The sequence below is a fragment of the Microbacterium sp. APC 3901 genome, assembly GCF_030407765.1.
GTDB lineage: Bacteria > Actinomycetota > Actinomycetes > Actinomycetales > Microbacteriaceae > Microbacterium.
In genome coordinates this window covers 2128-58386 of the sequence record NZ_JASDCU010000011.1, presented here as the reverse complement: position 1 = coordinate 58386, position 56259 = coordinate 2128, and the positions used below count along the sequence as shown (strand labels likewise).

Annotated in this window: 56 protein-coding genes, 1 tRNA gene and 1 pseudogene (1 of these 58 only partly in view); 18 read left to right on the top strand and 40 right to left on the bottom strand. The window is 67.6% G+C overall.

Annotation, left to right across the window (positions count from 1 at the left end; all coding sequences use genetic code 11):
• From murF to QMA07_RS11505, 6 genes are all read right to left on the bottom strand, one after another.
• Window positions 1-344, bottom strand: the 5' portion of a protein-coding gene (gene murF, locus QMA07_RS11530; protein WP_290161978.1) for a UDP-N-acetylmuramoyl-tripeptide--D-alanyl-D-alanine ligase. The gene continues 1069 nt to the left of window position 1, outside the view; the window shows 344 of its 1413 coding nt (coding positions 1-344); it begins with the start codon at window positions 342-344; its stop codon lies beyond the left edge, outside the window.
• Between the two features lie 28 nt (window positions 345-372).
• Window positions 373-2154: a penicillin-binding protein 2 gene (locus tag QMA07_RS11525; protein WP_290161976.1), complete on the bottom strand. Its 1782-nt coding sequence runs from the start codon at window positions 2152-2154 to the stop codon at window positions 373-375.
• Window positions 2155-2193: 39 nt separating this feature from the next.
• A complete protein-coding gene (locus QMA07_RS11520; protein ID WP_290161974.1) occupies window positions 2194-2769 on the bottom strand; it encodes a hypothetical protein in 576 nt (191 codons plus the stop codon).
• Window positions 2766-3704, bottom strand: a complete 939-nt coding sequence (gene rsmH, locus QMA07_RS11515) for a 16S rRNA (cytosine(1402)-N(4))-methyltransferase RsmH (RefSeq protein WP_290161972.1) — start codon at window positions 3702-3704, stop codon at window positions 2766-2768. The genes QMA07_RS11520 and rsmH overlap by 4 nt, the downstream gene beginning before the upstream one ends.
• Window positions 3705-3821: 117 nt before the next feature.
• A complete protein-coding gene (gene mraZ / locus QMA07_RS11510) occupies window positions 3822-4253 on the bottom strand; it encodes a division/cell wall cluster transcriptional repressor MraZ (RefSeq protein WP_290161970.1) in 432 nt (143 codons plus the stop codon).
• Between the two features lie 280 nt (window positions 4254-4533).
• Window positions 4534-4905: a DUF3040 domain-containing protein gene (locus tag QMA07_RS11505; RefSeq protein WP_290161968.1), complete on the bottom strand. Its 372-nt coding sequence runs from the start codon at window positions 4903-4905 to the stop codon at window positions 4534-4536.
• Window positions 4906-5003: 98 nt separating this feature from the next.
• On the opposite strand from QMA07_RS11505, the gene QMA07_RS11500 reads away from it, so the two are divergent.
• Window positions 5004-6092 (top strand): polyprenyl synthetase family protein, encoded by a 1089-nt coding sequence (locus QMA07_RS11500; RefSeq protein ID WP_290161967.1) that lies wholly within the window; start codon window positions 5004-5006, stop codon window positions 6090-6092.
• A gap of 40 nt (window positions 6093-6132) precedes the next feature.
• Here QMA07_RS11500 and QMA07_RS11495 read toward each other — a convergent pair whose 3' ends face one another.
• On the bottom strand, window positions 6133-6438 hold the full coding sequence (locus QMA07_RS11495) for an Rv2175c family DNA-binding protein (protein WP_290162129.1): 306 nt from the start codon (window positions 6436-6438) through the stop codon (window positions 6133-6135).
• Window positions 6439-6695: 257 nt separating this feature from the next.
• Between QMA07_RS11495 and QMA07_RS11490 the strand changes: the two genes are divergently transcribed.
• Window positions 6696-7883 carry a LysM peptidoglycan-binding domain-containing protein gene (locus QMA07_RS11490; RefSeq protein WP_290161965.1) on the top strand — a complete coding sequence of 396 codons (1188 nt, stop codon included), beginning with the start codon at window positions 6696-6698 and terminating at the stop codon, window positions 7881-7883.
• A 79-nt stretch (window positions 7884-7962) separates the two neighbouring features.
• Window positions 7963-9909 (top strand): Stk1 family PASTA domain-containing Ser/Thr kinase, encoded by a 1947-nt coding sequence (gene pknB / locus QMA07_RS11485; RefSeq protein WP_290161963.1) that lies wholly within the window; start codon window positions 7963-7965, stop codon window positions 9907-9909.
• A 114-nt stretch (window positions 9910-10023) separates the two neighbouring features.
• On the opposite strand, the gene QMA07_RS11480 is transcribed toward pknB, so the two are convergent.
• Window positions 10024-11364: a class II 3-deoxy-7-phosphoheptulonate synthase gene (locus tag QMA07_RS11480; protein WP_290161961.1), complete on the bottom strand. Its 1341-nt coding sequence runs from the start codon at window positions 11362-11364 to the stop codon at window positions 10024-10026.
• Between the two features lie 38 nt (window positions 11365-11402).
• Window positions 11403-12101: a lysophospholipid acyltransferase family protein gene (locus tag QMA07_RS11475; RefSeq protein WP_290161959.1), complete on the bottom strand. Its 699-nt coding sequence runs from the start codon at window positions 12099-12101 to the stop codon at window positions 11403-11405.
• A gap of 151 nt (window positions 12102-12252) precedes the next feature.
• On the opposite strand from QMA07_RS11475, the gene QMA07_RS11470 reads away from it, so the two are divergent.
• On the top strand, window positions 12253-14085 hold the full coding sequence (locus QMA07_RS11470) for a long-chain fatty acid--CoA ligase (RefSeq protein WP_290161957.1): 1833 nt from the start codon (window positions 12253-12255) through the stop codon (window positions 14083-14085).
• 60 nt (window positions 14086-14145) lie between these two features.
• Here QMA07_RS11470 and def read toward each other — a convergent pair whose 3' ends face one another.
• The 3 genes from def to QMA07_RS11455 all read right to left on the bottom strand — a co-directional run bounded on the left by def (window position 14146) and on the right by QMA07_RS11455 (window position 20090).
• A complete protein-coding gene (def, locus tag QMA07_RS11465) occupies window positions 14146-14637 on the bottom strand; it encodes a peptide deformylase (protein ID WP_290161955.1) in 492 nt (163 codons plus the stop codon).
• Window positions 14637-16616 carry a MinD/ParA family protein gene (locus QMA07_RS16960; protein WP_356762831.1) on the bottom strand — a complete coding sequence of 660 codons (1980 nt, stop codon included), beginning with the start codon at window positions 16614-16616 and terminating at the stop codon, window positions 14637-14639. Before QMA07_RS16960 ends, def begins: the two co-directional genes overlap by 1 nt.
• Before the next feature lie 66 nt (window positions 16617-16682).
• A complete protein-coding gene (locus QMA07_RS11455; protein WP_290161953.1) occupies window positions 16683-20090 on the bottom strand; it encodes a pyruvate carboxylase in 3408 nt (1135 codons plus the stop codon).
• 94 nt (window positions 20091-20184) lie between these two features.
• On the opposite strand from QMA07_RS11455, the gene QMA07_RS11450 reads away from it, so the two are divergent.
• A complete protein-coding gene (locus tag QMA07_RS11450) occupies window positions 20185-20997 on the top strand; it encodes a ParA family protein (RefSeq protein ID WP_290161951.1) in 813 nt (270 codons plus the stop codon).
• 86 nt (window positions 20998-21083) lie between these two features.
• Here the strand turns inward: QMA07_RS11450 and QMA07_RS11445 are convergent, their stop codons facing one another.
• The 3 genes from QMA07_RS11445 to QMA07_RS11435 form a co-directional block, all read right to left on the bottom strand.
• Window positions 21084-21629: a MerR family transcriptional regulator gene (locus tag QMA07_RS11445; RefSeq protein ID WP_290161949.1), complete on the bottom strand. Its 546-nt coding sequence runs from the start codon at window positions 21627-21629 to the stop codon at window positions 21084-21086.
• A gap of 99 nt (window positions 21630-21728) precedes the next feature.
• Window positions 21729-22415 carry a MerR family transcriptional regulator gene (locus QMA07_RS11440; RefSeq protein WP_290161947.1) on the bottom strand — a complete coding sequence of 229 codons (687 nt, stop codon included), beginning with the start codon at window positions 22413-22415 and terminating at the stop codon, window positions 21729-21731.
• A complete protein-coding gene (locus QMA07_RS11435; protein ID WP_140037456.1) occupies window positions 22415-22900 on the bottom strand; it encodes an FHA domain-containing protein in 486 nt (161 codons plus the stop codon). The genes QMA07_RS11440 and QMA07_RS11435 overlap by 1 nt, the downstream gene beginning before the upstream one ends.
• 99 nt (window positions 22901-22999) lie before the next feature.
• Here QMA07_RS11435 and QMA07_RS11430 point away from each other — a divergent pair, with 99 nt between their 5' ends.
• Entirely contained in the window at window positions 23000-23659 is a 660-nt protein-coding gene (locus tag QMA07_RS11430) for a copper resistance CopC family protein (RefSeq protein ID WP_290161944.1), read from the top strand.
• A 9-nt stretch (window positions 23660-23668) separates the two neighbouring features.
• Window positions 23669-25066, top strand: a complete 1398-nt coding sequence (gene lpdA / locus QMA07_RS11425; protein ID WP_053096802.1) for a dihydrolipoyl dehydrogenase — start codon at window positions 23669-23671, stop codon at window positions 25064-25066.
• A gap of 56 nt (window positions 25067-25122) precedes the next feature.
• Here lpdA and QMA07_RS11420 read toward each other — a convergent pair whose 3' ends face one another.
• From QMA07_RS11420 to QMA07_RS11400, 5 genes are read right to left on the bottom strand one after another with little or no spacing between them, the layout of a single operon-like run.
• Window positions 25123-25842: a methyltransferase domain-containing protein gene (locus QMA07_RS11420; RefSeq protein ID WP_290161943.1), complete on the bottom strand. Its 720-nt coding sequence runs from the start codon at window positions 25840-25842 to the stop codon at window positions 25123-25125.
• Window positions 25839-26993, bottom strand: coding sequence for a type III polyketide synthase (locus QMA07_RS11415; protein WP_290161942.1), 1155 nt, complete (start codon window positions 26991-26993; stop codon window positions 25839-25841). Before QMA07_RS11415 ends, QMA07_RS11420 begins: the two co-directional genes overlap by 4 nt.
• 54 nt (window positions 26994-27047) lie before the next feature.
• On the bottom strand, window positions 27048-27692 hold the full coding sequence (locus tag QMA07_RS11410) for a CYTH domain-containing protein (protein WP_290161940.1): 645 nt from the start codon (window positions 27690-27692) through the stop codon (window positions 27048-27050).
• Window positions 27685-27897: a response regulator gene (locus tag QMA07_RS11405; RefSeq protein ID WP_290161938.1), complete on the bottom strand. Its 213-nt coding sequence runs from the start codon at window positions 27895-27897 to the stop codon at window positions 27685-27687. Before QMA07_RS11405 ends, QMA07_RS11410 begins: the two co-directional genes overlap by 8 nt.
• A 34-nt stretch (window positions 27898-27931) precedes the next feature.
• Window positions 27932-28402, bottom strand: a complete 471-nt coding sequence (locus tag QMA07_RS11400; RefSeq protein ID WP_290161936.1) for an A24 family peptidase — start codon at window positions 28400-28402, stop codon at window positions 27932-27934.
• Between the two features lie 132 nt (window positions 28403-28534).
• On the opposite strand from QMA07_RS11400, the gene QMA07_RS11395 reads away from it, so the two are divergent.
• From QMA07_RS11395 to QMA07_RS11385, 3 genes are read left to right on the top strand one after another with little or no spacing between them, the layout of a single operon-like run.
• Window positions 28535-29332 carry a hypothetical protein gene (locus QMA07_RS11395; protein ID WP_290161934.1) on the top strand — a complete coding sequence of 266 codons (798 nt, stop codon included), beginning with the start codon at window positions 28535-28537 and terminating at the stop codon, window positions 29330-29332.
• Window positions 29329-30870, top strand: a complete 1542-nt coding sequence (locus tag QMA07_RS11390) for a DNA polymerase Y family protein (protein WP_290161932.1) — start codon at window positions 29329-29331, stop codon at window positions 30868-30870. The genes QMA07_RS11395 and QMA07_RS11390 overlap by 4 nt, the downstream gene beginning before the upstream one ends.
• Entirely contained in the window at window positions 30870-34331 is a 3462-nt protein-coding gene (locus QMA07_RS11385) for an error-prone DNA polymerase (protein ID WP_290161930.1), read from the top strand. Before QMA07_RS11390 ends, QMA07_RS11385 begins: the two co-directional genes overlap by 1 nt.
• A 5-nt stretch (window positions 34332-34336) precedes the next feature.
• Here the strand turns inward: QMA07_RS11385 and QMA07_RS11380 are convergent, their stop codons facing one another.
• Complete coding sequence (locus QMA07_RS11380) at window positions 34337-34726, bottom strand: hypothetical protein (protein WP_290161928.1); 390 nt, start codon at window positions 34724-34726, stop codon at window positions 34337-34339.
• 491 nt (window positions 34727-35217) lie between these two features.
• On the opposite strand from QMA07_RS11380, the gene QMA07_RS11375 reads away from it, so the two are divergent.
• On the top strand, window positions 35218-35502 hold the full coding sequence (locus QMA07_RS11375) for a hypothetical protein (RefSeq protein ID WP_290161926.1): 285 nt from the start codon (window positions 35218-35220) through the stop codon (window positions 35500-35502).
• A gap of 55 nt (window positions 35503-35557) precedes the next feature.
• Window positions 35558-35833 (top strand): hypothetical protein, encoded by a 276-nt coding sequence (locus QMA07_RS11370; protein ID WP_290161924.1) that lies wholly within the window; start codon window positions 35558-35560, stop codon window positions 35831-35833.
• 83 nt (window positions 35834-35916) lie between these two features.
• Here the strand turns inward: QMA07_RS11370 and QMA07_RS11365 are convergent, their stop codons facing one another.
• Both QMA07_RS11365 and QMA07_RS11360 read right to left on the bottom strand, forming a co-directional pair.
• On the bottom strand, window positions 35917-36084 hold the full coding sequence (locus QMA07_RS11365; protein WP_290161922.1) for a hypothetical protein: 168 nt from the start codon (window positions 36082-36084) through the stop codon (window positions 35917-35919).
• Window positions 36085-36246: 162 nt separating this feature from the next.
• Window positions 36247-36323 (bottom strand) — tRNA-Pro (locus tag QMA07_RS11360).
• Window positions 36324-36441: 118 nt separating this feature from the next.
• On the opposite strand from QMA07_RS11360, the gene QMA07_RS11355 reads away from it, so the two are divergent.
• Genes QMA07_RS11355 through QMA07_RS11330 form a run of 6 tightly spaced genes read left to right on the top strand, consistent with a single transcriptional unit; the run spans window position 36442 to window position 40297 of the window.
• A complete protein-coding gene (locus tag QMA07_RS11355) occupies window positions 36442-37026 on the top strand; it encodes a GNAT family N-acetyltransferase (protein WP_290161920.1) in 585 nt (194 codons plus the stop codon).
• Window positions 37023-37220 (top strand): hypothetical protein, encoded by a 198-nt coding sequence (locus QMA07_RS11350; RefSeq protein ID WP_290161918.1) that lies wholly within the window; start codon window positions 37023-37025, stop codon window positions 37218-37220. The genes QMA07_RS11355 and QMA07_RS11350 overlap by 4 nt, the downstream gene beginning before the upstream one ends.
• Window positions 37221-37241: 21 nt before the next feature.
• The gene (locus tag QMA07_RS11345; protein WP_290161916.1) at window positions 37242-37697 is read left to right on the top strand and encodes a hypothetical protein; all 456 of its coding nucleotides are present in this window, start codon (window positions 37242-37244) and stop codon (window positions 37695-37697) included.
• Between the two features lie 40 nt (window positions 37698-37737).
• Window positions 37738-38415, top strand: coding sequence for a lysoplasmalogenase family protein (locus tag QMA07_RS11340; protein WP_290161914.1), 678 nt, complete (start codon window positions 37738-37740; stop codon window positions 38413-38415).
• Window positions 38415-38801, top strand: a complete 387-nt coding sequence (locus QMA07_RS11335; protein WP_290161912.1) for an RNA-binding S4 domain-containing protein — start codon at window positions 38415-38417, stop codon at window positions 38799-38801. The genes QMA07_RS11340 and QMA07_RS11335 overlap by 1 nt, the downstream gene beginning before the upstream one ends.
• 38 nt (window positions 38802-38839) lie before the next feature.
• Window positions 38840-40297: an HNH endonuclease signature motif containing protein gene (locus tag QMA07_RS11330; RefSeq protein WP_290161910.1), complete on the top strand. Its 1458-nt coding sequence runs from the start codon at window positions 38840-38842 to the stop codon at window positions 40295-40297.
• Between the two features lie 86 nt (window positions 40298-40383).
• Here QMA07_RS11330 and QMA07_RS11325 read toward each other — a convergent pair whose 3' ends face one another.
• The 17 genes and pseudogenes from QMA07_RS11325 to QMA07_RS11245 form a co-directional block, all read right to left on the bottom strand.
• Complete coding sequence (locus QMA07_RS11325) at window positions 40384-41358, bottom strand: NUDIX domain-containing protein (protein WP_290161908.1); 975 nt, start codon at window positions 41356-41358, stop codon at window positions 40384-40386.
• A gap of 88 nt (window positions 41359-41446) precedes the next feature.
• A complete protein-coding gene (der, locus tag QMA07_RS11320; RefSeq protein ID WP_290161907.1) occupies window positions 41447-42967 on the bottom strand; it encodes a ribosome biogenesis GTPase Der in 1521 nt (506 codons plus the stop codon).
• Window positions 42960-43634, bottom strand: a complete 675-nt coding sequence (gene cmk, locus QMA07_RS11315) for a (d)CMP kinase (RefSeq protein WP_290161905.1) — start codon at window positions 43632-43634, stop codon at window positions 42960-42962. The genes der and cmk overlap by 8 nt, the downstream gene beginning before the upstream one ends.
• Entirely contained in the window at window positions 43627-44772 is a 1146-nt protein-coding gene (locus tag QMA07_RS11310) for a prephenate dehydrogenase (RefSeq protein WP_290161902.1), read from the bottom strand. Before QMA07_RS11310 ends, cmk begins: the two co-directional genes overlap by 8 nt.
• Window positions 44769-45557 (bottom strand): pseudouridine synthase, encoded by a 789-nt coding sequence (locus tag QMA07_RS11305; protein WP_290161901.1) that lies wholly within the window; start codon window positions 45555-45557, stop codon window positions 44769-44771. The genes QMA07_RS11310 and QMA07_RS11305 overlap by 4 nt, the downstream gene beginning before the upstream one ends.
• Window positions 45558-45639: 82 nt before the next feature.
• Window positions 45640-46254 carry an SMC-Scp complex subunit ScpB gene (scpB, locus tag QMA07_RS11300; RefSeq protein ID WP_290161900.1) on the bottom strand — a complete coding sequence of 205 codons (615 nt, stop codon included), beginning with the start codon at window positions 46252-46254 and terminating at the stop codon, window positions 45640-45642.
• The gene (locus tag QMA07_RS11295; protein WP_290162124.1) at window positions 46244-47104 is read right to left on the bottom strand and encodes a ScpA family protein; all 861 of its coding nucleotides are present in this window, start codon (window positions 47102-47104) and stop codon (window positions 46244-46246) included. The genes scpB and QMA07_RS11295 overlap by 11 nt, the downstream gene beginning before the upstream one ends.
• 49 nt (window positions 47105-47153) lie before the next feature.
• Entirely contained in the window at window positions 47154-47987 is an 834-nt protein-coding gene (locus QMA07_RS11290; protein ID WP_290162122.1) for a ParA family protein, read from the bottom strand.
• Window positions 47988-48146: 159 nt separating this feature from the next.
• Window positions 48147-49049, bottom strand: coding sequence for a site-specific tyrosine recombinase XerD (xerD, locus tag QMA07_RS11285; protein ID WP_290161899.1), 903 nt, complete (start codon window positions 49047-49049; stop codon window positions 48147-48149).
• Window positions 49050-49051: 2 nt separating this feature from the next.
• On the bottom strand, window positions 49052-49648 hold the full coding sequence (locus QMA07_RS11280) for an NUDIX hydrolase (RefSeq protein WP_290161897.1): 597 nt from the start codon (window positions 49646-49648) through the stop codon (window positions 49052-49054).
• Window positions 49645-51342 carry a CTP synthase gene (locus tag QMA07_RS11275; RefSeq protein ID WP_290161895.1) on the bottom strand — a complete coding sequence of 566 codons (1698 nt, stop codon included), beginning with the start codon at window positions 51340-51342 and terminating at the stop codon, window positions 49645-49647. The genes QMA07_RS11280 and QMA07_RS11275 overlap by 4 nt, the downstream gene beginning before the upstream one ends.
• A gap of 17 nt (window positions 51343-51359) precedes the next feature.
• Window positions 51360-53051, bottom strand: coding sequence for a DNA repair protein RecN (recN, locus tag QMA07_RS11270; RefSeq protein ID WP_290162120.1), 1692 nt, complete (start codon window positions 53049-53051; stop codon window positions 51360-51362).
• A complete protein-coding gene (locus QMA07_RS11265) occupies window positions 53048-53962 on the bottom strand; it encodes an NAD kinase (RefSeq protein ID WP_290161893.1) in 915 nt (304 codons plus the stop codon). The genes recN and QMA07_RS11265 overlap by 4 nt, the downstream gene beginning before the upstream one ends.
• Entirely contained in the window at window positions 53959-54756 is a 798-nt protein-coding gene (locus QMA07_RS11260) for a TlyA family RNA methyltransferase (protein WP_290161891.1), read from the bottom strand. The genes QMA07_RS11265 and QMA07_RS11260 overlap by 4 nt, the downstream gene beginning before the upstream one ends.
• Window positions 54753-54929, bottom strand: coding sequence for a hypothetical protein (locus QMA07_RS11255; protein WP_290161889.1), 177 nt, complete (start codon window positions 54927-54929; stop codon window positions 54753-54755). The genes QMA07_RS11260 and QMA07_RS11255 overlap by 4 nt, the downstream gene beginning before the upstream one ends.
• 61 nt (window positions 54930-54990) lie before the next feature.
• A complete protein-coding gene (locus QMA07_RS11250) occupies window positions 54991-56028 on the bottom strand; it encodes an HAD-IIA family hydrolase (protein WP_290161888.1) in 1038 nt (345 codons plus the stop codon).
• Window positions 56028-56259, bottom strand: a pseudogene (locus QMA07_RS11245) (DUF3027 domain-containing protein); the annotation flags it as partial. The gene QMA07_RS11250 and the pseudogene QMA07_RS11245, both read right to left, overlap by 1 nt.

Here is a 56259-nt window from a genome sequence, read left to right as displayed (position 1 = left end):
ATTCCGACGATCTTGAGCTCTCCCGCTGCGCGCACGCGCACGACGACCTCGCGAGCGAGGTCGGCGAGAGCGACGATGACGTCGGTCACGACGATCTGGGCGATCTCCTCATCGACCACGTGCTCGACGATCGCGAGCGCGGCGCCGGCAGCCAGCGCCGACCCGACGAATCGATGCCCGTCGGTCTCCGCTCCGGGCTTCGCGACGAAGACGGATCCGGGCGCCATGTTGCGTGAGTCGGTGTCGACGACACCGTCGATGACGGTGTCTGCGGTCGAAGAACCGGCGAGGCGGAGATCACCCCCGACGACGGCGGCGATCTCGGCAAGCGACAGGGCGATCATGACGTCTCCAGGCGCGGCAGGGCGCCGACTATTCGAACTTGGGAAGCAGTGCGTCCATCGGGCTGGAGGACGGCATCACGCGGTAGGTCTTCATGGTCTGGGTCATCGCCTTCTGGAAGGCAGAAGCGGTAGCAGCAGACGATGCAACTCTAGTCGGCTCGTCGAGAGTCACCACCACGACGTACTGCGGATCGTCGACCGGCGCGAAGCCCACCATGCTCGTGTAGTACACGCCCGACTTGTATCCGCCCTTGCCGTCGGGGATCTGCGCGGTACCCGTCTTGCTCGTCACACGGTAGCCGGGCACCTGGATGCGATCGGCGTTCCCGCCCTGCACGGCGACGTTCTCGAGCATGCGCGTCAGGTCGGCTGCGGTCTCGGGCTTGACAATCTGCTCAGACGCGGGCGCCTCCGGCGTGACCACCGTGCCATCGGGCGCCGTGCACGACTCGACCAGCGAGAGGCCGATCTTCTCACCACCGTTCGCGATCGCCTGATACGCACCGGCGAGCTGGGGGGCGGTGACCGTGAAGTACTGACCGAAGGTGGTCGTGTACAGCGACTGGTTGTCCCACTCGCTGGTGGGGTGGATCTCCCCGGACGTCTCGTTGGGGAACCCGATCGTCGTGTCCCCCACGCCGAAGCGCTCGAGGTAATCGTGCCGGACGTCGGGACTCACCATGGTGCCGAACTTCGACAGTGCGACGTTCGAGGAGTCGATCAGCGCTCCGGCAAGGGTGTACTGGAACGTGGGGTGGACGAATGCGTCGTTGATCACCGCACCGTTGTCGAACTTCTCATGCGAGGACGCCGACACGGTCGGACTCGTCATGGTCACGCCGGCGTTCTCCATGACGGCCGCAGCGGTCACCGCCTTGAAGGTCGACCCCGGCTCGAACGGGTAGGTGAAGAGCTTGCTGGTCCAGGTCTCCGGCGACGACGCGTCGAGATCGTTGGGGTCCATGGTCGGCCACTCGGCCGCCGCGCGGATCTTGCCGGTGCCGACCTCGACCACGGTGACGGTGCCGCCCTTCGCACCCTGCATCTGCGCCTCTTCGGCGATCATCTGCTGCATGTACCACTGCAGATCACTGTTGACCGTGAGCTGCACGGTGCCGCCGTCGACGGCATCCACCCTGCTCTCACTGCCGGGGATGACGACGTTGTTCTTGCCTGTGCGATACGACTCTTCACCGTCGGTCGGAGCGAGACACTTCTCGTCCATCTTCTCGACGCCGGTCTGCGCGGTGCCCGTTCCGTCGAGGTAGCCCAGGAGGTTTCCCGCCACAGCTCCGTTCGGGTAGACCCGAACCTCGCGCGGCGTCATCTGGAGGTACGACGACACCTTGAGCTCACGGAGTTCGATGTACTTCTCGGTGCTGAGCCCCTTGACCAGCGGGAGGTACTGCGAATCAGGGTTCTCCGCGAGCTTCGCTGCGACCTCTTCGCGCAGGTCGTCGGCATCGATGCCCATGATCTCGGCGATGCGGGTCGATGCCTCGGCCCACGGCAGCTTCGGTGGATTCTTCTCGTCCTCCTCCAGCAGCCGGATGACCTGGGGGCTGAGCTGCGCGTCATAGACCATCACGCTCTCGGCGAGCACCGATCCCTCGCTGTCGACCACGGAACCGCGCTCGCCCGGAATGGAGGTGCGGTGCGCGATGAACTCGAGCGACTGGGCGACGTGCTCGTCCGCCTTCACCACCTGGATGTCGACGAGACGCACGACGAATGCCGCCAGGATCGCCAGGATCACCGCGAGCGCGACGACCGTGCGTCGCCGCGGCGTGCGGGTTGCTCGTGTCGTCATGGACTCTCTCCGTCAGGTCTGGGTGGTGGGCGGATTCGACTAGCGGGTGCTTGGGCTCGGAAGCCCGTCGGTGATCGCGGGCGGGAGCTCCTGCGCGGACTGCCCCGCCGTCCCTTCGGGCACGGCGTCGTCTGCCGTCGAGGGGTTGACCGGCACATCGTTCAGCAGGGAGTTGCTCACGGCGCCCGCACCGTTGGGGTCGATCGTCGACGAGCCGGTCGCACCGGTTCCCTGACCGAAGACGGCGCCATCGCTGAGCCGAAGATAGGACGGAGCGCCTGCGACGACCATGCCGAGCGACGCGGCGCTGGCAGCGAGGGACTGGGGCGAGCTCGTTCCCGTGAGGTCCTCCTGCAGGGCATTGGCGTGCAGGTCGAGCTCGTGCTGCTGCGCAGACAGGCCGGCCAGGACGAACGAGTCCTGCGTGATCGCCAGCGAGAGTCCGATCTGCACGGCTCCGATGATCATGGCCCCGGCCAGTGCCGCGATCGCGTAGCCGAGCTTCGGCTTTCGGCGGACCGGGGTGCCGGTCACCGGCTCGAGTCGTCGCCGAGGAGCGCGCTCCGGCGCGCCGGGCAGTGCCCTGGACTTCGGAGCTGCGACGTTCAGGCTCATGAGCTCTCCCGCACTTTCTCTGCGGCACGCAGTCTGACCGGAATGGCGCGGGGGTTCCGAGCCCGCTCGTCGTCATCGGCGAGCTCGGCTCCCTTGGTGATGATGCGGAATCGGGGTGCGTGCTCCGGCAGCTCGACAGGCAGGCCCCGCGGTGCGGTCGAGGCGGCGCCGGCGGCGAAGGCCTGCTTCACGAGTCGATCCTCGAGAGACTGGTATGACATGACGACGATGCGCCCACCGACCGCGAGAGCATCCATCGCCGACGGGATCGCGTCAGCCAGCACGTTGAGCTCGGCGTTCACTTCGATGCGCAGAGCCTGGAAGACGCGCTTGGCGGGGTGGCCGGAACGCTGAGCCGCCGCGGGGGTGGCCGCTTGGAGGATCTCGACGAGCTCTCCCGATCGGGTGATCGGCTTCTTCTCGCGCGCGGCGATGATGAAACGTGCGTAACGACCGGCGAGCTTCTCCTCGCCGTAGCGTTCGAAGATACGACGCAGGTTGCCCTCGTTGTAGGTCGCGATGACCTCGGCGGCCGTGATGCCCTTCGTCTGATCCATCCGCATGTCGAGCGGGGCGTCTTTGGAGTACGCGAAGCCGCGCTCTGCTTCGTCGAGCTGCAGAGACGAGACGCCGAGATCGAAGAGGATGCCGGCCGCACCCTGGGCGTGCAGCCCGATCTCGTCGTAGACGGTGTGTACGAGTGTGATCCGGTCCTTGAAGCGAGAGAGACGCTCCCCCGCGATGCGCAGGGCGTCGGTGTCGCGATCGAGGCCGACGAGACGGATGTTCGGGAACCGCTCGAGCAGCGCCTCTGAGTGACCGCCCATGCCGAGAGTGGCATCGACGAGCACCGCTCCGTCGGCCTGCAGGGCGGGAGCGAGGAGCTCGACGCAGCGGTCGAGCAGAACGGGGGTGTGGATGTCGCGGAGGTTCATGATCTTTCTCGGGTGACCTCTGTATGTCGGTGACCAGGGCCCTGATCCCCCTCCGCTTCACGACCCGGCACCGGGGAAGTGTGTCGGGGCAGGAGCGGCGGGGCATCACAGCCGTGGTCAGAAGAGTCCCGGAATCACCTCCTGCTCGAGTTCGGAGTAGGTCTCCTCGCCGGCTGCGAGGTAGCTGTTCCAGCTCTCGGCATCCCAGATCTCGGCGTGGGCGCCGACTCCGGTGACGATGAGTTCCTTCTGCAGGCCCGCGTACTGACGGAGGTGGACGGGGATCGTGATGCGGTTCTGGCTGTCTGGCATCTCCGCACTCGCACCGGAGAGGAACAGTCGCATGAAGTCACGCGCCTGCTTGTTCGCGAGCGGCGCCTGACGGATCCGCTCGTGCATCGCCTCGAACTCGGCCGTGCTGAAGACGTAGAGGCAGCGTTCCTGCCCTCTGGTGACGACGATGCCGCCACCGAGGTCTTCGCGGAACTTCGCGGGAAGGATGACCCGTCCCTTGTCGTCCAACTTCGGAGAATGCGTTCCCAGCAACATCAGCCATCACCCCCTCTCCGTCCGGCCAACTCGAGGTGCGCCCCACTTTACTCCACTTTCCTCCACAAACCTACGATCAATCCGCACCTCAGCCAGGCTGCAGCTCCCGAGCACTCTGAAAATCCGCGTGATGTCGCGGCATGAAGCGAGTGGAGGGAGGTGGAGGGTCAGTGGAGGGTGCCCGACCGGCGTCAGTGCTCAGCCGCACGGCGATTCATTGCCCGAACACGACGAAGGCCCGGATGCTCAGAGCATCCGGGCCTTCGAGGAAGAGGTGGGGTCAGTTGCCGTCTTGGCGGCGATCCCATCGATCGTTCATGCGATCCATGAAGGATGCTGAACTCCGCTGCTTGGGTGCGCGCTCCCGAGGAACGGCAGTGAGCGGTTTGCGGACGGGGGTCACGGCGATCATGACGCCTCCGAGCATGGCGACGAATCCGATGACGCCGACCACGACGCCCCAGACATCTCCGAGCACGACTCCGACGATCAGTCCACCCACGCCGGCAAGGAGCAGTAGCGCTCCGTAGACGAGGTTCCGGTAGCTGAGAGCTCGGTCGCCTGACGGCGCACTGACGACATCGGCGTCGTTGTGGAGGAGATGGCGTTCCATCTCATCGAGCAGACGCTGCTCCTGTTCGGAGAGTGGCATTTCGTCCCCCTCGGGTATTCGTCCGTCCATTCTACGCGCGGTATGCCGCTGCGGGCTAGCAGTAAGACCCTCCGTTGGCTTTACGTATGCTGGGAGTCGTGCCGACCCCCTCCTTCGTCTCCGACGCCGTCGCCGCCCGCCTGAGGCTGTTCCTCGACCGGATGCGAGGCGAGTCGACCGACTACGGCGCCGATGCCGCGGGTCTGATCGATTCGGCAGCCGACACTCTGGTAGGCGGCAAGCGACTGCGAGCCCGTTTCTGCCACGCGGGCTGGCAGGCCGTCGCACGCTTCCGCGATCGCGACGCCGCGGAGACCGCAGCCCTCTGGGATGTCTGCTCTGCCCTGGAGATCTTCCAGTCCGCCGCGCTGGTGCACGACGACCTGATCGACAACTCCGACACCCGACGCGGCCGGCCGGCCGCTCACCGCGCGCTGGAGAGCGCCCATGTCGGGGCCGGTTGGCGCGGCGACCCGGCGGCGTTCGGCCGCTCGGCGGCGATCCTCCTCGGCGACCTGCTGGTGGCCTGGAGCGATGACCTCCTCGAGGACGCCATCGAACCGCTCCCCCATGCGGCGGCTGTCCGACGCGAATACGGTCGCATGCGCCGAGACGTCACCGTGGGGCAGTTCCTCGACATCGCCGAGGAGTCCGCATGGAGCGTCCACGCCACCGACTCGCACGTCGAACGTGCCCTTCGGGTGGTCTCGTTCAAGTCTGCGCGGTACAGCATCGAGCAGCCGCTGGTGCTCGGCGCGGCGATCGCAGATGCCGACGATGACCAGCTCCTGGCCCTTCGCACGTTCGGTCATCCGATCGGGATGGCGTTCCAACTTCGCGATGATCTGCTCGGGGTCTACGGCGATGCCGCCGTCACGGGCAAGCCTGCCGGCGATGACCTGCGCGAGGGCAAGCGCACGGTGCTCGTCGCGCTCACCAGGCAGACGCTCGACACGTCGGCCCGCACTCTGTTCGACGAGATGCTCGGCGATCCCGACCTCACGGGCGAGCAGGTCGCATTCCTCCAGGAGACCATCACGGCCTCCGGCGCTCTCGAGAGAGTGGAGAGCATGATCGACGAGTACGCACAAGAAGCCGATCGGGCGCTCTCCCGAGCACGACTCGACGATGCTGCCGTCGGAGACCTGCGCGAACTCGCACGCGCCGCCACGGTGCGGTCGGCCTGAGACCTCAGGGCACGAATCCGAGCGGTGGCGACCGCTCGGCTCAGGCGAGGGTGCGGGCGACCCGGCGCACAGCGCTCTTGTGGCCGGCGAGAAGCGCGTCGATCGGAGAGCGACCCAGCTCGTCGTCGAAGGCGAGCAGCCAGTCGATGACCTCGTCGTCGGTGAAACCCGCGTCCTGCAGGACGATGATGGTGCCGCGCAGCGAAGAAAGCGGGTGGTCGTCGACGATGAACACCGACGGAACCGCGAACACACCGGAACGACGCGATCCGATGAGGTAGTGCTCGTCGATCAGCCGACGCACGCGACCCAGCGTCTCATCGAGGACGTCGACGAGATCGGGCATGGTCAGCCAGCCGGTCGCGGTGACGCCGGGGGCGCTCACGGCGCTCTCGGACCCGACCTCGGACTGCGGGGTTTCGGAGGGATTACTTTCAGACGACACAGACACGTTGCAACTATCTCACCTCTGAGGGCCGACCGCATTTTCGACCCGATCACCGCGTTGAGCCACATCCGCAACAGCAGCACCACCCGTCACTTCTGTTGACTTCCGTTTACATACGTGTCACCGTGGGCGGACGTCGAACAAGGGAGACCACCTTGACCACGCATGCTGTCACGCGACGGACGCGCTACATCCAGCTCGGTGTACCCGCCGCTGTGCTGGGCACACTGTCGGCGGCGATCGCCGCCACTCCCGCTGCAGCGGAGGCCGTGTCGCCGACGATCGAGCGACTCCAGTCGACACCGACGCGCATCGCCCCCGCCGAAGCGCCTCCGGCCTCCTACACCGTGCACCCCGGCGACACGATCTCATCGATCGCGAGCCGCTTCGGGCTCCGGACGGTCGACGTGCTCACCTGGAACGGACTCGGCTGGCGTTCGGTGATCTATCCGGGGCAGGCTCTCGCGCTGACAGCCGGTGCCGCACCCGTCGCCCCCGCTGCACCGACCCCGACCGGATCCGCCGCCACTCACACTGTCGCCGCGGGCGACACGGTGTTCAGCATCGCGCAGCGACATGGCACGAGCGTCGACGCCGTGCTCGCCGCGAACGGCCTCACCCGGGCATCCGTCATCTACCCCGGCCAGCAGCTCGCACTCGCGGGATCTTCCGCTCCCCCGCCCGCAGCAGCGGTCGCTCCGGCCGCACCCGCTCCGGTGGCGGCGGGTGGCCAGACCCACGCCGTGGCCGCAGGCGACACCCTGTTCGCGATCGCGAAGAAGCACGGCACGACCGTCGCACAGCTCTATGCACTGAACGGCATGACGCCCGGGGCGATCATCTACCCCGGTCAGAGCCTGGTCGTCGCCGCAGCGCCGGTGGCTGCTCCGGCGCCCGCTGCGGTCGCCACCGCACCACCGGCCCAGCTGTTCGCGAACCTCGACGCCGAACAGGCCGGCAACGCCTCGGTCATCATCCGCGTCGGCCGCGATCTCGGCGTACCCGACCGCGCCATCGCGATCGCCCTCGCCACCGCGATGGTCGAATCCAGCATGCGCAATCTGTCGTGGGGCGACCGCGACTCGCTCGGGCTCTTCCAGCAGCGCCCGAGCATGGGTTGGGGAACCCCCGAGCAGGCCGTCGACCCAGACCGCAGCACCCGGGTCTTCTACGGCGGCTCCGCAGACCCGAACGGGCCCGCCTCTCGCGGACTTCTCGACATCCCCGGCTGGGAGAGCCTGCGGTTCACGGATGCCGCACAGGCAGTGCAGATCTCGGCGTATCCCGAACGCTACGGCCAGTGGGAGACCCAGTCCTTCCAGTGGCTCGGTCAGCACGGTTGATCGCCTTTCGGGCAAACCCGCAGGCGCAAGGGGCGAGCCGCTCCCCGGGCTTTCAGGCAGTTCTCCATAGAATCTTGACGTGACGACCAATCAGCAGGCCGACCCCCTCATCGGGCGGCTTGTCGACGGTCGATACCGCGTGCGGGCCCGAATCGCGCGCGGAGGCATGGCGACGGTATACGTCGCCACCGATCTTCGACTCGAGCGACGCATCGCCCTGAAGGTCATGCACGCCCATCTCAGCGACGATTCCGCCTTCCAGAGCAAGTTCATCCAGGAGGCGCGCGCAGCGGCGCGGCTGGCCGACCCGCACGTCGTCAACGTGTTCGATCAGGGCCAGGACGGCGAGCTCGCGTACCTGGTGATGGAATACCTGCCGGGCATCACGCTCCGCGAACTGCTTCGCGAGCAGAAGCGCCTCACGGTCCCGCAGACGATCACCATCATGGATGCCGTGCTCGCCGGGCTCTCGGCAGCGCACCGCGCCGGAATCGTCCACCGTGATGTGAAGCCCGAGAACGTGCTGCTGGCCGAAGACGGGCGCATCAAGATCGGCGACTTCGGCCTCGCCCGCGCGACGACTGCGAACACGGCCACCGGCCAGCAGCTGCTCGGTACCATCGCGTACCTCGCACCGGAGCTCGTCACACGAGGAACGGCCGACGCCAGAAGCGACATCTATGCGCTCGGCATCATGCTCTACGAGATGCTGGTCGGCGAGCAGCCCTATAAAGGCGAGCAGCCCATGCAGATCGCCTTCCAGCACGCCACCGAGTCGGTGCCACGGCCGAGCGTCCGCAACCCCGGCGTACCGGAGCAGCTCGATGAGCTCGTGCTCTGGGCGACGGAGAAGTCACCGGACGAGCGCCCCGACGACGCCGGTCAGATGCTGGAGCGACTGCGCGAGATCGAGCGCGGTCTGGGCATCGCCCCCGCGGTCGCAGCCGCCACAGCCTCGCAGCGCTCTCAGGCCGACTCCGCCGACCTCACCAAGGTCATGCCGAGCACGATGGTCATCGCCGACCCCACCGCCCCGGTGCAGGCCGCGGTCGACAACGCCACACTCCTGCGGCGTCGTTCGTCGCGACGACGCGCCCGTGGTGCGTTCCTGCTGACGCTGGTGCTGCTCCTCGCCACGGTGGCGGGCGGTGTCGGGTGGTGGTTCGGATCCGGCCCTGGATCCCTCGTCGCCGTCCCCGGAGTCGTCGGACTGTCGTACGACGATGCCGCCTCGGCGTTGACCGCGGAGGGCTTCGTGCCCGTACGCGGCGAGGAGAGCTCCATCGACGTTCCCAGCGGCGAGACGATCCGGACGGATCCCGACGAGGGCGAACGGCTCGACAAGGGCACCGAGATCACGGTCTTCGTCTCCTCAGGGCCCGCGTCGCACACTGCGGAGCCCCTCAACGGCAAGACAGAGCAGGAGGCCCGCGACTACCTCGCGGACATCAAGGTCAACGTCACCGAGACCCCCCTGCTTCTCTTCTCCGATGCCGATGCCGGACGCGTGATCAACGCCTTCGTGACACCCCGCGCCGGCGGCGAGGTGTATGCATGCGCCGAGGGCTGCGAGCTGCTCGAGGACGACACCGTCGAACTCTACGTCTCGGCCGGTGCCTTCCCCGACGTCGCGGGCATGAGCGTGGACCAGGCGACGAACACGCTCCGCGACAAGGGCGTCGAGGTCAACGCCGATTCGCAGTTCGTCTTCAGTGATTCCGTCGCGAAGGACATCGTCATCGGAGTCACCGACCGCGCCGAGGAAGGCAATCGACGCCCCGGCGATACGGTCCAGCTGATCGTCTCGAAGGGACCCGAGCTGTTCCCCGTGCCGGATGTCGAGGGACTGAGCCGGGACGAAGCGGCCCAGACGATCCGCGATGCAGGTTTCGAACCGACCTGGAACGGCATCTGGAACGCGTTCCCCAACGACTTCACCGAGGTCACCGGCTCAGACCCTGGAGCAGGCTCTCAGCGCGCGAAGGGCACGGAGATCACGCTGCAGATTCGAAGCAGCGCGTTCTAGAGCGGCTCCGTCCAGGAACTGCTGGTCGACTCGCCGTGCGCTTCCGTCTGCGGGTCGCAGAACGGCAGCCCTCTCCGCACGCGGAAAGGGCTGCCGTTCTCGGTCGTTCGCCGGTCAGCGCTTCTCGAGCTCTTCCGCGACGAGGAAGGCCAGTTCGAGCGACTGCATGTGGTTGAGGCGCGGGTCGCAGAGACTCTCGTAGCGGGTGGCCAGGGCGGCCTCGTCGATGTGCTCGGATCCTCCGAGGCACTCGGTGACGTCGTCGCCGGTGAGCTCGACGTGGATGCCGCCGGGGAAGGTTCCCACAGCGCGATGGGCCTCGAAGAATCCGCGCACCTCGTCGACGACATCATCGAAGCGACGTGTCTTGTACCCGGTGGGCGTCGTGATCCCGTTGCCGTGCATCGGGTCGGTGACCCACAGCGGCTGCGCACCCGAATCACGCACGGCCTCGAGCAGCGGCGGCAGAGCGTCGCGGATCTTGCCCGCGCCCATGCGCGTGATGAATGTCAGGCGTCCGGGCTCGCGGTTCGGGTCGAGCTTGTCGATCAGCGCGAGAGCAGTCTCGGGGGTCGTGGTCGGACCGAGCTTCACGCCGATCGGGTTGCGGATCTTCGAGAAGTAGTCGACGTGGGCGCCGTCGAGCTCACGCGTGCGCTCGCCGATCCACAGGAAGTGCGCGGAGGTGTTGAATGGCGTGTCCGTGCGGGAGTCGATGCGGGTCATCGGGCGCTCGTAGTCCATCAGCAGACCCTCGTGGCCCGTGAAGAACTCCACGCGCGTGAGTTCGTCGAAGTCGGCGCCGGCCGCCTCCATGAACTTGATGGCCCGGTCGATCTCGGCTGCCATGCGCTCGTAACGCTGGTTGGCCGGGTTCTGCGCGAAGCCCTTGTTCCACGAGTGCACCTCGCGCAGGTCGGCGAAGCCACCCTGCGTGAACGCGCGGATCAGGTTGAGCGTCGACGCGGCGGTGTGGTACCCCTGCAGCAGACGACCCGGATCGGCTCGGCGGGAAGCCTCGGTGAAGTCGTAGCCGTTCACGATGTCGCCGCGGTATGCGGGAAGCGTCACGTCGCCACGGGTCTCGGTGTCGCTGGAACGGGGCTTGGCGAACTGGCCCGCCATGCGCCCCATCTTCACGACCGGCATCGACGCCCCGTACGTCAGCACGACCGCCATCTGCAGAACCGTCTTGATGCGGTTGCGGATCTGATCGGCGGTGGCGCCGGCGAAGGTCTCTGCGCAGTCCCCGCCCTGAAGCAGGAACGCCTTGCCCGACGCTGCGCGTGCCAGGCGATCGCGGAGGTTGTCGACCTCGCCTGCGAACACCAGGGGCGGAAGCGTCGAGATCTGCGCGGAGACCTCGGAGACGCGCTCGGCGTCGAGCCACTGAGGCTGCTGCTTGATCGGGAGCGAGCGCCACGCGTCAAGCGCGTCGATGTGGTGCTGGAGCATGATGTCCAGCCTAGTGCTCGCGACGATGTCGAGATGCCTCAGGAGCGCTGTGTGACGCGGGCCGGAAGCCTGTCCTTGACGCTCGACGCATACACGTCGTCGTACTGCTGCTCGCCCAGCCTCTGGAGGGCGACCATGATCTCGTCTGTGACGGATCGCAGGATGTAGCGGTCGTTCTCCATGCCCGCGTATCTGGAGAAGTCCAGGGGTTCGCCGATGACGATCCCCACTCTCACCACACGAGGCAGACGCTGTCCGATGGGCATCGCCGTGTCGGTGTCGACCATGATGACGGGAACCACGGGGACCTTCGCCTCCATGGCCATGCGCGCGATGCCGGTGCGGCCCCGATAGAGCCTTCCGTCGGGGCTTCGCGTGCCCTCCGGGTAGATGCCGAGCAGGTCCCCGCGGCCGAGCACCTGCAGGCCGGTGTTCAGCGATGCCTCCGAGGCTTTTCCGCCCGAGCGATCGATCGGGATCTGCCCGGTCGCCTTCATGAAGAACTTCGTGGCCCAGCCCTTGAGTCCTCGCCCGGTGAAGTAGTCGCTCTTGGCGAGGAACGACATGGGGCGGTCGATCATCAGCGGCAGGAAGATCGAGTCGGCGAACGACAGGTGATTGCTGGCGAGGATCGCAGCCCCCTGTGCCGGGATGTTCGCACGGCCGACCACCCATGGTCGGAAAATCGCTTTGACCACGGGACCGATCGCCACGTACTTCATCAGCCAGTAGAACATCGAGGTGAAGTCTAGCGCCGCGATCGGCATCCGCCGGCGCGTTGCGCCGACGACACGTGATCGGCGACCCGGTCTCACCAGATGTGCGACTGAGTGCCATGCTCTAGACTCGTGTGCAACCCAGTGCCCGACCGGTACCGAAGGAGCTGCCGTGGTCCAGTTTGAAGTCCCTGCCGTCATCCCCGCCGACCCAGAAGCGAACGTCTCAGACCTGCTGGCACAGCGCGTCAAGGCGACGCCGGATCGCCCTCTGTTCTCGGTGCCCGACGGTGAGGGCTGGCGAGACATCACCGCCGCCGACTTCGAGACCGCCGTCATCGCACTGGCCAAGGGATTCGTGGCCGCCGGCATCCAACCGGGCGAGAAGGTGGGTTTCCTGGCCCGCACCACGTACGACTGGACGCTCGTGGACTTCGCCCTGTTCTATGCGGGCGCCGTGATGGTGCCGATCTACGAGACCAGCTCGCCGTCGCAGATCCAGTGGATCCTCGAGGACTCCGGAGCCATCGCTCTCGTCGTCGAGTCGCCCGAGCACTTCGCGCGCCTCGACGAGGTGCGCGGCGACCTCCCGCTGCTTCGCGAAGTCTGGCAGCTGCACCTCGGCGCGATCGACTCGTTGACCGCTCAGGGCGCATCGGTGCCGGATGCCGAGATCGAGCGTCTGCGCAGCATCGCAGTGGGCTCCGACATCGCCACGCTCATCTACACCTCCGGCTCGACGGGTCGTCCGAAGGGCTGCGTTCTCACACACAGCAACTTCGTCGAACTCTGCCGCAACTCCGCCAAGGCGCTGGACGCGGTCGTACAGACTCCGGGCGCGTCGACACTGCTGTTCATCACCACCGCGCATGTGTTCGCCCGGTTCATCTCGATCCTGAACATCCACGCGGGTGTCCGCACCGGGCACCAGCCTGACACGCGACAGCTGCTCCCGGCGCTCGGCTCGTTCAAGCCGACGTTCCTGCTCGCGGTGCCGCGGGTGTTCGAGAAGGTCTACAACTCGGCGGAGCAGAAGGCCGAAGCAGGCGGCAAGGGCAAGATCTTCCGCGCTGCCGCCGACGTCGCGATCCAGCACTCCAAGCTCCTCGAAGAGGGCAAGAGCATTCCGTTCGGAACCAAGCTGAAGTTCGCGCTGTTCAACAAGCTGGTGTACAGCAAGCTGCGCGAGGCGATGGGCGGCAACGTCGTCTACGCCGTGTCGGGTTCGGCTCCCCTCGGTGCGAGACTCGGCCACTTCTTCCACAGTCTCGGCGTGGTGATCCTCGAGGGCTACGGCTTGACCGAGACGACCGCTCCCGCAACCGTGAACCTCGCCGACAAGTCGAAGATCGGCACGGTCGGCCCGGCACTCCCGGGTGTGGGGGTGCGGCTCGCTGACGACGGCGAGATCGAGGTGCGCGGCATCAACGTGTTCAAGGAGTACTGGAACAACCCCGAGGCCACCGCCGACGCGTTCAGCGACGGAGGCTGGTTCCGCACCGGCGACATCGGCAGCTTCGACTCCGAGGGGTTCCTCACCATCACCGGTCGCAAGAAGGAGATCATCGTGACGGCCGGCGGCAAGAACGTCGCACCCGCCGCTCTCGAGGACCCGATCCGGGCAAATCCGATCATCGGACAGGTCGTGGTCGTCGGAGACCAGCGTCCGTTCATCTCGGCGCTCATCACGCTCGACCCCGAGATGCTGCCGACCTGGCTCGCCAACGCCGGATTGCCCAAGGAGATGTCGCTCGCCGAGGCATCGAAGAACGACGCGGTCCGAGCTGAGATCCAGAAGGCAGTGGATGCCGCCAACGCCCGGGTGTCCCGTGCCGAGTCGATCCGCAAGTTCACGGTTCTCGACAGCGAGTGGACCGAGGCGTCCGGTCATCTCACGCCCAAGATGTCGATCAAGCGCAACGTGATCATGAGCGACTTCGCCGACGAGATCGCCGCCATCTACGACGAGCCCGTCACCACGACCAACGTCGCCCTCGGCGGCTGAAGCCCGTGAGATAAGAGAAAGGCCCCGCCGAAGCGGGGCCTTTCTCCTATCCGCCCAGGTTCAGAACCAGGCGCTCTCTCTGACCTCGCGCATCGCGCGCTTGCGCGTCTCCGCATCGAGTCTCGTGAGGTAGAGCCTGCCGTCGAGGTGATCGGTCTCGTGCTGCAGCGCTTGCGCCATCAGGCCGCTTCCCTCCAGGACCACTGGCCGGCCATCGAGGTCGATGCCCTCGACTCGGGCCCATGGGTGGCGCAGTGCGTCATGCCAGAGCCCGGGGACGGACAGACACCCCTCCCCCGTCGGCACGGGGTCGCCGCGGACCTCGGTCAGAACGGGGTTCAGCACATAGCCGATGTCGCCGTCGATGTTGTAGCTGAAGGCGCGGAGCGCGACACCGATCTGCGGGGCGGCGACGCCGGCGCGTCCCGGCAGCTCGACGGTATCGATCAGGTCGGCCACCAGCGCGCGAACACCGTCGTCGACAGTGTCGATGGGCGCGCAGACGGAGCGAAGCACGGGGTCTCCGAAGACCCGGATCTCACGCACCGCCATCAGTCGGCCTTCGCTCGCAGACCCTCGACGAGCAGCGCAGCGAGCTCGCGCGCCGCCACACGGGTCTCCGGCTGCAGGTTGGCGAAGACGATGGTCCCGCCTCCGGCGATCTGCGCGTCGTACGGCATCCGCACGACACGCTTCGCCCTCGTGCGGAAATGAGCCTCGAGTTCGTTGAGACGCACGAGCGGGGCACCGGGAGTCGACTGGTTCAGCACCACGACGGCGTCACGCGCCTGCTCGGCGTATCCGTTGCTCTCAAGCCAGGTCAGCGTCTCCGACGCGAGGCGCGCCTCATCGACGCTCAGCCCCGAGACGATCACGATCTGATCGGCGAGATCGAGCGTGGCCGACATCACCGAGTGCACGATGCCCGTGCCCGTGTCGGTGAGCACGAGCGAGTAGTAGTGCGCGGCGACGCCGGCCACGTCCCGGTAGTCGCTGTCGCTGAAGGCCTCTGCGATCCGCGGGTCGGAGTCCGAGGCGAGCACGTCGAGGCGGGTGGCGTCGCGTGCGACGATCGCGGAGATGTCGTGGTATCCCCTGACGTCGTCATGGATCCGCACGAGGTCGCGCACCGACTTGTTGTGGTTCGGGCGAACCACGCGCTCGGCGAGCGTGCCGCGATCGGGGTTGGCGTCGACCGCGATCACGCGGTCGTCACGGGCGTCGGCGAGGGCCATGCCCAGCAGCGCAGTGATCGTCGTCTTGCCGACTCCGCCCTTGCGAGAGAGCACCGGAACGAATCGTGCGCCGCCGACGATCGGCGCGGCGATCCTGGCACTCAGCGCTTTGCGCTCGCGTGCTCGTCGTCCGTCTCCGATGTTGATGCGGCGACCGGAGATCGCGTAGAGGAAGTGACTCCAAGCGCCTTCAGGCTCAGGCTTGGTCATACGGTGCGGATCGAGCAGCCGGTCTGCGGTGAGCAGATCTGCGCTCTCGCGAGACGAGTCGCCGAGATCGTCCAGACGCTTCGCAGAGAGCTGCATGTCTGCGCGACCCGATCGGGTGGCCGGTGTCACGGCCCGCCGGGGCTTGTCAGCGTTCATGACCGAACTCTCCTTCTTGGCGAGGGATGATGCCGCCGATGATCTCCGCGAGCTGGGAACAGCGTCGAGGTCCGCTTTAGCCTTGGCGATGAACGCGGCGGCCGCGGCGGCTTCTGCTGCTGCGGGGTCGGTGGACGCAGTGTCCGAGGCAGCGGGTGAGGCCGTGCCCGTGGTCGACAGGGGCGAAGTCCTGGGAGCGCGTTCGCGCATACGCGCGGGCTCAGGCTCCGGCTCGAGTTCCGGCTCAGGCTCCGGCTCCGGCTCCGGCTCGCGTTCCGGCGCCAGTTCCGGCTCCACCGCAGGCTCGGGCTCGAGTTCAGGCTCGAGTTCCGGCTCGAGTTCCGGCTCCAGCTCAGGCTCGAGTTCCGGCTCCAGCTCAGGCTCCGGATCCAGCTCAGGCTCCGGCTCAGGCTCGAGTTCCGGATCCAGCTCAGGCTCCGGCTCAGGCTCGAGTTCCGGATCCAGCTCAGGCTCGAGTTCCGGATCCAGCTCGGGCTCGGGCTCGAGCTCGAGCTCGGCATCGGCATCGGCATCGGCATCGGCATCGGCATCGGCATCGGAAGACGCTTCCGCCTCGGGCTCTGAAGCCACCTCCGGCTCCGGCTGCTCGATCACTCCGGCCTGTTGCTCATCCGCCGCAGGATCCGGCGGCAACTCGATGATCATCGGAGCCGCACCGAGAGGCGCGGGTGCGATCTCGGCAGCGGCCTTCGCCGCGGCGACCGGCTCGTCGATGATCAGGTCGGCGACGACCTCGCCCTCGACGACGCCGTCGTCCTCCAGGTCGTCGTCATCGTCCTTCGGCAGCACGACGCTCACCTGCGCCGTGTTGCCGAGTATGCCGATGGCCGAGGTGTCCAGCGACGCAGCGTCGTCGAGGACCCCTCTGGACTCGTCGTCCGGGTTGTCTGCCACGTTCTTCGGGGTCACTGTGTCACTCCAAGCTCGTGCGGGCCTCGGGTGCGTTGCGTCGAACGCGGCCTCGCCCGCACAAGATTAGTGCGCGGGGCGGATGACGACCAAAAGATCCCCGGCCTCGACCTGCTGCGTAGCGCCGATCGCAAGGCGCTCCACGACGCCATCGACGGGGGCGGTGATGGCCGCCTCCATCTTCATCGCCTCGATGGACGCGACCGGCTCACCGGCGCGCACCGAGTCACCGACGTCTGCTTTCAGAGTCACGACGCCGGAGAACGGTGCGGCCACCTGACCGGGCATCGAGGTGTCGGCTTTCTCGATCTCGTGCACGTCGACCGCCACCGACCTGTCCCGCACGAACACCGGGCGCAGCTGACCGTTGAGGGTCGTCATGACGGTGCGCATACCCTTGTCGTCCGCGTCGCCGATGGCTTCGAGACCCACGTAGAGCTGGACGCCACGATCGATCTCGACGACGTGCTCCTGGCCCTGGACGAGCCCGTAGAGGTAGTCAGCGGTGTCGAGTACCGAGAGATCGCCGAACAGTTCACGATTCTCGGTGAACTCGCGCATGGGGGCAGGGAACAGCAGCGTGTTGAGCCGCGCACGACGGGTCGCACTGTCCCCCGCCAGCGCTGCCTCGTCGTCGGCGGAGATCTCGGTCATGCCGGTGCGCACCGAACGCCCCGCCAGCACCTTCGTGCGGAACGGCTCGGGCCATCCACCCGGGAGGTCGCCGAGCTCGCCGGCCATGAATCCGACGACCGAGTCGGGCACGTCGTACTTCTCGGGGTTCGCCTCGAAATCAGCGGGGTCGGCCTTGACCGCTGCCAGGTGCAGGGCCAGGTCGCCGACCACCTTCGACGAGGGCGTCACCTTGGGAACGCGGCCGAGGATTCGATCGGCCGCGGCGTACATGTCTTCGATCAGCTCGAAGTGGTCTGCGAGACCGAGCGCCTTCGCCTGCTGACGGAGGTTCGAGAGTTGGCCGCCCGGGATCTCGTGGTGGTAGACCCGCCCGGTGGGCCCGGGGAGCCCGGACTCGAACGGGGCATACATCCGGCGGACCGCCTCCCAGTACGGCTCGAGGTCCGAGACGCTGTCGAGCGAGATGCCGCTGTCGCGGTCCGTGTGCGCGAGCGCCGCGACGAGCGACGAGAGAGAAGGCTGGCTGGTCGTGCCCGAGAGCGGGGCAGATGCCGCGTCGACCGCATCCACTCCTGCGGCGCTCGCCGCGAGCAGGGTGGCGAGCTGCCCGCCCGGGGTGTCGTGCGTGTGCAGGTGCACGGGCAGGTCGAAGCGCTCGCGCAGTGCGGCGACGAGCTTCGCCGCCGCCGCGGGGCGCAGAAGCCCCGCCATGTCCTTGATCGCGATGATGTGCGCGCCGGCCTCGACGATCTGGTCCGCGAGGTTCAGGTAGTAGTCGAGCGTGTAGAGATCCTCGGCAGGGTTCAGCAGGTCACCGGTGTAGCAGAGCGCCACCTCGGCGACCGACGTGCCCGTGCGGCGAACAGCCTCGATCGCCGGACGCATCTGCTCGACGTCGTTGAGTGCATCGAAGATCCTGAAGATGTCGACACCGCTCGCCGCGGCCTCCTGCACGAAGGCCTCGGTCACGGCAGTCGGGTAGGGCGTGTATCCCACGGTGTTGCGTCCACGCAGGAGCATCTGGATCGCGACGTTCGGAAGCGCAGCCCGCAGCTTGTCGAGACGCTCCCAGGGGTCTTCGCCGAGGAACCGCAGTGCGACATCGTAGGTCGCTCCTCCCCAGGCCTCCACCGAGAGCAGCTCCGGCGTCAGTCGCGCGATGTGCGGTGCGGCTGCGACGAGGTCTTTCGTGCGCACTCGTGTCGCGAGCAGGGACTGGTGCGCATCGCGGAAGGTCGTGTCAGTGATCGCGAGAGCGCTCTGCGCACGCAGGCTCTGGGCGAAGCCCTCCGGTCCCAGCTCGCGCAGCCGCTGTCGCGACCCGGCGATCGGGGTTGAGGCGAGGTCGACGACCGGGAGCTTGGCAGCCGGATCCAGGGAACCGGGGTGGACTCCGTGGGGCTTGTTGACCGTGACATCGACCAGCCAGTTGAGGATGCGGGTGCCACGGTCCTTCGACTCGCGACCACGGAGAAGATCCGGGCGCTCGTCGATGAAGGACGTGCTCACGTCGCCGGCGATGAACGCGTCATCCTCCAGAAGCGCCTGCAGGAACGGGATGTTGGTCGAGACGCCGCGAATGCGGAACTCCGCCAGCGCCCGCCGAGCGCGCGCCACTGCCGCAGGGTAGTCGCGCCCACGGCAGGTCAGCTTGGCGAGCATCGAGTCGAAGTGCGGACTGATCTGCGCGCCCTGATGCACGGTTCCGCCGTCGAGACGGATGCCGGCGCCACCCGGCGAGCGGTAGGTGGTGATCTTGCCTGTGTCGGGACGGAACCCCTGAGTCGGATCCTCCGTGGTGATGCGGCATTGCAGTGCTGCGCCACGCACCTGCAGTCTGTGCTGCTCCAGTCCCAGCTCCGCGAGCGTCTGGCCCGCAGCGATGCGCATCTGACTCTGCACGAGATCGACGTCGGTCACCTCTTCGGTGACGGTGTGCTCGACCTGGATGCGCGGGTTCATCTCGATGAAGACGACCTCGCCCGTGCGCTCCCCGGCGGTCTCGAGCAGGAACTCGACCGTTCCCGCGTTCTCGTATCCGATGGATCGCGCGAACGCGACCGCGTATCCGTGCAGCGCGGTGCGGATGCTGTCGTCGAGATTGGGCGCCGGTGCGATCTCGACGACCTTCTGGTGTCGACGCTGGACCGAGCAGTCGCGTTCGAACAGGTGCACGGTCTCGCCGGTCTTGTCCGCGAGGATCTGCACCTCGATGTGCCGGGGACGAAGGACGGCCTGCTCGAGGAACATCCGCGGGTCGCCGAAGGCGCTCTCCGCTTCACGCATGGCTTCTGCCAGTGCCGGTGCGAGTTCCGCCGCCGACTCGACCCGGCGCATGCCACGGCCGCCACCGCCGGCCACGGCCTTGGCGAACAGCGGGAAGCCGATCTCCGGGGCCTGGGCCACGAGCGCGTCGACGTCAGCGGATGCCTCGGTCGAGCGGAGCACGGGAACCCCTGCCTCGATGGCGTGGCGCTTGGCCTCGACCTTGTTCCCCGCCATCTCGAGCACCTTCGAGGGAGGCCCGATGAAGACGATGCCGTTGGCCGCAGCCTTCTCGGCGAGCTCGGGATTCTCCGACAGGAAGCCGTACCCGGGGTAGATCGCATCCGCTCCCGCATCCTTCGCGACACGGATGATCTCGTCGACGTCCAGGTATGCGCGGACCGGATGCCCCCGCTCGCCGATCTCGTAGGCCTCATCGGCCTTGAGCCGGTGGACGGAGCCGCGGTCCTCATGCGGGAAGACGGCGACTGTCCTCGCCCCGACTTCGAATGCCGCACGGAAGGCGCGGATCGCGATCTCGCCGCGGTTCGCCACAAGGATCTTCTGGAACATGCACACCTCTGGAAGCTCGATGCGCACTTCTGATCGGCGCGCATGGGGCGGGGCTGAGTGTGCACCCAGCCTAGGGGAAGGTAACGTGGTGTTCGTGCACGTACTCAGCGTCAGCTCTCTCAAGGGAGGCGTCGGCAAGACGACAGTGACCCTCGGCCTGGCCTCAGCGGCCTTCGCCCGTGGTGTCCGAACACTCGTCGTCGACCTCGACCCTCAGTCCGATGTGTCCACGGGAATGGACATCCAGGTGGCCGGTCGGCTCAACATCGCCGATGTCCTGGCCAACCCGAAGGAGAAGGTCGTCCGTCAGGCGATCACCTCCAGCGGCTGGGCGAAGGTGCACCCCGGAACCATCGACGTGCTGATCGGCAGCCCTTCTGCGATCAACTTCGACGGCCCGCACCCGAGCGTGCGCGACGTGTGGAAGCTCGAGGAGGCCCTGGCCTCCGTCGAAGCCGACTACGACCTGGTCCTCGTCGACTGCGCCCCGTCGCTGAACGCCCTCACCCGCACCGCCTGGGCTGCGAGCGACCGCGTGATGGTCGTCACCGAACCCGGTCTGTTCTCCGTCGCCGCCGCTGACCGCGCGCTGCGCGCGATCGAGGAGATCCGTCGGGGCCTCTCCCCCCGTCTGCAGCCGCTGGGAATCGTCGTCAACCGCGTGCGCCCCCAGTCCATCGAGCACCAGTTCCGCATCAAGGAACTGCGCGACATGTTCGGCCCCCTCGTCCTCTCCCCTCAGCTTCCCGAGCGCACGTCGCTGCAGCAGGCTCAGGGAGCCGCCAAGCCGCTGCACATCTGGCCGGGCGACTCAGCTCAGGAGCTCGCGTCGGACTTCGACCAGCTGCTCGATCGGATCATCCGTACCGGCCGCATCCAGGTCGCTGATTCCGGGCCTCAGGCCTGACTCACCGCAGACAGCAGAACGGCCATCCTCTCGCGAGGGTGGCCGTTTCTTCGTGTGGAGGGGGCGGCGGGCTGAGCCGCGGAGGATCAGGCGGAACGCTTGGTTCGGCGTGCCGAGAGCTCGTCGATCGGGTCGGGTGATGTGGCATCGAACTCCACGAGGGTCGACTCCACCTCGCGCAGCACCTTGCCCACGGCGATGCCGAACACACCCTGACCGCGACTGACCAGGTCGATGACCTCGTCGTTCGACGTGCACAGGTAGACGGACGCGCCGTCGCTCATCAGGGTCGTTCCCGCGAGATCGCGGATGCCGGCGCGGCGAAGCTCTTCGACCGCCGTACGGATCTGCTGCAGAGAGATCCCGGTGTCGAGCAGGCTCTTGACGAGCTTGAGCACGAGGATGTCGCGGAAGCCGTAGAGGCGCTGCGAGCCGGAGCCGCTGGCACCTCGCACCGTGGGCTCCACGAGTTCGGTGCGTGCCCAGTAGTCCAGCTGACGGTAGGTGATGCCCGCTGCACGCGCCGCCACCGCGCCGCGGTAGCCGACCTCGTCGTCCATCGCCGGCAGGCCGTCGGTGAAGAGGAGTTCTGGCACGAACCGCGGGTCGCCTGCACGCTCGTCCGCATTCATTTGAAATCCTCCCTGGAGCTGTTACCTCCACGCTAGAGCAGCCCTCCGGCACCGGCAATGACATCCGTGGGACGCCGAAGGTGTGTCGCAATCAGTTCGTTACGAAAGCAACCTGGTGAGTGCGTCCTTGACGAAGAGCGAGCGCACTTCGTCGATCTTCGCGGCGAGGTTGGGCGCCATGTCACTCGCCTTCGCACGCGACGCGGCGTCTGTGCGACGGAGCAGCGACGACATGGCGGACTCGATCAGCGCGACCTCGCGCTCAGCGCCCTGCCGCAGCGATCGCAGGTGGCGTGGTTCGATGCCGTGACGGTCGAGCGCGACCAGGCCGCGCAGCAGGGTGACGGTCGACTCGGGGTAGCTCTCCTGGGCGACGATGACACCGGTGCTGATCGCATCGTTGAGAAGCTGCGGGCCAGCCCCGGCTGCCGACAGCAGCTCACCGCGGCGGTAGCGACGAGGTGCCGGCGCGATGGACGGCGGCGGCGCGAGCGCGGCGGAGTCGCCGTTCGCCTCAGCGTCGTCGAGCTGCTCTCGGATGATGCTGAGAGGGAGGTAGTGGTCGCGCTGCAGTGTGAGACCGAGGCGCAGTCGCTCGATGTCAGCCTGAGAGAACTTGCGATAGCCCGACTCCGTGCGTGACGGGCTGACGATCCCCTGCACCTCCAGGAAGCGGAGCTTGCTGGAGGTGAGCTCCGGGAACTCCGGCGTGAGCCGAGCGAGCACCTGACCGATGCTCAGAAGGCCCGCGGACGCCGAGCGTTCGCGGGCGGGAGAAGCCGCCATCAGTCGATCGCCGCGACGCGATCGACGGGAGAGACGAAGAAGTTCAACCGGAACTTGCCGACGCGAAGCTCGGTGCCGTCGACCAGTGCGCTGCGGTCGACCCGCTCGCCGTTGACGTACGTGCCGTTGAGCGAGCGCTGGTCGATGATCTCGAACGTCGAGCCGTTGCGAGTCACCTCTGCATGGCGGCGCGAGACGGTCACGTCGTCGAAGAAGATGTCGGCCTCGGGGTGGCGACCCACGGTCGTCACATCGGTGTCGAGCAGGTAGCGGGCCCCCGCAAGAGCTCCGGAGCGCACCAGAAGCAGTGCGGAACCGGAGGGGAGGGCAGCGATGGCGCCCTGCTCCACGTCGGTGAGCTCCACGCCGAAAGGCACGAAGGAGAGGTCCGAGTCGTGCCCGAACGTCTGCGTCACGTCGTGCCTCTGCTCGCCGGGACGGTGGATCGCGGCGTCTCCGCCCGATCGATTCTGGCTGTCTGTCACTATGCCCTCCTAAGCGTCCAGACTAACTGATCCGACGCCCCTCGCGGGAGCTCGCTTCACACTCAGGCATCGCATACCGACACTTCATAAGCTGAGGATGTGAAAACCACAGCCCGCCGCCTCCCCGCAGCTCCGGTCGCACTCGCCGCAGCCCTTCTGACCGCGTTCCTGGTGCTTTTCGCGCCTCTCTCCGCCTCAGCCCACGACAGCCTGCTCGCATCCTCCCCCGAGGCCGACAGCACCGTCGACACCCTCCCTGCCGAGCTGACGCTCACCTTCAGCGCGAAGCTGATCGACGAGACCGGCGCGACCGAGGTGGTCGTGACGGATCCCGCGGGCAACTCCGTCGCCGAGGGCGCCGCCACCGTGGAGGGCGCGATCGTGACGCAGCAGCTCGCCACGGAGGCCCCCGCCGGCGTCTACACCGTGACCTGGAAGGTCGTGTCCAGCGACGGCCACCCGACCTCCAACAAGTTCGACTTCACGGTCGCGAACAGTTCCGAGGTCGCCCCGACAGCAGAACCGAGCGCCGACCCCACCGACACCGCCACGGCCGCGCCCTCTCCTGTTGCGACCGCAGACCCCGGTAGCGACGCCACGCCCGCGCCCACGAATGACGATTCGTCCGCCTCCGCGGCTCTGATCTGGGTGCTCGCGATCGCCGGAGTGCTCGTGATCGCCGGCATCGTCGTCTGGCTCGTGGCCCGCAGTCGCCGTGCCCCGGATTCCACCGATTCCGACGCCCCATCAGAGCGATAGGCTTAAGGCATGCCACACTACGATGTCGTCATCCTCGGTGCAGGTCCTGGCGGATACGTCGCTGCGGTTCGCAGCGCGCAGCTCGGTCTGTCCACCGCCATCATCGAAGAGAAGTACTGGGGCGGTGTGTGCCTCAACGTGGGCTGCATCCCCTCCAAGGCTCTCCTGAAGAACGCGGAGCTCGCGCACACGCTCAACCACAAGGCCGACTTCTTCGGCATCTCGGGTGAGTTCACGATCGACTACGGCAAGGCGTTCGACCGCAGCCGCGTCGTCGCCGACGGCCGCGTCAAGGGCATCCACTTCCTGATGAAGAAGAACAAGGTGACCGAGTACGACGGTCGCGGCACCTTCACGGGTCCGAAGGCGATCTCTGTCGCAAAGTCCGACGGCTCGACCGAAGAGGTCACCTTCGACAACGCGATCATCGCGACCGGCTCGAAGGTCCGACTGCTGCCGGGCGTGCAGCTCAGTGACAACGTCGTGACCTACGAGGAGCAGATCCTCAGCCGTGAGCTCCCGAAGTCGATCGTCATTGTCGGAGCCGGCGCCATCGGCATGGAATTCGCCTATGTGATGACCAACTACGGCGTCAAGGTCACGATCATCGAGTTCCTCGACCGCGCGCTTCCCAACGAGGATGCCGATGTGTCGAAGGAGATCGCGAAGCAGTACAAGAACTACGGCGTCGACATCCTCACCTCCACCAAGGTCGAGTCCGTGGTCGACAACGGCTCCTCCGTGACCGTGTCGTACACCGGCAAGGACGGGCAGCAGAGCTCGATCGAGGCCGACAAGGTGCTCATGTCGGTCGGCTTCGCTCCCAACATCGAGGGCTTCGGCCTCGAGGCCACCGGCGTCAAGCTCACCGAGCGCGGCGCGATCGACATCGACGACCACATGCGCACCAACGTCGAGGGCATCTACGCGATCGGAGACGTGACCGCCAAGCTGCAGCTCGCCCACGTCGCCGAGGCACAGGGCGTCGTCGCTGCCGAGACCATCGGCGGAGCAGAGACCCAGACGCTCGGCGACTACCGCATGATGCCTCGTGCGACGTTCTGCTCGCCGCAGGTCGCCTCGTTCGGCCTCACCGAGCAGCAGGCGAAGGACGAGGGGCGCGAGATCAAGGTCGCGACCTTCCCGTTCATGGCCAACGGCAAGGCGCACGGTCTGGGCGAGCCGGTCGGATTCGTCAAGCTGATCGCCGACGCCGAGCACCTCGAGCTCATCGGCGCCCACATGATCGGTCCGGACGTCTCCGAGCTTCTGCCCGAGCTGACGCTGGCCCAGAAGTGGGACCTCACCGCTCTCGAACTGGCGCGCAACGTGCACACCCACCCGACGCTGTCGGAGGCGCTGCAGGAGGGCTTCCACGGCCTCGCAGGTCACATGATCAACTTCTGATCAGACGATCGGTTCTCGAAGGCCCGATACGCTCACGCGTGTCGGGCCTTCGTGCGTCATGACGCCGACTCGGGCTCTCGGCGCAGTTCCAGCCGTGAGGGCAGGCCGAAGCGCACGGTCCACCCCGACGGCACGAGAGAGGCCAGTTCTCTCCGCGTATACGAGCGACGGATGCTGATGAGGCCGTCCTCCCGGATGAACGAGCCGCGGAACAGAGTGCCCGACAAGGCCCAGGTCGCGGCGTCGTACAGCGCATAGGCGACTCGAGTGCGGGCGATGTCCCGGTGCACCACGATTCCGCCGACGCCGACGAGCGCCGCGGAGTCGTGCAGCAGGCCGTCGAGCTCCGCCCCCGTGAGGTGATGCAGCAGGTGATTCGAGAAGACCACGTCGAACTGCTCCCCCTCCGCCACGAGCTCTGCCGCGAAGGCGCAGCGATATCGGATGCCGGCTCCGTCGTCGTGATCCGCAGCCCAGCGGATCGCCCGCTCGTCGGCATCGAGCGCCGTGATCTCGGCATCCAGCCCGGCTCGCCGCAAGCGCGCCGCGATCATCCGGCACACATCTCCGCCACCCGCACCGATGTCCAGGATGCGGAGGGGACCGCGGCGGGCGCGCGGCAGGATCTCGCGGCGATGGAGCAGCCCGGGGCGCGAGACGAGCGCGTTCACGAGACGGAAGCGCCTGTACGTCTGCTCCAGCATCCCGATGTCGGCATCCGGATCGTCCATGAGCTCGCGCGCCTCTGTGGCACGCATCGACAGGTCGTGTCTCACGAGACGCCGGTGGTGACCGTCATCAGCGCACTCTCGGCGGTCAGACCCGGGCCGAACGCCATGGCGGCGACCCGAGACCCCTCGGTCGCGCCGTCGTCGAGGATCCGCTTGATCACGAAGAGCACCGTCGCGCTCGACATGTTGCCGTTCTCGCGCAGCGTCTCCCGCGCCGGGTGCAACTGCGCGTCGCTCAACTGCAGTCGCTCCTGCACGCGGTCGAGGATGCTGCGTCCGCCAGGGTGGATCGCCCAGTGCTCCACGCGCTCCCCCACTCGCCCCTCGTCGAATGCGGCCGCGAGTTCGCCCTCGCGGGCGTAGAGCGGACGGACGGCGCCGATGATGGTCTCGCCGATGATCTGCGGCACCTTGGTCGACAGGATCATCTCGAAACCGTGGTCGCCGATGGTCCAGGCCATGTCCTTCTCACCCTCGGCGGCGATCGCCGTGTGGAAGCCGTCGAGACGGACGGCCGGCACGGGCGTCGCGAGGTCGCGCGCGGTGACGATTCCCGCGGCCGCGCCATCCGCGAAGAGCGAGTTGGCGACGATGAGATCAGGGTCCTCCGACGAGCGGAGGTGCACGGTGCACAGCTCGACGCTGACCACGAGTACCACCGCGGTGGGATCGGCCGCGCAGAACTGGCTCGCCGCTCGAAGCGCGGGCAGTGAGGCGTAACACCCCATGAACCCGAGGTGATAGCGCTGCACGCTGTCGGAGAGGCCCAGCCCCCGCACGATCTCGTACTCGGGGCCGGGCGCATGGAACCCCGTGCACGATGCCGTGATGACGTGCGTGACGTCGGCGGCGACGATGTCAGGGTCCGCGTCCAGAGCGCTGCGCGCCACCTCGACGAAGAGACGCGAGGCCTCCCGTATGTAGACGTCGTTGCGCGCAGCCGTTCCCGGAGACTGCAGCAGGCCGGACTCCCGATCGAAGAAGAGCGCCTCATCGGTGCTCGTCGTTGGCGAGAGCTCCTCGATGACGGTGTGACGGGTGTCGATTCCGGATCCGTTGAAGGATGCTCCGATGATCCGCTGCGCGAGGCGCCCGACGTCGGGCTGCGAGGCGAAGATGTCGCGCACCTCATGCTGCTCGATGACGGTGTCTGGAACGATCGTCCGCAGCGAGCGGAGTACGGCGGAGCGGGTCATGTCTGTCACTCAAGCATGACCCCGCGTCTGCGGGGAAGGGGCTTGCGCGGGGAGTCAGAAACCCAGAGCGCGGGCGAGCTTGGAGCCGGATGACGCATCGCGACCCCCGACGGCGAAGATCACCGTCTCCACTGCCTCGAACAGTGCGGCTCGCCCCGTCGCATCGGCGGGAGCAGCGGGCCCGAGCTCGAACTCCCACTCGCGCCATTCACGCTGCACGTCGTGTCTGAGGTCGGTCGCGCGAACGCGATCGTCGACGAACTCGGCGACCACTCCGGCGGCTCCGGTGAGCAGAAACGCCGTCCGGGAGTTCTCGATCCGGGCGAGGGGAGTCAGCGGTCCCGTCGCCCATCGCGAGACGGTCGCGGTCACCGCATCCGGGATCCTGTCGTCATCACCCAGCGGCCATCCGATCTCGAGGCGGCCGTCGCCCTCACGCGGTCCCTTGATATGCCAACCGGCATCGGGGCCGCCCGTGCGGCGGCGAAGAGCAACCCCCGAGCGGGAGAGCTCGGCGTCTGCGGTGTCGAAGTAGCGTGCGTCGAGTTCGCGCACCTCACCGGACGACACGGCATCCACTCCGGGAATCCCCGCCCACGCCGGAAGCGGAGTGGCGTCGTCGACGTCGTACTTGCGCTCGACCTCGACGACCCTGGAGGGTTCGGAGCCGGACTGCGGAGCGTGGTGGTGCTCAGTCATCCGATGGGTTGATCTCCTCGAGGGCTTCGTCGTACCAGTAGTCGATCTCGGTGGGACCGTCGGTGTCTCCGGTGTTCTGCGCGTCGCCGCGCCGGTTGTACACCACCTGGGTCTCGCTGTAGGGGACGATCAGTTTGTCGTCCGCGTCGCCGAGAGGAATGATCTGCCCGTCCAGCGGGCCGCCGTGAAGTCGTGCGAGTGCCATGTGCTCACCCTATCCCCGTCACCGCGGATGAGGCTCATCGCATGACGATGCCGAGCAGCGCGCCCAGGACCATCCACGGCCCGAAGGCGATGCGTGTCGAGCCGTCCGCCCTGCGGAGCATCATCAGCGACACGGCGAACAGCGCCCCCAGGACGAAGGCCGATGCTGCTCCCACGGCGAGCGCCTGCCAGCTGTGCCACCCGAGGACCAGGCCGATGAGGGCGGCGAGCTTGACGTCGCCTCCGCCCATGCCCTCGCGGCTGAGCAGACGGAGCGCCGCATAGAAGCCGCCGAGGATCAGCATCCCTCCTGCGGCTCTGATCATCGCAGTGCTCTCACCCGTGACGATGGCGTCGACGCCCCCGAGGACGACGAGTGCCGCGAGGGTGGGGAGCACGATCCGGTTCGGCAGTCGATGGGTGCCGATGTCGATGACGACGAGTCGGCAGGCGATCACGAACAGCGCGAGATGGACGGTCACGACGGCCACGGTGCGGAGATCCATGCCCGAAGGCTAGGAGAAGGCGGATGCCGGCGAGGACGGCGTGTGGATAACCTCCCACCCCGATGTCGGAGGTTCGAACTATCGTCATCTACTCCAGTTGCTTTATTAGTACATATCTTCGAGGATGGGTTCATGGGGATCGGGCTCGATGCGGTGACCGCGCTCTCTCCGGCTGGCGACTCCCGCGCCGGAGAAGTTCTTCGGCTGCGCCGGGAGATCAGCCGCATGCAGCGCCGACGCAGCGAGCATCCGCTGCTCCCCCTCGACCCCGCCTTCGCCTCCCTGCTCCCCGAAGAGGGGCTGCAGACGGGAGCGACTTACACCGTCTCGCCCTCGCCCAGCCTCGTCCTCGCGCTGCTCGCTGCGGCGTCGCGCAAGGGCCACTGGTGCGCGGTGGTGGGCATGCCCACCCTGGGCGTCGAAGCCGCAGCGGCGTTCGGAATCGAGCTGCCCCGACTGATCCTCGTCCCCGAGCCGGGAGACCGCTGGCTCGCCGTGACCTCTGCGCTCGCTGAGGTGGTTCCGCTGATCGCCGTACAGCCGGGAGGCCGGGCACGCGATGCTGATGTGTCACGACTGAGCGCACGCCTGCGAGACCGCGGGAGCACCCTGCTGATCACCGAGTCGGCAGCGTCCGGCGCCTGGCCGCAGAGCGAGGGTTCCATCCGACTGCACGACCAGCACTGGCTCGGCGTCGGTGAGGGGTGGGGACTGATCGAAGGTTCCACGGCGACGGTGTCGGCCCGCACGCGGCACAGTCCGCTGTCGTCGAGCGTGCGTGTACGCCTTCCCGGCGCCCACGGCGCGGTCGAAGAGCTGCCCGCCGAGCACATCGCCGTCGAGACCATGGCTGAGATGACGACGCTGCCCGGTCTGCGCGGCGGCGAGTCCGCTCCGCACGAGTACCCGCGCCTGGCGGTGGCCGGATGACCGCTGCTCCGCTGCGGGTCCTCGTCCTGTGGCTTCCCGATTGGCCGTTGCGCGCCGCCCTGGGCGGGCCACCGCCTCATCCTCCGACGGCGCTGGTGCATGCGAACACCGTCGTCGCATGCACCGCTTCGGCGAGGAAGCACGGCGTGCGTGCCGGCCAGCGCCGCCGTGTCGCTCAGGGGCACATCTCATCGCTGCGCGTGCTGCCGCACGACGCCGCCCGAGACGAGAGAGCCTTCCTTCCGGTGCTGCAGCTCATCGAGAAGCACGCCCCCGGCGCCGCGCTGCTGCGCCCAGGACTCGCGGCGGTGCGTGCACGGGGCATCTCCCGCTACCACGACGGCGAGGCCGAAGCGGGGCAGGCCCTCATCGACGTCCTCACCGAGGCGGGCTTCCCCGAGGTGCGCGTCGGCATCGCCGATGGCCCCTTCACGGCAGAGCTCGCCGCCAGAGGAAACGCCCCGTGCACCGTCGTGCCCGCCGGTCTCGCGAAGGACTTCCTCGCCCCGCTCCCCGTGGGGGTGCTGCGAGACGAACAGCTCACCGGTCTGCTCGTCCGGCTCGGCGTGCGCACGCTCGGCGACTTCGCCGCCCTCGACGAGATCGAGGTGCGCGATCGCTTCGGCGAGCGCGGCGCCCGCCTGCACTCCCTCGCCGCCGGCGCCGATTCCCGCGCCGTGGTGGCACGACCGCCCGACCCCGAACTCGTGCGCTCAGTCGAGTTCGAACCGCCGCTCGCGGGAGCCGATCAGGTGGCCTTCGCAGTGCGGCAGACGGCCGATGCGGTCATGCTCGCTCTCGGCGAAGCCTCGGTGGTGTGCACAGAGGTCCGCATCGACCTGATCGACGACGACGGCAAGGTGTTCTCCCGCCCCTGGCTCCATCCGACCTGCTTCGATGCCGCTGACCTCGTCGACCGGGTGCGCTGGCAGCTCGAGGCGCTGGGAGCGGAGTCTGCGAAGGAGCCGATCGATGAGGCTCGCGCGTTCGGCGGAATAGCACTGGCGCGCATCATCCCCGTGGCAGTCGATGATGCCGCACATCACCAGCCCGGACTCTTCGGGTCGGGCACGGATGAGCGTCTGCACCACGCGATCTCCCGCGTGCAGACGATGCTCGGCCACGAGGGCGTCGTCACCGCCGCCCTCTCCGGCGGGCGCTGGCTCGCCGATCGACAGGTGCTCACTCCGTGGGGCGAACGCGCCGTCGCCCCCAGAGATCCCGGGCACCCCTGGCCGGGAAGCCTTCCTGATCCTCTTCCCGCCGAGGTGTTCCGTCCGCCTCGCCCCATCGGAGTGCTCTCCCCCGACGGCGAGACCGTCCTCGTCGACGACCGCGGGTCTCTCTCGGCGGTGCCCGCTCGTATCGACGGCGACGATGTGCAGGCCTGGGCGGGCCCGTGGCCGATCCATGAACGCCGATGGGAAGCCTCCGGCGGCAAGAAGGGGCATCGCCTGCAGATCATCGACGACCATGATCGGGCCTGGCTCGTCTTCTGCACCGGAGATCGCTGGTGGGCCGAGGGGAGGTACCGCTGATGGGCTGGCACAATCCTCCCCTGTCCTGGAACGAACTGGAGCGCACTCTCAGCGGCGAGGAATCGCCCTACCCGACCGGAGGCATGCCACCCGGCAGCCGGCCGGACCCAGGGCCCGTCAGCACCAAGCGCAAGCGGAATCCCCCGACCTCCGTACATCGGCCTGAGGATGCCGTCCCCTATGCCGAGCTACACGCGCATTCGTCGTACTCGTTCCTCGACGGCGCCTCCTCACCGGAGGACCTGCTCGCCGAGGCCGAGCGCCTGGGGCTCACCGCGCTGGCACTCACCGACCACGACGGCTTCTACGGGGCGGCCCGCTTCGCCGAGGTCGCAGAGCTGATGGATGTGAGTGTCCAGACTGTGTACGGTGCCGAGCTCTCGCTCGGTCTCGACGCACCGCAGCGGGGCACCCCCGACCCCGTCGGCGACCATCTTCTGGTGCTCGCCGACGGCCTGGAGGGCTATCACCGTCTCTCCGGAGCCATGACGGCTGCTCACCTGCGCGGCGGAGAGAAGGGCCGCCCCGTGTACGACCTCGATGAGCTGGCGGCCACCGCCGACGGGCACTGGACGATCCTCACCGGATGCCGCAAGGGCGGTGTCCGTCGTGGGCTCGAAGCCGGAGACGCACAGACGCCGCTGCGCCGCCTGGTCGATCTGTTCGGCCAGGATCACGTCGCCGTCGAGCTCTTCGACCACGGCGACCCGCAGGACACCCGTCGCAACGACGCTCTCGCCGATCTCGCCAGACGGATGCGGCTGCCGGTGGTGGCGACGAACAACGTGCACTATGCCGCTCCCGAACGCGCATCACTCGCCGAGGCGGTCGCCGCTGTGCGTGCCGTGCGCAGCATGGACGAGCTCGACGGCTGGCTGCCGACCCACGGAGGAGCACATCTGCGCAGCGGTGCAGAGATGTCGGCGCGCTTCCGGCGCCACCCCGGCGCGATCTCCTACGGTCTCGAGCTCGCCGCAGCGTCGGCCTTCTCTCTCCGCCGAGCGCGACCGGCCTTGCCGAAGCAGGAGGTGCCGGACGGCCACACCCCCATGAGCTGGCTGCGCCACCTGGTGTGGGAGGCCGTGCCGACGAAGTATCCGCACCTCGATGCCGACGGCCACCGCCGGATCGGGCGCGAGCTCGACGTCATCGAAGAGAAGGACTTCCCCGGCTACTTCCTCATCGTGCACGGCATCGTCACAGAGGCGCGCCGTCGCGGCATCCTGTGTCAGGGACGTGGTTCCGCCGCGGCGAGCGCCGTCTGCTATCTGCTCGGCATCACCGCCGTCGACCCGATCCTCTACCGTCTGCCCTTCGAGCGGTTCCTTGCGACGACCCGTCAGGAAGAGCCCGACATCGATGTGGACTTCGACTCCGATCGCCGGGAGGAGATCATCCAGTGGGTCTACCGCGAGTACGGAAGAGAGCGCGCGGCACAGGTGGCGAACGTCATCCAGTACCGTCCGAAGAACGCGGTGCGCGACATGGCGAGGGCTCTCGGCTTCTCCCCCGGGCAGCAGGACGCCTGGTCCAGGCAGGTCGACGGGTGGAGCACCGGTCTCGAGGTGGCTGACGAGCATGACATCCCCGCGAACGTGCTCGAGTACGCGGGCGAGCTCCTGAAGGCTCCGCGGCACCTCGGCATCCACTCGGGTGGCATGGTGCTCACGGCACGCCCCGTCGGCGAGGTCGTCCCCGTCGAGCATGCTCGCATGGAGAACCGCACCGTGATCCAGTGGGACAAAGACGACGCCGCGTGGATGGGGCTGGTGAAGTTCGACCTCCTCGGGCTCGGCATGCTGGCAGCGCTCCAGCACTGCTTCGATCTCATCGACGACGCCACGGGTGAGCGATGGACGCTCGAGACTCTTCCGAAAGAAGAGCCAGCCGTCTACGACATGCTCTGCCGCGCTGATTCGATAGGGGTGTTCCAGGTCGAATCCCGCGCTCAGATCGGCCTGCTCCCCCGCCTGCAGCCACGCGCGTTCTACGACCTCGCCATCCAGATCGCGCTCATCCGCCCCGGGCCCATCCAGGGCGGCGCCGTGCATCCGTTCGTCCGCCGAAAGATGGCCAAGGATGCGCTCGACGAAGAGAACCGCGCCAGAGCCGCTCGTGGAGAAGAACCCGTGGTGCTCGATATCCCGTATCCGCATGATGACCTCCGGCCGATCCTCGAGCGGACGCTGGGCATCCCGATCTTCCAGGAGCAGCTGATCCAGATGGCGACGGCCATCGGCGACTGCACCGCCGACGAGGCCGATCTGCTCAGACGTGCGATGGGATCCAAGCGCGGGCTCGAGAAGATCGAGAAGGTGCGCGACAAGCTCTACGCGGGCATGTCCAGGCGCGGGCTCTCCGCCGAGCAGTCGGATCGCATCTACGCGCAGATCCAGGCGTTCTCGAACTTCGGATTCGCGGAGTCGCACTCGTTGTCCTTCGCGCTCCTCGTCTATGCGAGCTCCTGGCTCAAGCTGCACTATCCGGCGGCGTTCCTCGCCGGACTGCTCCGGTCGCAGCCGATGGGCTTCTACTCCGCCTCGACGCTCACCGCAGATGCTCGCCGACATGGCGTGGAGGTGCGCCGACCCGATCTGCACGCCTCAGGCGTCACCGAGACCCTCGAGCCTCTCGAGGGCGCACCGCTGCGGATGCCGACAGGGCTGGACGCGTGCGGCGATCCGCTGCAGCCTCGAGTGCCGCGCTTCGACCGGTCCCAGCCCGACGAGTCGGCGGCGCACCGCAGGGACGGCGCCTATGCGGTGCGCATGGGGCTCAGCGGCGTGCGCGGCATCGGCACACCGCTGGCGGAGAGGATCGTCGCCGAACGCGAGGCCGCCGGTCCGTTCCGTGATCTGAACGACCTGGTGAGGCGTACAGACGCCACCGCCGCACAACTCGAGTCCCTGGCGACCGCCGGCGCATTCGAGTGCCTCGGGCTGCAGCGCAGAGAGGCAATCTGGCTGTCCGGGGCAGCCGCCGAGGGTCGTTCACGGTTCCTTCCCGGCACGGCGATCGCCGTGCAACCGCCGCTGTTCAGTGATCAGTCCAGCTACGAACGACTCTCCGCGGACCTCTGGGCGACCGGCGTCTCGACCGACGACCATCCGATGGCGCACTTCCGCGGACTCCTGCGCGAGCGAGGCGTGCTCACCTCCTCCGATCTTCAGAGCCATGAGACCGGCAGGCGCATCGAGGTCGCGGGCCTCGTGACTCACCGTCAGCGTCCGGCGACCGCAGCAGGTGTCACCTTCTTGAACCTCGAAGACGAGAACGGCCTCGTCAACGTCATCTGCTCGACGGGGGTGTGGGGTCGTTATCATCGTGTGGCGCGGGATTCTCCTGCTCTGATCATCCGCGGCATTCTCGAGCGCTCAGCAGAGGGGGTCGTGAACGTCCTCGCGGACGCATTCGAAGACCTCCGCACCGGAGTGACGCATCGATCGAGGGACTTCCGCTGAGCGGGTCACCAGAAGCGTTCAGGCTCAGGCTCAGGCACACGATCGCCACCGCCCCAGCGGTCCGCTTCGGCCTTCGCCGCGTCGACCGCCGCATCGGCGCCGTACAGGGCCGCCCTGGCACTCGTCGCGCCCGAACCGTTACCTTCGGCATCGACGGTGAGAGTCGTGAGCGACGAGTGGCCGCCGATCGTCACCGTGCAGTCGAGGACACGACCCCACCACCGGACGAGCTCGCCCCGCGGCTCTTCGACGCGGCGATACCGGATGCCGGTGTCGAGGTCGCTGACGGACAGGATCAGGGACTCCCCGGTCAGCTCGTCGACGCGCTCCATGACCTCGATACGGTGCCCGCGAGCGATGGCGAGGTGCGCGTTCAGCACGAGCTTTCTGTCCATGAACCCACTCTATGAGTGGACGTTCTCACGGCAAGCCCCAGTCTTGGAAGAAACATTCGTAGATTTCTTTGTCCCCCAAATGGCGGACAAGAGGATTAAGCGATATTCTGCTGAAAGTAGCGGGGGCTACCGGCTGAACATCTGGGGATATATCAGTCGAGAGAGCAGCGAAAGTCTTCGCCGCCTCCCCTACCGTCCGGGACGGACGGTGAGCCCTCTCGAGTGATCCAAATGGGGTTGGATGACTCGAGAGGGCAACCACTTCCGGACTCACCTCTTGAGGCGAGCCCGAAGTGCGCCCGCGGCAGTGCGTCTGCTGCATCGGTTCACGGTCCTCTTGAGCGATATACCGGTCTGTTCTTATAATTCTGATGAACTCTGGCAGGCAGAGGGCGCCCGTCGATCAGACGGTGACGTCATCGCCAGATCATGGAGCGCTCCCCTGTCGGCCGATGGCGAATACGACTGATTGGAGTGTTGAGATGTCCGCGATGCCCGATCCGAGGTTCGAGCTCCGCAGGGTGACGGAGACCGAGTGGCTGATCGTCGACCACAGGTACGAGCCACACGATGCACGTCAGACCGTCGCCTGCATCTACCAGGTGGATGCCGTAGAGGTCGATGTGCTCTGGTTGCGCAATCTTCCCCTGGCGAGCTCGTACATGTCGCCTGAAGATGTACTCAGCGACCTGCAGAGGTTCCACAACCCGCCGAGCCGGTCGACGGCGCCGATCACGATCCCGCACCTTCCTCCGCTTGCGACGACGTTCAGTTGATGCCCCTGCGGAGCGGTACCCCGGCTCAGCGACCGCCGCGCCATAGGCTGGCCTCATGCTCATCGCTCTGATCCGTCCCGTCGAGACCAGCACCGCAGACGTCATCGGAACGACTCTCGCCGAGGTGCTCGTCGAGCTCGAACAGCACCGCAAGCCCGGTTTCGAACTGGCGTCGGCGCCCGTGCGGATGCTGAAGGGCGTGGCGAAGATGGAGGCGACCGGCACGTTCACCCGCGTCGACGGCGTGCAGGAGATCGAGGCTGACGATATGGCATCTCTCGAGGCGAAAGTACCGGACGGGTGGCGGATGCTGACGGTGCGCACCGCCTAGGTCGAAAGACCCGCCGCTCGCGACGAAGACCCCCACCGGCACAGCGCCGGGTGGGGGTCTTCGCGCTTCAGGGAGTGGCCGTTTCAGCCGCCCGACGGGTTCTCGAGAGGCGCGCCGTCTTCGTCGGTGGTCTCGTCTTCGAGGATCTCGTCCGTGCTCTTGGACGTCGAGTCGTCGGGCGCTCCACCCGATGCGGTGTCGGGCTCTTCGTGGGCGTCGGTGGTTCCGTGCGTGTTCTGCAGATCGCTCATTGCATCTCCTCTGTCGGTGATGAGGCGACGGTATGCCGTTCGTCCGTTGCCGGAGAGGGGGTTGACGTGTCGACATCGCACGGTAGTGCGTTCCTGGCCACTGGGCCGGGCATGAGAAAAGCCCCGGAGTTCCGCGTAGCTCTGCGGTTCTCCGGGGCTTTGTGGTCGGGCTGACAGGATTTGAACCTGCGACCCCTTGACCCCCAGTCAAGTGCGCTACCAAGCTGCGCCACAGCCCGTTGTTCTGCACTCTCGCGCAGGCAACTCCCCTATCTTAGCCCCACTTTCCCGCCCTTCGCGAACCGGGTGAGCGCCGGGCGTTGCGTGGTGTCGGAGGCACGGCGTACCGTCACCTGCATGGCGACGATCACGACAGAGGTGGCGACGACCGCCCGGTGGGGCGACGTTCAGCATGCGCTCACCGGCGGCGGCGACGGCGCCAGTTGCCAGTGCATCTGGCCGATGCTGAGCAACAAGGACTGGAATGAGACGACCACGCCGCAGCGCACCGAGATGTTGCGCGATGAGATCGACGCGGGCCCTCCCCCTGGCCCGATCGCCTATGTCGACGGCGACGCCGCCGGGTGGATCCGGATCGGGCCGCGCACAAAACAGCAGCGGGTGCCGCGCACGCGCATGATCGCGGCAGCATCCGCCGAGCCTTTCGACGACGACTCGGTATGGGCGGTGACGTGCTTCGTGGTCCGTCGCGAACACCGAGGCTCCGGCCTCAACCTCGAACTGCTGCGCGCCGCCGTCGATTTCGCACGAACCTCGGGAGCCCGACTCATCGAGGGCTATCCCGTCGACACCCGCGGCGAGAAGAAGCGCTCGAACGACCTCTTCCACGGCATGGTCACCACGTTCCTGGCCGCCGGCTTCGAAGAGAGAGCCGAGATGAAGCCGGGACGAACCCTCGTGGCATTGGAGCTCTCCGCGTGACCGAAGAGACAGAGCTGCCGGCATCCATGGGCAGAGTCGCTCGCAGAGAGCTGGCTCTTCAGGGACTCACCCGTCTCGAGCAGTTCGACGGAATGTCCGAGAGCGCACTGCTCGCGATTCACGGAGTGGGCCCGAAAGCCATCCGCATCCTCCGCGAACATCTCGAATCCCGCGGCTCGGCGCTCAGACCATGAGCGACCGCTAGCGTGGGTGACATGAGCGACGAGCACCCGACCATCGAAGACCCCGAACTGGGCACTCTCACGCGCGCGACGACCGAGCTGTCTGATGGAACCGTGCTGACCCACGACTGGTACGCGGGCGGCACGGTCGTCAATGGTGCTCCCCTGGATCTCATGATCGAAGGGACCGACGCCGATGAGGCGGCCGCTCTGCTGCCCCACGTGCATGAGACGATCGCAGCCCTCGGCGTTCTGCGACGTCTGGCCACGGATGCCGTCGTGGCCGCCTTCAGCAACGTCGCCCCCGAGCAGCACGAGCTCGACGACGCGGCATCCGACCTCAGCCTCGAGACACTCGAGGCCTCAGCCGACGGCACCGTCGTGCTCCACCTCATCGACACCTGCGGCCAGCACTTCCCCGAGGGGTACTGGCCAGCGGTGCACCTCGGCACCGATGGTCAGATCACTCAGGTCACCGTCGAGTCCTGAGCGAGGCGGGCGCCGCTCGATCCCGCCCTACGATGGGGAGATGCAGCGCCGCCCCCAGCCTGATCCGCTTCTGTGGGCCTTTCTGCCCTACATCGCGGTTTCGGTGACCCACGTGGTGCTGCTGAGCCTCGAAAGCCCCGCGGCCGGTCCGACCAAGCTGCTGCTCATGCCCCTGCTCGCTGTGCCGGTGCTGGTGTCGCTGCGTCGGATCCAGGAGCGCACCGCACAGGCTCTGATTCTCGCGGCCCTCGCGTTCTCGTGGCTCGGCGACAGCGTCGGCGCGCTCTTCCCCGGCGCGCCGGAAGTGCCGCTGATGCTGATGTTCTTCGGCATCGCACATCTGGCATACATCGCTCTCTTCATCCGTCACTTCGCGCAGCGTCGAATGCCGTGGTGGGCGCTCGTCTACGCCGGATGGTGGGTGGCCATGGTGGCTTTCGTGGGACCACACACCGGCGGACTGCTGTTCGCGGTCGCCGCTTACGGACTCGTTCTCGGTGCCACGGCGGCGTTCTCCACTCGGTGCCCTCCGCTCGTCACGATCGGCGGTGCCTTCTTCCTCGCGAGCGACACACTGCTGGCTCTCCGACTCTTCCTTCCCCAATCGCTCCCCGCCTGGGGCAGCCCGGCCATCATGGCCGCCTACGCGATCGGACAGGGCTTGATCATCGCCGGCGCCCTGGCTGCACTGATCGCACTGAGAAAGCGAGCCGCCTGATGGCCGATGCCGCACGGGTCGACAGCTGGCTCTGGGCGATCCGCGTCTACAAGACACGCTCGGCCGCCACGACCGCATGCCGCGCCGGGCATGTGCGCGTGAACGGCGACAAGGTCAAGGCCGCTCAGCACGTGCGCATCGGCGACGAGTTGCGTGTGCGGATCGCAGGTTTCGATCGGATCCTCATCGTTCGCCAACTCCTCGTCAAGCGCGTCGGCGCGCCGGTCGCGGCGCTCGCCTATGAGGATCGCACGCCCGAGCGCGAGCCTCAGGCCGCTCTCGGACTGCGTGATCGGGGCGCAGGGCGACCCACCAAACGCGAGCGCCGCGACATCGACAAGCTGCGCGGTCGAGGATATGAGGATGACGGCATATTCCACGGCTGACACTGGGCATAGTCGAACATATCTTCTAAACTGAGGGCATGGCTCAGCGCACCGATCTCGACCTCGACCTCGAGGAGCGCGGCCGCCTGCTCGACGAGTGGGTCGCCACGAGGCATCAGATCGCGGCCCTTGAAGCGAAGTCGTACGCGCTCCTCGTCGAGCGAATCCGCGTGCACGATGCGGACGTCTCCGAGAGTCCCCACCACCGCGACGCGATCTACCGCTCGATGATCGCGGAGTACGCCGCGGCGGGGCATATCCCGAAGGGCTCGATCGAATACGCCTTCACCGACGCGCGCACCCTGTCACGAGCCTTGCCTGCCGTCTTCGCCTCCTTTGCGGCCGGCTCGATCACCGCCCACCATGTCCGCGAGATCGTGCGTGCCAGCGAGATCGTCGCGGACGCCATCCGCGACGGACGCGTGGAAGCAGCGACGATGGGTCTCTACGAGGCCGCAGTGCTCGTCGTCGCCGAGCAAGACACCGCGTCACGCACCAAGCCCCACGCGCGCAAGGTCGCCGCCCGCCTCGTGGGCCAGACCGTCGTCGAGACCCAGCGGCGCGCGGCGAGCGAACGCTGCATCACCGTCAGGTCGGTCGGCGACGGCCTGGCTGCGCTCACGGCGATCCTGCCCGAGTGGGTCGCCGTGGCGATCTCCGATCGACTCACGCAGATGGCGCGACACATCGACCGCACCCGCGAGGAGCGGGAGCCGATCCTCGCGCCGCTCGACGATGCCTCCGAGGACTCTCTGTGGCTCTCCGATCTCTCCCCCGAAGACCCCCGCTACGACTCCTACTTCGACGCCGGAGTGATCGCTGCTGACGGTACATTCGTCACCGATCCGCTTGCCGGCCTGATCGACCCGATGACCGATCCGACGAGTCCCGACATCGAGCATCTTTCCGGCGATACTCGCACGTTCGATCAGATCCGCGCCGATCTGCTGTCCGATCTGCTGCTCTCCACTGATCCGAGCGAAGCGAACGGCACAGGACTCAGGAACATATCGGCCCGCATTCAGGTCACGGTCGCTGCGAGCACCCTCGCCGGAGAGGACGACCGACCTGCCGAGCTCGACGGGCACGGACCCCTCGATCCCGATGTCGCGCGCGGACTCGCGGGGCGCTGTAGCGGATGGTCCCGCCTGTTCCTCGACGCGACCGGCCTCGTGACAGAGACCGACTCCTACTCCCCCACAGAGCAGATGCGACGCTTCCTTCGAGCGCGAGACGAACACTGCCGGTTCCCCGGATGCCGGATGCCGGTGCACCGCTGCGAGATCGACCACAACCACGACCACGCTCGCGGCGGACGAACGCGCATCGACAACCTCAGTCACTTCTGCACGACGCATCATTCGCTCAAACATCCCGACATCGACGAGCGGCATCGGTGGACGGCGCGTCAGGCTCCCGATGGGAGCATCACCTGGACCAGCCCGCTCGGCAGAGATTACGTCGACCCACCTCGTCGACGGGTCATGTTCGTCTGATCTATGCGACGCACTCGGCTGGAGTCATCACGCCCGGTGCCTTCACGGCTGAAGCATCACAGCTGAAGCCATCACAGTTGAAGCCATCACAGCTGTTGCGGCAGCACCCCCAGCAGCCAGCCGGCTGAGCGCACCTGTGCTGCGCCCGCCCGGACGACGCGGTCCTGCAGCTCGCGGTCGCTCGTGACGGCGACGACATACTGTCCCGCCCGCGATCGACGCTCGACCTCCGCAACGATCGCATCGTCTCCCGCAGCCTCAGCCCGTACAACAGAAACTCCTCCTGCGGGGAGCAGTTCGGGGGCCATCGCATCTGTACCTGCACCACCAGCACCAACACCAGCGGATGACGGCGACGGTGCGGAGATCCCGCGCGCTTGCCCTTCGACGACAAGCGCGATTTCAGGGAACCAGAGCGTTCCGTCGAGCCCGAGGTCCGCCCCAGGCATGACGAGACCGTCGAGTCGCGTAGACAGTCGGGTTGCCGCCGCCGCGCGATCCTTCCACCATCCGTCGGGCACGGAGCCGACCACGTTCGCAGCATCGACGACGAGCGACGGACGAACCTCGAGCAGCGCGCGGAGAGCCGGCCATGCACTGCCGAAACCGGGGTGCAGAGGTCGCGAGTCGACCTCATCGACCGGCACCCACTCGAGCGCCACGCTCTCAGGGTCACTGATCACGGGTTCGAACGGTCGCACCACATCAGCGATGACGGTCGTGTACGACCACACGTCGAGATCGAGCACGCTGGTGAACCGAGGCCGCACGGACCCATCGGGCACCCCCGCCTCCTCCTGCGCCTCACGCACAGCGCCCACGATCGCGCTCTCACCCTCATGCATCGCACCGCCGGGCAGTCCCCACGTGCCGCCGAAGTGACTCCAGGAGACGCGGTGCTGCAGCAGGATTCCGCGCTCGGCGTCGAATGCGAGCAGGCCCGCTGCTCCGAAACGCCCCCAGTACTTCTCCCCCGACGGGGCGACCACCCAGGCGTCACCCGGGTTCCGGGGTCCATCGGGGCGGCGGGGCTCACCAGCGGAAGGAGGTACGACAGTCACCCCTTCAGCCTGTCACAGCATCAGGGCATCGGCACGCATCCGGGTCACACGCGGGAACAGCTGTCCGCCCGTGCGACCCGGCAGCGGATCAGCGCTGACGCTTCTCGCGCACCCGCATGTTGATGACGATCGGCGTTCCCTCGAACTCGTAGAGCTCGCGAAGCCGACGCTGGATGAATCGACGGTAACCCGGGTCGAGGAACCCCGTCGTGAACAGCACGAACGTCGGCGGACGAGTCGACGCCTGCGTGCCGAACAGGATGCGCGGCTGCTTGCCTCCGCGCAGCGGGTGGGGGTGCTCCGCGACCAGCTCGGCGAGGAACGCGTTGAACTTGCCGGTGGGGATGCGACGGTCCCAGTTCGTGAGAGCTGTCTCGAGCGCGGGCACCAGCTTGTCGAGGTGACGACCGGTCTTCGCCGAGATGTTCACGCGCGGGGCCCAGGCGACGTGCGCCAGGTCCTTCTCGATCTCACGCTCGAGGTAACGACGACGATCGGCGTTCTCGAGGTCGTCGTCGTTCAGACGATCCCATTTGTTGAACGCGAGCACCAGCGAACGACCGGACTCGAGCACCAGGTCGATGATGCGGACATCCTGCTCGCTGATCGACTCCGACACGTCGAGGACGACGACACCGACCTCGGCCTTCTCGAGCGCGGCCGACGTACGCAGCGAAGCGTAGAAGTCGGCGCCCTGTGCCATGTGCACCCGGCGACGGATGCCGGCGGTGTCGACCAGGCGCCACAGCTTGCCGCCGAGCTCGACGATCTCGTCGACCGGGTCGCGGGTCGTGCCGGCGAGGTCGTTGACGACCACGCGCTCTTCGCCGGCCGCCTTGTTGAGCAGCGACGACTTGCCGACGTTCGGGCGTCCGAGGATCGCGACGCGACGCGGTCCGCCGATCTCTGCCTTGGCGACGGCAGAGACATCGGGGAGCGTCTTCAGCAGCTCATCGAGCAGGTCGGCGACACCACGACCGTGGATGGCCGAGACCGGGTGAGGCTCGCCGAGCCCGAGGTTCCAGAGGGCTGCCGCTTCGGGCTCCTGGCGAGCGTCATCGATCTTGTTCGCGACGAGGAAGACCGGCTTGCCGCTCTTGCGCAGCATCTTCACGACATGCTCGTCGGTCGATGTCGCTCCGACCATCGCGTCGACGACGAACAGCACGACGTCGGCGAGGTCGATCGCGACCTCCGCCTGGGCGGCGACCGAGCGGTCGATGCCGCGTGCGTCGGGCTCCCAGCCTCCGGTGTCGACGAGCGAGAAGCGTCGGTCGGCCCACTCGGCCTTGTACGTCACGCGGTCGCGGGTAACACCGGGGGTGTCCTCGACGACGGCCTCACGGCGTCCGAGGATGCGGTTCACGAGCGCCGACTTGCCGACGTTCGGGCGACCGACGATCGCCACGACCGGCAGAGCGGGGAAGAACTGGATGCCGTCCTCGCCCATCGTGATGCCGGCGAGGAGCGCGGCATCCTCATCATCGAGGTCGTAGTCGGCGAGGCCCGCGCGCAGTGTCTCGGCACGCGCTTCAGCGAGCTGCTCGTCGAGCTGCGCCATCTTCTCGGCGAGCTGGTCGGGGCCGCCTTCGTATTCGTCGTCAGCCATGGTGTACTCCTCGGGTTCGTTCGATCACCGCGAGGACGGCGTCGATGGTCTGTGTGAAATCGAGCTCCGTCGAATCGACGACCTCGACGCCTTCTGCGGCGTTCAGGAAGTCGACGACGGCGCTGTCTGAAGCGTCGCGCTTGTGCAGCGCAGCCGCGACGGTCTCGGCGTTCTCGCCGGCGAGTTCGCCGGCACGTCGTGCGGCGCGCACCTCGGGCGCAGCCGTGAGAAGGATCCGCACCGGGGCGTCTGGAGCCACCACGGTGGTGATGTCGCGCCCCTCGACGACGACCGCCGGGTAGGGCGCTTCGGCGACGAGGGTGCGGAACAGGCGGTTGACCTGATCGCGGACCTCGGGAACACGAGCCACGCCGCTGACGGCGCCCGAGACCGAAGGCTCGCGGATCGCGTCCGTGACGTCCACGTCGCCGACGCGCACCGTCCGATCATCGGGGTCGAGACCGAGTCGCACAGGGAAGTCGGCGACCGCGTCGAGTACCGCGGCGGCATCCGCCGTGTCGGCACCTCTGTCGAGCACGTGCCAGGCGAGAGCGCGATAGGCCGACCCCGTGTCGAGGTACCCGAAGCCCAGAGTGCGGGCGACCGCCTTGGACACACTGGACTTGCCGGAGCCCGCAGGCCCGTCGATGGCGATGAAATCAGTCATTGGTCGTACCTGCAATCCGCCAGCCGCGTTCCTGGAGTCCGGTGATCGCGCCGTGCAGCGCTGCGGGCTCGACACTGATCTCGGCGAGGCCGAACTGTGCGCCCGGTGAGTGCTCGAGACGCAGATCCTCGACGTTGACGCCGAGCTCTCCGAGCTCTCCGAACAGACGCCCGAGCTGGCCGGCGGTGTCGTCGATCATCACGATGAGCGACTCGAACCGCCGGTTCTGTCCATGCTTCCCCGGGAGCCGCTCGACGCCGTCGTTGCCCTGTCGGATCGTCTCGGCGACCACGCGCCGAGCGCCGGGAGCTTCGGGGGCGCGCAGCGCATCGGACACTTCTTGGAGGTCGGATGCCAGAGCGTCGAGGATCTCGACCACCGGCCCGGCGTTCGCTCCGAGGATCTGCACCCAGAGCTCCGGAGCGGAGGCGGCGATACGGGTCGTGTCACGCACACCCTGGCCGGAGAGCCGCAGCGCACCCTCGTCGGCCTCGGCGAGCCGTCCGGCGAGCAGGCTCGCGACGACCTGAGGAACGTGAGAGGTGAGCGCAACCGAACGGTCGTGCTCCTCGGGGGTCATCTCGAGAGGCATCGCCCCGACGTCGAGAGCGAGCGCTTCGACGAGCGCGAGATCTGCGGCCTTGGTGTCGGCGTCACGGCACACGACCCACGGGCGTCCGATGAACAGGTCTGCGCGAGCGGAGATCGCCCCGCCGCGCTCCCGTCCGGCGAGCGGGTGTGAACCGATGTAGCGGGTCAGGTCGACTCCGCGTCTCTGCAGGCTGTGGAAGGGCTCGAGCTTGACGCTCGCCACGTCTGTGACGACGGCGTGCGGAAAACGAGCAAGCTCCGACTCGATGACATCTGCGGTGACGTCCGGCGGCACAGCGACCACGATCAGCACCGGCGAGTCATCGTCAGCAGCCGAGCGGCCGGCACCGTAGTCGATCGCGAGGCGCAGCTGAGCCGGTGACGTGTCGGCGAGCACCACATCGACGCCTTTGGAGCGAAGCGCGTGGCCGATGCTCGCACCGAGCAGCCCGGCGCCGACCACCCGAACGGTGCCCGTGAGCCTGGCCGCGATTCGCGGCGCGACAGAACTCCGAGCCCCCGTGGGCGCACTCGTCGTATCGGTCACTCGTTCTCCTGTTGCTCGCCTGGCGCCTCGGCGACACCGGAATCACGGCGCGACAGAGTCAAGAGTGCGCCGAGTTCGATTTTAGTCAGTTCACGGGTCTTCCCAACCGGGAGGGTTCCCAGGTGCAGCGGGCCGAACTGACGGCGAACGAGTTCGGTCACCGGGTGGCCGACGGCAGCCAGCATCCTTCGGACGATCCGGTTGCGCCCCGAGTGCAGTGTCAGCTCGACGAGACTCGACCCGCGAGAGGTGTCGAGCAGCCGCGCCTTGTCTGCCGCGATCGGACCGTCATCGAGGTCGATGCCCTTGGTGAGCTTCGAGATCGTCTGCGCGGACACCTCGCCCTCGACCTTCGCGATGTACACCTTGGTGACACCGAACGACGGGTGGGCGAGCACGTGTGCGAGGTCGCCGTCGTTCGTCAAGACGAGCAGCCCGCTGGTCTCGGCGTCGAGTCGCCCGACGTTGTACAAGCGCTCCTCGTATTCGTCGGTGAAGACACGGAGATCGGGCCGACCGTTCTCGTCACGGAGGCTGCTGACCACTCCGGTCGGCTTGTTGAGCATCACGTATCGCTTCGACACATCGAGCTGAACAGCCGTGCCGTCCACGTCGATGAGGTCGGTCTCCGGGTCCACGCGGCGGCCGAGCTCGGTGACGGTCTCTCCGTTGACCCGGATGCGTCCCTCGACGATGTACTGCTCGATCACGCGTCGTGAGGCCACGCCCGCCGCCGACAGCACCTTCTGCAGGCGGATGCCCTCTGGTGTCTCGAAGCCGCTCATCGGATGGTCCCTTCGTTGAAACTGAATCTGTGCATCGTGTCCGCGCAACTGGACGACATCGGACGAGCGGGCTCAACCGAGGTCATCGGATGGTCCCTTCGTCAAAACCGTCTGCGCCGTCGTCGAGCAGAGGAGATATCGGTGGCAGCTCATCGAGCGTGTTGATGCCCAGGTGCTGCAGGAGCGCGTCGGTGGTGCCGTAGTTGATCGCGCCGGTCTCGGAATCTGCGAACAGCTCGGTGATGAGACCGCGTGCGAGCAGGGTGCGCACGACAGAATCGACGTTCACCGCCCGGATCGACGCCACCTGGCTGCGTGTGACGGGCTGCTTGTACGCGATCACGGCGAGCGTCTCGAGCGCCGCCTGAGAGAGTCGGGCAGGTGCCTGCCCTCCGACGAACTCTGCGACGACATCGTCGTGATCCTCGCGGACGTACAGGCGCCATCCGCCGCCGACCTCGCGCAGTTCGAAGCCACGACGCGGGCCCTGGCCTTTGCCGTCGTAGTCGTCCACCAGCGTCTCGATCGTCTGCCGCACAGCCGCCACCGGCGAGCCGACGGCAGCGGCGAGAGCGACGAGACCGATCGGCTCGTCGATGATCAGCAGGATCGCCTCGATGCGCTCGGACAGCGGTGACTCGCGCACGGCACTTCCGGTTGCGGCACCGGCCGCAGAGTCGGTCACGTCATCGGTCATAGTCGGCTCCCAGCGATGCGAGTGTCTCATCCGACCAGGAGTCGGCGGCCCAGCGCAGCGTCAGCTCGCCGAGTGGTTCCAGTTGTTCGAACGAGAGGGCGGCGTGCCGGTAGAGCTCCAGCACGGAGATGAACCGCGCGACGACGATGCCCGGCTCGCTCACCCCCGCCACGAGCTCGCGGAAGCTCACCGACTCTGCGGCGCGAAGCAGGGTGACGACGATCGCTGCCTGCTCACGGATGCTGACGAGCGGTGCGTGGAGGTGATCGAGACCGACGTGCGGGATCTCCTTCGGTGTGAACGCGAGGAGCGCGAGAGCGGCGAAATCGTCGACGCTGAGCGACCAGACGAGCTCGGGCGTCTTCCGCCGGTGCTTCTCGTCGAGCCTGACCGCCCGCACGTGACGACGATCCTCTCGCTGAAGGCACCGACCGAACCAGGCCGACACCTCCTTGAAAGCGCGATACTGCAGGAGGCGCGCGAAGAGAAGGTCTCGGGCTTCGAGGAGCGCGACGGCCTCGGCATCCACCAGCTCCCCCTGCGGCAGGAGCCCTGCCACCTTCATATCGAGCAGCGTCGCCGCGACCACCAGGAACTCCGACGCCTGATCGAGCTCCGCGTCGTCGTCGAGCTCTTTGAGATACGCGATGAACTCGTTCGTGACCGCGCTCAGCGAGACCTCGGTGATGTCCATCTCGTGCTTCGAGATGAGGTTCAGCAGCAGATCGAACGGGCCGTCGAAGTTCGACAGAGAGACCCGGAACCCGACATCCGGGACGGGAGTCTCCTGCGCAACGGGGGAATCGAGGTGCGCCGCATCGGCAGGTGCGAGGGACTTCGCAGGCGCGATGGACTGAACTGGTGAGACGGACTGAGCCGGTGTGTCTGACGGCTCGAGCTCAGGCGACAGCGCCACGGGTGACCAGCTCCCGCGCCAGCCGCAGGTATGCCTGCGCGGCAGCGTGCTCCGGAGCGAACTCGGTGATCGGCACACCGGAGACCGATGCGTCGGGGAACTTGACCGTGCGACCGATCACGGTCTCCAGGACATCGTCGCCGAACGCCTCGACCACACGCTCGAGAACCTCACGCGAATGCAGCGTGCGCGGGTCGTACATGGTGGCGAGAAGGCCGTCCATCGTGATCGACGGGTTCAGGCGGTCTCGCACCTTGTCGATGGTCTCGATCAGGAGAGCCACACCGCGAAGCGCGAAGAACTCGCACTCGAGCGGGATGATGACGCCATGAGCCGCGGTCAGCGCGTTCACTGTGAGCAGGCCGAGCGAGGGCTGGCAGTCGATCAGGATGACGTCGTACTCCCCCGCCACCTGGCGGAGAACACGGGCGAGGATCGTCTCGCGGGCGACCTCGTTCACGAGGTGCACTTCGGCGGCGGACAGGTCGATGTTCGCCGGCATCACGTCGAGACCCTCGACCCCGGAGGGGACGATCGCATCGTGCGCGTCGCGCTTGGTGTCGAGCAGCAGGTCGTACACGGTCGGCACGTCGTGCGTCTGGATCCCGAGGCCGGCCGACAGCGCGCCCTGCGGGTCGAAGTCGACGGCCAGCACCTTGCGGCCGTACTCGGCGAGGGCCGCAGCGAGGTTGATCGCGGTCGTCGTCTTGCCGACGCCGCCCTTCTGGTTGCACAGCGCGATGATGCGTGCGGGCCCGTGCGAGGCGAGCGGTTCCGGGGTCGCGAAGCCGTGATAGGGACGCCCGGTGGGTCCCATGGGGGTGTCGTCGTTCTTCGACGTCTTCGCCCTGGACTTCGCCGCGTTCTCAGCCACCGATTCTCCTGCTCTTTCGTGCTCGGTCGAGTCTACCGATCGCCCGGCGGGATCACCGCCTCGGGCCCGGCGATCCCGGGATTTCTCCCGTGCGCCGCGATCTCAGCGAGCGCGCGGGTGCGAGGTGGCGTAGATATCCCGCAGGGTGTCGACCGATACGTGCGTGTAGATCTGCGTCGTCGCGACCGACGCATGTCCGAGCAGCTCCTGCACGACGCGCACGTCGGCACCGCCCTGCAGCAGATGCGTCGCGAACGAGTGCCGCAGCGTGTGCGGCGATACCTCGGCGGTGATGTGCGCGTGCTCAGCCGCCGAGCGGATGACGAGCCATGCGCTCTGCCGTGACAGCGGGGCGCCGCGTGCGCCGAGGAAGAGTCGGGCCGACGCCCGACCCTTCGCCGCGAGTCCTGGCCGGACGCGGGTGAGATACGCATCGACCGCGTCGCGGGCGAACGAGCCGATCGGCACGATGCGCTCCTTCGCCCCCTTGCCCCGAAGGCGCAGCACATCGCCGTGAGCAAGGTCGTCGACGTCGAGCCCGACCGCCTCGGACACTCGAGCGCCGGTCGCATAGAGCAGCTCCAGCAGTGCCCTGTCGCGGATGCCCATCGGGTCCTCGGCGCTGGGCGCGCCGAGCAGCCGCTCGACCTGGTCGATCGTCAGGGCTTTGGGCAGCCGGCGAGGAGCCTTGGGCGGACGAAGGCGGCCGCTCGGGTCGTCCTGTTCGACGCCCTCACGCGCCAGGAATCGATGCCACCCGCGCACGGACGACTGCAGCCGAGCAAGGCTGGTCGCGGCAGGAGCGGGATCCGCGCCCGATCGATCGGAGATGAACCTCCCGACGACGGCTGCGCTGATCTCGGCTGTGTCGGCGATCCCCTGGGCATTCAGCCACTCGAGGTAGGAGCCGAGATCGCGCCGATAGGCGGCGATCGTGTGCTCGCTGAGACCGCGCTCGATCGTGACGTGGCGCAGATACGTGTCCAGCGCACGGTCGAGCTGCATGCTCAGCTCCGATCGCGCAGCCTCTGGGCGGCTGCGAGCACACCGATGCCGAGGATCCCGTTGCGCATCCGCCCGTCGAGAACCGCTGAGACCGCGGCATCGAGCGGAACCCACTCGACCCGGATGTCGGCCTCTTCGTCCTCGCGCGCATGCGCGTTCTGCGCCGCCGAGACGCCGGTCGCGAGGAAGACGTGGATGAGCTCGTCGTTTCCGCCGGGAGTGGTCCACGTCGAGACGAGCGGCTCCCAGTGCGATGCGACGAGGTCCGCCTCTTCGGCGAGCTCGCGTCGAGCAGCCTCGAGCGGCTCCTCCCCTGCCACATCGAGCAGACCGGCGGGCAGCTCCCAGTCACGGTGGCGGATCGGATGCCGGTACTGCTGGATCAGCAGCACCCTCCCCTCGTCGTCCAGGGCCAGGATCGCGACGGCGCCGGTGTGCGCGACGTACTGGCGGCGGATCTCTCCGTCGCCGTACCGCACCCGGTCGTCGCGGACGTTCCAGACGGCGCCCTCGTACGCGAGGTCGCTGCGGAGGATCTCCGGCTCGAACGGCTCGTCACGCAGATCGTCGAGCTCAGGCATCGGCTGCGTCGAACTCATGCATCGGCTTCGACGTCGAACAGCTCGCTGGAGCGGTGACGCTCGATCGCGGCTCCGACCAGTCCGCGGAACAGCGGGTGCGGGGCGGTCGGACGCGAGCGGAGCTCCGGGTGAGCCTGCGTGGCGATGTAGTACGGGTGCACGTCGCGCGGCAGCTCGACATACTCGACCAGATCGAGCTCGGGGTTCAGGCCCGAGAACACAAGACCGGCCTCCGAGAGACGCGCACGGTAGGCGTTGTTGACCTCGTAGCGATGACGGTGGCGCTCCGACGCCTCAGGCGCGCCGTACAGCTCACGGGCCAGCGATCCCTCGGCGAGTGCGGCCTGGTAGAGCCCCAGACGCATGGTGCCGCCGAGGTCGCCGCCGTCGAGGATCTCGACCTGCTCGGCCATCGTGGCGATGACGGGCTCGGAGGTCTGCGGGTCGAACTCGCTCGAGGATGCCTCGGCGATGCCGGCCACATCGCGGGCGTACTCGATGACCATGCACTGCAGGCCGAGGCAGAGTCCGAGGGTCGGGATGCCCTGCTCACGCGCGAACTTCAAAGCGCCCAGCTTGCCCTCGATGCCGCGGATGCCGAATCCACCGGGAACGCAGATGCCGTCGAGCTCGCCGAGCTGCTCCTTCGCACCCTCAGGGGTCTCGCAGCGGTCCGACGGGATCCAGCGGATGTTGACCTTGGTCTCCTGCGCGAACCCACCGGCTTTGAGCGCCTCGGTCACGGAGAGGTATGCGTCGGGCAGATCGATGTACTTGCCGACCAGGCCGATGGTCACCTCGTGCTTGGGGTTGTGCACGGCGTGCAGCACCTTGCTCCAGCGAGTCCAGTCGACCTCGTCTGCGGCCTTCTCGTCGAGACCCAGACGACGCACGATGTACGAGTCGAGCCCCTGGTCGTTGAGCGTCGACGGAATGTCGTAGATGCTCGGCAGGTCGACAGTGTTGATGACACCTTCGGCGTCGACGTCGCACATGAGAGCGATCTTGTTGCGGTTGCTCTCGCTCACCGGACGGTCGCTGCGCAGCACGAGCGCATCGGGCTGGATGCCGACCTGTCGGAGCGCGGCCACGGAGTGCTGCGTCGGCTTGGTCTTCTGCTCCCCGGACGCCCCCATGAACGGGACGAGCGACACGTGCACGAAGAAGACGCTGTCGCGCCCGAGCTCGTGTCGCAGCTGGCGCGCCGACTCGAGGAACGGCTGCGACTCGATGTCGCCGACCGTGCCGCCGACCTCCGTGATGATCACATCAGGACGCGGGTCCTCTGTCGCCTGCAGACGCATGCGGCGCTTGATCTCGTCCGTGATGTGCGGGATCACCTGCACGGTGTCGCCGAGGTACTCGCCTCGGCGCTCGCGGGCGATCACCTGCGAATAGATCTGGCCGGTCGTGACGTTGGCGGCCTCAGACAGGTTGATGTCGAGGAAGCGCTCGTAGTGTCCGATGTCGAGGTCGGTCTCGGCGCCGTCATCGGTGACGAAGACCTCGCCGTGCTGGAACGGGTTCATGGTGCCCGGATCGACGTTCAGATACGGGTCGAGCTTCTGCATCACGACCCGGAGTCCGCGGGCGGTCAGGAGGTTGCCGAGGCTTGCGGCAGTGAGCCCTTTACCCAAAGACGAAACCACACCACCCGTCACAAAGATGTGCTTGGTCGTGTCGTTCTTGGGCCCCGCAGAAGAAGAGTTCATCACGGGCTTCGATCCTATCAGGAGGTGGAGGTGCCGAGGCTGAGAAGTTCTCGGGCATGGGTGATCGCGGCATCCGAATCGGTCAATCCGGACAGCAGTCGAGCCATCTCGGCCTCACGCTCCTGACCCTCGAGACGGCGGACACTCGACGCGGTGACTGCTCCGTCGTTGGATTTGACGACCGAGAGATGGTTGGTGGCGAAGGCGGCGACCTGAGCCAGATGAGTGACGGCGATCACCTGCGACTTCTCTGCGAGTCGGGCGAGTCGTCGGCCGACCTCGATCGCCGCGGCGCCGCCGATGCCGGCATCGACCTCGTCGAACACGAAGGTCGGTACGGGGTCGGTTCCGGCGATGACGACCTCGATCGCGAGCATCACACGCGAGAGCTCACCGCCGGACGCGCCCTTGCCGACCGATCGGGGTTCGGCTCCGGGATGCGGTGCGAGCAGGATCGCGACGTCGTCGCGACCGTGAGCGCTCTCCGTGCCCGGTGTGACCGCGACTTCGAGGGTCGCGTCGGGCATCGCGAGGGCATGCAGCTCCTCGCTCACGGCGACGCCGAGCCGAAGGGCGGCGGCGGTGCGCTCCGCCGTCAGGGCGTCAGCATGTGCATCGAGCGCTGCACGGGCGGCGTCACGTTCCGCTTCGAGGCGATCGAGCCGCTCGCCGTCGTCGTCGAGTTCAGCGAGCCTCGTCGACCCCGTCTGCCAGAGCTCGAGAGCCTGGTCGAGAGATCCGTGCGCGCGGATCAGCGTGCCCAGGGCTGCACGTCGCTCTTCGACGGCCGCCAGCTCGTGCGGTCCCGTCTCATCGAGATCTGCGAGGTACGCCGAGAGCTGGCCGGCGGCATCGACGATCCGGTAGCCGATGTCGGCGAGAGCGGACGAGATGTCGGTGAGGGCGGCGTCGGAGACGCGCTCGAGCGCCCGACGGGCTTCGGCGACCAGTGCGGATGCATCCGGCTCGCCCTCTTCGCTCGAGAGCGCACTGTGCGCGAGCGAGGCGGCGAGGCGCAGCTCTTCGGCATTCGCCAGACGCTCGGCCCGTGCGGTCAGCTCGACGTCCTCTCCCTGTTCGGGGGCAGCAGCCTCGATCAGCGCCAATGCCTCGCGGAGGCGAGATGCCTCTTCGGCTCGGCGGTCGCGATTCTCGGTGATGTCGGCGATCTCGGCATCCAGCTCGCGCCACCGTGTGAACGACGACGCGTAGGCGTCGAGCGCGTCGGCGATCGGCGCCCCTCCGAAACGATCGAGGGCATCGCGTTGCGCCGCGGATGAGCGCAGCCTCAGCTGCTCGGACTGACCGTGCACGACGACCAGTTCCTCGGCCAGGGCAGACAGCACCCCCGCCGGCGCTGCCCTTCCACCGACGCTCGCACGGCTGCGGCCCTCGGCACTCAGCGTGCGAGAGACGTACAGCTCGGCGGCGCCGGATCCTGCAGGCTCCAGCTCTCCGCCCGCGTCCGCGACGATGTCGGCGACGTCACCCGTCTCGGGCACGATCCATACTCCCGCGACGGATGCCTGAGCCGCTCCGGCTCGAACAGCGCCGGAGTCCGCCCGCTGGCCGAGCAGCAGTCCCAGGCCGGTCACGACCATCGTCTTGCCCGCGCCGGTCTCGCCGGTGATCGCGGTGAAGCCGGCGCCGAGCGGCAGGACAGCGTCGGCGATCACGCCGAGTCCCTGCATCCGCATCTCCTCGATCACGAGGCCGCCCCCTGTCCGCGCCATCCGGCGACCGGCAGCTGGAACTTGCGCACGAGACGGTTGGTGAACTGTGTGGGGTGCAGGCGCGCGAGACGCACCGGACGCGAGGACTTGCGCACCACCACACGCGCGCCCGGAGGCAGGTCATGCGAGCGACGGCCATCGCACCAGAGGATGCCGGAGCCCGAGGTGCCCTCGAGCATCTCGATGGCCACAGCAGCGTCGGGACTGACCACGAGAGGTTTGGCGAACAGCGCGTGAGCAGACAGAGGAACGACCGCGATGGCCTCGACGCTGGGCCAGATGACCGGTCCCCCGGCAGAGAAGTTGTAGGCCGTCGATCCCGTCGGCGTAGACACGACCATGCCGTCGCACCCGAAGCTCGACAGGGGCAGACCGTCGATCTCGAGCACGACCTCGATCATGCGCTCACGGCTGGCCTTCTCGACCGTGGCCTCATTCAGCGCGAACGTCTCGTACACGACGGCACCGTCGGCGTCTTTGACCCGCACCGACAGCGCCAGGCGCTCTTCGACCTCGTAGTCGCGGTCGATCACGCGCCGTACGGCAGCATCCATGTCGTCGCGGTCGATCTCGGCGAGGAATCCGACGTGGCCCATGTTGATGCCGAGCACGGGAGCCGAGCAGCCGCGCACCAGTTCGGCGGCGCGGAGGATCGTGCCGTCGCCCCCGAGGACGATCGCGAGCTCGAGCTCGTCCTGCTGCACGGTCTCGCCGAGAATGTCGACGTCGGCGAAGTGAGGGTCGACGGCACGCAGGTCCCCGCTCTCATCGGGCGGGAGCACAGGGCGCGCGCCTGCACCGCGGAGTTCGTCGACCACCTTGCGGGCCGCCTCGACGGTGGCCTCCCGGCCGGCATGGGCGACGACCAGGATGTTGCGCTCGTTCATCGTCTCCCTGCCAGTGCGTTGATGCGGTCTGACCATTCTGACGGATCGCTGCCGCGCCCCGGAGCGAGGTGCAGGAGATACTCCGAGTTGCCGTGCGTCCCGAGGATCGGCGAGGCGAGGATGCCGAGCATGCCCAAACCGGAGTCCCAGGCGCTCCACGCTGTGCGCGCGACCGCATCAGCGCGCGTGGCCGAGTCGGTGACGAGGCCGCCGCGCACCGCGGTGCGACCGACCTCGAACTGCGGCTTCACGAGCAGGATGATATCTGCGCCGGGCGCCGCCACCCCGGCGACAGCCGGCAGCACGTGCTCGAGGGAAATGAAGGACAGGTCGCCGACGATGAGGTCGGGAGCCGCAGCTTCACCCGTGGCCTCCTGCAGGTTCTCGGGAGTCATGTGACGGACGTTGTAGCCCTCGACGACGACGACGCCGGTGTCGGATGCCACGGCGCCGGCCATCTGGTCGTGGCCCACGTCGACGGCGAGGACGCGCCGCGCTCCGCGCTCACGAAGCACCTGGGTGAAGCCGCCGGTGGATGCGCCCATGTCGAGCGCGAGGCGGCCTTCGGCAGAGACACCGAACCCGTCGAGAGCGGCGATCAACTTGTGCGCACCGCGACCGACGTAGTGATCGGCGCCCGCAACGGTGATCTCCGAGGCGTCCGTGACCGGTGTCGAGGCCTTCACGACGGGGCGGCCGTCGATGCTCACGAGGCCGTCCGCGATGAGCGTGGCCGCATGCGTGCGCGAACGAGCGAGTCCTCGTGCGGCGAGGGCAGTATCGAGTCGCGTCATCGGGAACCCGGCGCGTCGCGCTGGTCGAGCTTCGCGCCGCTGTCGAGGCGGCGCGACAGCTCATCGTGCAGTCCGGAGTATGCGTCTGCTCTGGCAGCGAGCGGCTGCCCCTCGATCAGGCGCAGCCGACTCCACAGACCGTCGGTCGGTGCGTTCGTCGTCTCGTCGCTCACGCTTCTACTGTACGTGGCTCCGCCGACACGTCGGAGGAGCCACGGCGAGGCGAGGCGCCGCTCAGGGTCGGTGGAACGGGTCGTCGTAGAGGCGCTCGGGCACCCGCAGCACGAACACCGGAGTACCGGAGGCCCAGATCGCGGAGGCGCCGGCGCGCAGCAGATCGATCTGCGACTCTCCCTCGGCGACGATCTCGACGTCGGCGCCGACGACCCGCACGGAGGCGCCGTTCACCGAGTGGACACCGTCTTTCGACGTGACCTCCGGGTACGGCTGGTGCAGTTCACGCAGGTCACTGAGGATGTACGTCGGACGAGACCCCTCCGGCGCAGCGAGCACGTGCTTCGGTCGGTCGATGCCGGTGAGCACAAGCGCGGAGTCGATGCCCGCGCGGACGGCTCCGAGGATGTCCGTGTCGAGGCGGTCGCCGATGAACAGCGCCTTCTTCGCGCCGAAGCGCTCTGTGGCCTCTTCGAAGATCGGTGTCTCGGGCTTGCCTGCCACGGTCGCGAGCCGGCCGATCGCCGTGTGCACCGCAGACACGAGTGTCCCGTTGCCCGGGGCTACGCCGCGCTCACGCGGGATCGTCCAGTCGGTGTTGGTGGCGATCCATGGGATGCCACCCTCCTCCTCGGGAACCTTCAGCGCGAAGGCGGCTTCGGCGAGATCCGTCCAGGCCACCTCCGGAGCGAAACCCTGCACGACGGCATCCGGAGCATCCTCGGCGCTGCGGGTGACGGTGTAACCCGCCTTCTCCGCCTCGTCGACGAGTCCCGCTCCGCCCACGATCAGAAGCGTGGCGGGTGGCGGGACGATTCCGGCGAGGAGCCGCATCGCAGCTTGCGGGCTGGTGATCACGTCAGCGGGCGCGACGTCGAGCCCCAGACTGCTCAGGTGCTCGGCGACCGATGCGTCCGTGCGAGACGCGTTGTTCGTGATGTACCCGAGACGAGCAGTCGCCGCTGCCGCGTTGAGGCTCTCCACCGCATGCGGCAGCGCGCCGGGACCCGCATAGACGACGCCATCCAGATCTGCGAGCACGGCGTCCACGCCGTCGAGCGGGGTGCGCAGTGCAGGTTTCTTGGAGAACAGACCCACTACGCCTCCTTCGACGTCTCGGATGGCGTCGACTCCTTGTCCGTGTCGTCGGCGCTTTCATCGTCGGAGTCGGAGTCGGAGTCGTCTTCGGAGTCGTCTTCGCCGAGAAGCTCGCGCACCTCGTCGTCGATCGACGGCTCAGGCTGCACGTCAGCGTCAGCGTCAGCGTCAGCGTCAGCGTCAGCGTCAGCGTCAGCGTCAGCGTCAGCGTCAGCGTCAGCGTCAGCGTCA

Excerpts from the sequence above, each read along its gene's own strand:
- QMA07_RS11525 (WP_290161976.1), bottom strand. The coding sequence starts at position 2,154 with ATGACGACACGAGCAACCCGCACGCCGCGGCGACGCACGGTCGTCGCG.
- QMA07_RS11520 (WP_290161974.1), bottom strand. The coding sequence starts at position 2,769 with ATGAGCCTGAACGTCGCAGCTCCGAAGTCCAGGGCACTGCCCGGCGCG.
- rsmH (WP_290161972.1), bottom strand. The coding sequence starts at position 3,704 with ATGAACCTCCGCGACATCCACACCCCCGTTCTGCTCGACCGCTGCGTC.
- mraZ (WP_290161970.1), bottom strand. The coding sequence starts at position 4,253 with ATGTTGCTGGGAACGCATTCTCCGAAGTTGGACGACAAGGGACGGGTC.
- QMA07_RS11505 (WP_290161968.1), bottom strand. The coding sequence starts at position 4,905 with ATGCCACTCTCCGAACAGGAGCAGCGTCTGCTCGATGAGATGGAACGC.
- QMA07_RS11495 (WP_290162129.1), bottom strand. The coding sequence starts at position 6,438 with ATGCCCGATCTCGTCGACGTCCTCGATGAGACGCTGGGTCGCGTGCGT.
- QMA07_RS11480 (WP_290161961.1), bottom strand. The coding sequence starts at position 11,364 with ATGCTCCAGCACCACATCGACGCGCTTGACGCGTGGCGCTCGCTCCCG.
- QMA07_RS11475 (WP_290161959.1), bottom strand. The coding sequence starts at position 12,101 with ATGTTCTACTGGCTGATGAAGTACGTGGCGATCGGTCCCGTGGTCAAA.
- def (WP_290161955.1), bottom strand. The coding sequence starts at position 14,637 with ATGGCGGTGCGTGAGATCCGGGTCTTCGGAGACCCCGTGCTTCGCTCC.
- QMA07_RS11455 (WP_290161953.1), bottom strand. The coding sequence starts at position 20,090 with ATGTTCCAGAAGATCCTTGTGGCGAACCGCGGCGAGATCGCGATCCGC.
- QMA07_RS11445 (WP_290161949.1), bottom strand. The coding sequence starts at position 21,629 with ATGAATGCGGACGAGCGTGCAGGCGACCCGCGGTTCGTGCCAGAACTC.
- QMA07_RS11440 (WP_290161947.1), bottom strand. The coding sequence starts at position 22,415 with ATGGCGGCTTCTCCCGCCCGCGAACGCTCGGCGTCCGCGGGCCTTCTG.
- lpdA (WP_053096802.1), top strand. The coding sequence starts at position 23,669 with ATGCCACACTACGATGTCGTCATCCTCGGTGCAGGTCCTGGCGGATAC.
- QMA07_RS11415 (WP_290161942.1), bottom strand. The coding sequence starts at position 26,993 with ATGACCCGCTCCGCCGTACTCCGCTCGCTGCGGACGATCGTTCCAGAC.
- QMA07_RS11410 (WP_290161940.1), bottom strand. The coding sequence starts at position 27,692 with ATGACTGAGCACCACCACGCTCCGCAGTCCGGCTCCGAACCCTCCAGG.
- QMA07_RS11405 (WP_290161938.1), bottom strand. The coding sequence starts at position 27,897 with ATGGCACTCGCACGACTTCACGGCGGCCCGCTGGACGGGCAGATCATT.
- QMA07_RS11400 (WP_290161936.1), bottom strand. The coding sequence starts at position 28,402 with ATGGATCTCCGCACCGTGGCCGTCGTGACCGTCCATCTCGCGCTGTTC.
- QMA07_RS11395 (WP_290161934.1), top strand. The coding sequence starts at position 28,535 with ATGGGGATCGGGCTCGATGCGGTGACCGCGCTCTCTCCGGCTGGCGAC.
- QMA07_RS11390 (WP_290161932.1), top strand. The coding sequence starts at position 29,329 with ATGACCGCTGCTCCGCTGCGGGTCCTCGTCCTGTGGCTTCCCGATTGG.
- QMA07_RS11385 (WP_290161930.1), top strand. The coding sequence starts at position 30,870 with ATGGGCTGGCACAATCCTCCCCTGTCCTGGAACGAACTGGAGCGCACT.
- QMA07_RS11380 (WP_290161928.1), bottom strand. The coding sequence starts at position 34,726 with ATGGACAGAAAGCTCGTGCTGAACGCGCACCTCGCCATCGCTCGCGGG.
- QMA07_RS11375 (WP_290161926.1), top strand. The coding sequence starts at position 35,218 with ATGCCCGATCCGAGGTTCGAGCTCCGCAGGGTGACGGAGACCGAGTGG.
- QMA07_RS11370 (WP_290161924.1), top strand. The coding sequence starts at position 35,558 with ATGCTCATCGCTCTGATCCGTCCCGTCGAGACCAGCACCGCAGACGTC.
- QMA07_RS11365 (WP_290161922.1), bottom strand. The coding sequence starts at position 36,084 with ATGAGCGATCTGCAGAACACGCACGGAACCACCGACGCCCACGAAGAG.
- QMA07_RS11355 (WP_290161920.1), top strand. The coding sequence starts at position 36,442 with ATGGCGACGATCACGACAGAGGTGGCGACGACCGCCCGGTGGGGCGAC.
- QMA07_RS11345 (WP_290161916.1), top strand. The coding sequence starts at position 37,242 with ATGAGCGACGAGCACCCGACCATCGAAGACCCCGAACTGGGCACTCTC.
- QMA07_RS11340 (WP_290161914.1), top strand. The coding sequence starts at position 37,738 with ATGCAGCGCCGCCCCCAGCCTGATCCGCTTCTGTGGGCCTTTCTGCCC.
- QMA07_RS11335 (WP_290161912.1), top strand. The coding sequence starts at position 38,415 with ATGGCCGATGCCGCACGGGTCGACAGCTGGCTCTGGGCGATCCGCGTC.
- QMA07_RS11330 (WP_290161910.1), top strand. The coding sequence starts at position 38,840 with ATGGCTCAGCGCACCGATCTCGACCTCGACCTCGAGGAGCGCGGCCGC.
- der (WP_290161907.1), bottom strand. The coding sequence starts at position 42,967 with ATGGCTGACGACGAATACGAAGGCGGCCCCGACCAGCTCGCCGAGAAG.
- cmk (WP_290161905.1), bottom strand. The coding sequence starts at position 43,634 with ATGACTGATTTCATCGCCATCGACGGGCCTGCGGGCTCCGGCAAGTCC.
- QMA07_RS11305 (WP_290161901.1), bottom strand. The coding sequence starts at position 45,557 with ATGAGCGGCTTCGAGACACCAGAGGGCATCCGCCTGCAGAAGGTGCTG.
- scpB (WP_290161900.1), bottom strand. The coding sequence starts at position 46,254 with ATGACCGATGACGTGACCGACTCTGCGGCCGGTGCCGCAACCGGAAGT.
- QMA07_RS11290 (WP_290162122.1), bottom strand. The coding sequence starts at position 47,987 with ATGGGACCCACCGGGCGTCCCTATCACGGCTTCGCGACCCCGGAACCG.
- xerD (WP_290161899.1), bottom strand. The coding sequence starts at position 49,049 with ATGCAGCTCGACCGTGCGCTGGACACGTATCTGCGCCACGTCACGATC.
- QMA07_RS11280 (WP_290161897.1), bottom strand. The coding sequence starts at position 49,648 with ATGAGTTCGACGCAGCCGATGCCTGAGCTCGACGATCTGCGTGACGAG.
- QMA07_RS11275 (WP_290161895.1), bottom strand. The coding sequence starts at position 51,342 with ATGAACTCTTCTTCTGCGGGGCCCAAGAACGACACGACCAAGCACATC.
- QMA07_RS11265 (WP_290161893.1), bottom strand. The coding sequence starts at position 53,962 with ATGAACGAGCGCAACATCCTGGTCGTCGCCCATGCCGGCCGGGAGGCC.
- QMA07_RS11260 (WP_290161891.1), bottom strand. The coding sequence starts at position 54,756 with ATGACGCGACTCGATACTGCCCTCGCCGCACGAGGACTCGCTCGTTCG.